The following is a 56,929-nucleotide window of genomic DNA, read 5'->3' as shown; positions in this document are numbered from 1 at the left end:
AGATCGGCGATCGTGGTGTCCTCGGTCTCACCGCTGCGGTGGCTCATCATCGTGCGGTAACCGCTGTTGTGCGCCAGCGCCACGGCATCCAACGTCTCTGTGAGCGTGCCGATCTGGTTGACCTTCACCAGCAGCGCGTTGGCGGCGCCGCGCTCGATACCGTCCTCGAGACGTTCGGGATTGGTCACGAACAGGTCGTCGCCGACCAGCTGGATGCGGTCACCGATCGCGGTGGTCAGCGCCACCCAGCCGTCCCAGTCGTCCTCGGAGAGCGGATCTTCGATCGACACCAGCGGGTAGGACTCGATCAGGCCGGTGTAGAACTCAACCATCTGCTCGGCGCTGCGGGTCTCTTTCTCGAACGCGTAACCCGTTCCCGGCGTGTAGAACTCGGTGGCGGCCACGTCCAGGGCCAGCGCCACATCCGTGCCGAGCTTGTATCCGGTGGCTTCGATGGCCGACGAGATCAGGTCAAGCGCCGCCTTGGTGCCTGCCACGTCGGGCGCGAATCCGCCCTCGTCGCCCAGGCCGGTGGCCAGCCCCTGCTTCTTGAGCACCGACTTGAGCGAGTGGTAAACCTCGGTACCCCAGCGCAATGCCTCTTTGAACGACGGCGCACCGATCGGGGCGACCATGAACTCCTGGACATCCACCCCGGTGTCGGCATGCGCGCCGCCGTTGAGGATGTTCATCATCGGCACGGGCAGGATATGCGCGTTGGGCCCACCGAGGTAGCGGAACAGCGGCAGCCCGGCCGATTCCGCGGCGGCCTTCGAAACCGCAAGTGAGACACCGAGAATCGCGTTAGCGCCCAGGCGGGACTTGTCGGGTGTGCCATCCAGGTCCAGCAGCGCCTGGTCGACCAGCCGCTGATCGTCGGCGGCCAGTCCGATGACTGCCGGGGCGATCTCGTCGAGCACGGCCTCCACGGCCTTCTCCACACCCTTGCCGCCGTAGCGCGCGGCGCCGTCGCGCAGCTCGACCGCCTCGTGCTCGCCGGTCGACGCGCCGGAGGGCACCGCGGCCCGAGCGAACGTCCCGTCGGTCAAGGCCACCTCGACCTCGACCGTCGGGTTACCGCGGGAGTCGAGGATCTCGCGGGCTCCAACCTGCTCGATGATGGGCACTGGCTTCTCCTTATCGCGTCCTTCGAGTGCTTGGCGCTACTGCGTAAGCCTAGGGATGAGCCTAAAGGGTGACCCGCGCTCCGCCATGTCAGAGGGTGTGGCCGGACGCGTAGGCGGTGGCCCAGTCGCGCACCGCGCGGGCGTACTGCTCGGAGTTGTTGTAGGCCTTCAGCGCTTTCATCCAGCCCCTCGGGGTGGACAGATCCTTGCCGTTCCAGCACAACACACCCGCCGCCGACAGCGCGGCGTCGTCGAAGTTGTCCGGGCCGATCTTGCCGTCGTTGTTGGCATCGACGCCGAAATGTCCCCAGGTCTCGGGGATGAACTGCATCGGGCCCATCGCACGGTCCAGATCCGCGTCGCCGTCGAGATTGCCGCCGTCGGTGTCGGCGATCCGCAGATTGCCCGCCGTCCCGTCGAGCTGAACACCGCGGATCGGCGGTGTGACGTCCCCGTTCGAGGCGATCATGGCGCCCCGGTAGGTGCCGTGATGGCTCTCCACCATGCCGATGCCCGCGAGCGTGGTCCAGGCCAGGCCGCAATCCGGATTCTCCACCTCGGCGACCCGCGCGGCGTACGCGTAGGCCTCAAGCGCGTTGACGGGCATGCCCAATGCAGGCGCCCGTTCCGCCGCCCAATCACGGAGCTGGTCAGCCGCTCTGCCCATGGCATATGTGTCCACTGCGGGCACCGAATCGCCCGCCGGCGGCGGCACCCCTTCAGGAATTGGCGTGCCGAGCTGCCATGAACAGCTGGAAGCCATCAGCAGTGCTGTCGCTGCAATAACCGCGACAGCCCGCAGCCAACGAACTGGCGACACCGGACTCCCTCAACCCCGCTCTACTCCCTTGGACATAGTCCCATGCGACCGGACCGACGCGTCGGCCGACGGGCCTTGGCGAAGCTGACCGAATGGCGAAGACCCCCTGATAAGGTGAGCCACGCCTTGCTATGGCAAGCCAAGGCTACGTGTTTTATCCCGGGTCTAGCGAGGACGCATTGATCACTGCCATCGCAGACGTTCCGACCAGCACACTGGCCGCATCCAACGTCACATCGCAGCTGTTCGGCAGCGGTTTGATCGGCCTGCGCGAAGGTTTGGAAGCAGCGATCGTGGTGTCGATCCTGGTCGCGTTTCTGGTCAAAGCCGAACGTCGTGACGCCCTCAAATGGGTGTGGCTGGGAGTCGGCTCAGCAATTGCCATGACGGTCGCGATCTTCCTCGTCATCCAGTTCGGTGAGAACACCATCAGCGGCCTGGGCGCCGAAGCCATCGCCGGGATCGCCTCGCTGCTCGCCGTCGTCATCGTCACCACCATGGTGCTGTGGATGAAGAAGGCCGCAGCGTCCATCTCGGGTGAGCTACGCAGTGAGATGTCGCGGGCCCTGCAGACCGGCGGCCCGGCGGTCGCACTGCTGGCGTTCCTCGCCGTCGGCCGCGAAGGCGTCGAGACCGCGTTGTTCATGGTGGGCTACGCCGAAGCCGAGACCCTGTGGCCGCTGCTCGGCCTGATCATCGGCGTGCTGATCGCCGCGGCGATCGCCTACGGCATGTACGCGGGTGCGGTCCGCATCAACCTGGCCAAATTCTTCAAATACACCGGCGTCTTCCTGATCGTGGTGGCGGCGGGAATCCTCGCCTACGGGATCAAGGCGCTGCAGACCGTCGGCTGGCTGCCCGGCCTCGGCAGCACGGCCTTCGACATGACCGGCTGGTTCGACTGGTCGGCGTGGTACGGCGAGATCATCCAGGGCATCTTCAACATCAACCCCACTCCGACCGTGCTGCAGTTGGTCGCGTGGCTGGCCTACCTGGTCGTCGTGCTGACCCTGTTCCTGCTGCCGACGCGCTCGTCGGGCGCCGCAGCCCCCAGCACATCAGCATCTTCCGAGCCGAGTGTCGACCCGGAGACCCCCACCGCATCCGAAAGGTCCACCAAGTGATGATCACCCCCGCCGTGAAGATGGGAGCCGCGACCGCCGCCGCAGTGCTTGCCGGTTTCTCCCTGGCCGGCTGCCAGGCCAAGGAGTCCGCGCCGAGCGGAGACGGCGGCGGCGACAAGGCCGCACAGATCACCGTCGACGCCTCGGACACCGAATGCAAACTGTCCGGCACCGAGGCGACGACGGGGGCCAGCACCTTCGTGGTCACCAACACCGGCTCCAAGGTCACCGAGTTCTACGTCTACAGCGAGGGCGAACGGGTGATGGGCGAGGTGGAGAACATCTCCCCCGGCCTCAAGCGGCAGCTGATCGTGCAGCTGACCCAGCCGGGCACCTACCAGACCTCCTGCCGGCCCGGGATGGTCGGTGAAGGGATCCGCGGTGATTTCGTCGTCTCCGGCGAAGCCGTGCAGATCGACACCGAAGGCAAGTTCAAAGAGGCCGCCGACAGCTACAAGCGGTACGTGAACAGCCAGACCGACGCGCTGGTCCCGGCGACGGAGGCATTCGTCGCGGCCATCAAGTCCGGTGACATCGAGGCCGCCAAGGCCCAGTTCCCGACGTCGCGCGTGTACTACGAGCGCATCGAGCCCGTCGCGGAATCGTTCCCCAACGACCTCGACCCGCGCATCGACCTGCGCGAGGCGGACCTGGAGCCCGGCCAGAAGTGGACCGGCTTCCACCGCCTGGAGAAGGATCTGTGGGTGACGGGCCCGCAGCCCGACACCAACGCGATCGCCGACCAGTTGGTGGCCGACGTCAAGGAACTCGACGCCGGCGTGAAGGCGCCGGAGTGGAGCATCGACTCCACCCAGATCGCCGGCGGCGCCCAAGGTCTGCTCGACGAGATCTCGATCAGCAAGATCAGCGGCGAAGAGGACATCTTCAGCCACACCGACCTGTGGGATTTCAAGTCCAACGTCGAGGGCTCGCAAACCGCGGTGGCCTCGGTGCGGCCCATCCTCGACGAGCGCAACGCCGAACTGGGCAAGCGGGTCGACCAGAGATTCGCCGAGGTTGAAGCGCTGCTGGAGAAGTATCGTGAAGGCGACGGTTACGTCTCCTACGACAAGGTGACCGAACCGCAACGCCAGGAGCTTTCGCGCGCCATCGACGCGCTGAGCAAAGAGGTGAGCCAGGTGCAAGGTGTCATCGCCCCACAGTGATCCCGTCAACGATCCCGTCAGTGAGCAGCCCGCGTCGGGTTTCTCCCGGCGCAAGCTGTTCGGTGCGGCGGGGGTCACCGCTGCGGTAGTCGGTGCGGCCAGCGCAGGTGCGCTGGCCGGCCGTGCTTCCGCGGCATCCAGCGCACCGCACGGTGCGCTGAGCGGGCCGGTCCCCTTCCGCGGTGACCGGCAGGCCGGCATCATCACCGAAGCGCAGGACCGGATGCATTTCTGCGCATTCGACGTCACCACCGACAAGCGCGAGGACGTCGTCGCGCTGCTCAAGCAGTGGACGCAGATGGCCGAGCGGATGACGCGCGGCGAGGAGACCGAGGCAGGCGGAGCCATAGACGGCAACCCCTACGCCCCGCCCTCGGACACCGGCGAAGCCCTGGGGCTGCCTGCCTCGCAGCTGACGCTGACCATCGGCTTCGGTCCGACGTTCTTCCTCAAGGACGGCAAGGACCGGTTCGGCATCGCCGATCAGAAGCCCGCCGAGCTGGCCGCGCTGCCCAAGTTCCCCAACGAGACCATGGACCCGAACCGCTCCGGCGGGGACATCTGTGTGCAAGCCTGCGCGAACGATCCGCAGGTCGCCGTGCACGCGATCCGCAATCTGGCGCGGGTCGGGTTCGGGACCGTGGCGGTGCGCTACTCACAGCTGGGGTTCGGCCGCACCTCGTCGACCACGCGTGACCAGGCCACGCCGCGAAACCTGTTCGGGTTCAAGGACGGAACCAACAACATCAAGGCCGACGAGACCGAGGTGCTCGACAACAACGTGTGGGTCGCCGACGGTGACGGCCCCGCCTGGTTGACCGGCGGCACTTATCTCATGACGCGACGCATCCGGATGCGCATCGAGAACTGGGACCGCACAACCCTGCTGGAGCAGGAGCGGGTTATCGGACGCCAGAAGGGCAGCGGGGCCCCCAATGGCCTGCAGGACGAGTTCGACGAACTCGATCTGGACCTGGCTGACGACAAGGGCACCCCGCTGATCGACGTCGACGCGCACGTGCGGTTGGTGTCGCCCGAGAACCTGGGCGGCATCGAGATCCTGCGCCGCGGCTACAACTTCACCGACGGCACAGACGGTTTCGGCCATCTTGACGCGGGGCTGTTCTTCATCGCGTTCGTCCGGAGTCCGGAAAAGCAGTTCATCCCGATGCTCGGCGAAATGTCCCGCAAAGACGCGATGAACGAGTACATCACCCACACCGGCACAGCGGTGTTCGCCTGCCCGCCCGGAATTCGCGAGGGTGACACGTCGGCGTACTGGGGTTCGACGCTCTTCGCTTGAGTCGGTGCGGCCCTCGGACCGGTCAGCTGCAGCAATTCGGGTCGAGCACCGCGCACAGCGCCAGCATCGCCTCCGGCCGGACGCGGTGGAAGACGTTCATGCCGCGCCGTTCGGAGAGCACCATCCCGGCGTTGCGGAGCTGGGTGAGGTGATGACTGATGGTGGACTCCGTCAGCCCGAGGACCGCGGCCAGGTCCCCGCTGATCTCCTCGCCCACGCTGAACAGATGCGACATGATCTTGACCCGAACCGGATCGGCCAGCGCCTTGAGCCGCATCGCGATCTGCAGCGCGTCGTCGTCGCTCATCGGGCCGGCCGCCACGGGGGCGCAGCAGACCGGAGCGGACATGTCGATCACCGGCAAAGCTTTGGGCATCTCCCCATCCTGCCACGTTCTTGACATATATCAAAAAGGTGGCATGCTGAGCCGTGACGCGTCAGTTCGATATATGTCGAAGTTCATAGGAGGCCATCATGTCCCGTGTCCAGTTAGCACTCAATGTCGACAATCTCGACGAGGCGATCACGTTCTACTCCAAGCTGTTCGGCGTCGACCCCGCCAAGGTGAAGCCGGGTTACGCCAACTTCGCGGTGGCCGAGCCGCCGCTGAAGCTGGTCCTCCTGGAGAACCCCGGCCAGGGCGGCACGATCAACCACCTCGGCGTCGAGGTCGGTTCCAGCGAGCAGGTCCACGCCGAGATCGCCCGACTGTCAGACGAAGGCTTGTTCACCGACGAGGAGATCGGCACCACCTGTTGTTTCGCCACCCAGGACAAGGTCTGGGTCACCGGCCCGGCCGGGGAGAAATGGGAGGTCTACACCGTGCTGGCCGATTCGGAGACCTTCGGCACCAGCCCGCAGCACTCCGACGAAAACGCCGATGAAGCCGTCTGCTGCGGCGGGTCATCCAAGGAAGCAGATAAGGCAACTACATCCTGCTGCTAGCCGATTCCCGACCTACCGCGGCCGTGGCCACACGGCCGCGGTAGGGCCCAGGCTCAACTTCACCTGGCGTTCATTTGCCAACGGATTCGATAGCTGTCAATATCGATGTATGTCGAAATCAGAGGCGCTGAGCGACCTGGCGTGTTGCCCACCCGGGGCGTTGCTGCGTGAGCCACTGTCGGCTGCCGCGGCGGCGGATATGGCGGTCAAGCTCAAGGCGCTGGCGGATCCGGTGCGGCTGCAGTTGTTTTCGGCGATCGCCAGCCACGCCGGCGGCGAGGCCTGCGTCTGCGATATCTCGACCGGGCTGGAGGTTTCGCAGCCGACGGTGTCGCACCATCTCAAGGTGCTGCGTGACGCCGGTCTGTTGACCTCCGAGCGTCGAGCGTCGTGGGTGTACTACGCGGTGGTGCCCGAAGCGTTGGCCTGCCTGTCGGTGCTCCTGGGCGCGGCCGCCACCGACACGATGGCGGCGGTGCCCGCATGACCGGCACTGCCACCTCTGCCGCGCCGCCCGTGGTGGGCAAACTCTCCACCCTGGACCGGTTCCTGCCGTTGTGGATCGGCGCGGCGATGGTCGCCGGTCTGCTGCTGGGCCGCTGGATACCGGGACTCAACACCGCGGTGGAAAGCGTTCAGATCGACGGCATTTCGCTGCCGATCGCGCTGGGCTTGCTGATCATGATGTACCCGGTGCTGGCCAAGGTGCGCTACGACCGCCTCGACACCGTCACCGGCGACCGCAAGCTGCTGATCTCCTCACTGGTGCTGAACTGGGTGCTGGGGCCCGCATTGATGTTCGCACTGGCCTGGCTGATGCTCCCCGACCTGCCCGAGTACCGCACCGGGTTGATCATCGTCGGCCTGGCCCGCTGCATCGCCATGGTGATCATCTGGAACGACCTCGCCTGCGGCGACCGCGAAGCCGCCGCTGTCCTGGTCGCACTGAACTCGATCTTCCAGGTCATCATGTTCGCGGTGCTGGGCTGGTTCTACCTGTCGGTGCTGCCGGGCTGGCTCGGCCTGGAGCAGACCACCATCGACGCCTCACCGTGGCAGATCGCCAAATCCGTGCTGATCTTCCTGGGCATCCCGCTGCTAGCCGGCTACCTGTCCCGCCGCCTCGGGGAACGAGCCAAGGGCCGCGACTGGTACGAGTCGAAGTTCCTGCCGCGGATCGGGCCGTGGGCGCTCTACGGGCTGCTGTTCACCATCGTGATTCTCTTTGCGCTGCAAGGTGATCAGATCACCCACCAACCGTGGGACGTCGCCCGCATCGCACTGCCCCTGCTGGCGTATTTCGCACTCATGTGGGGCGGTGGGTACCTGCTGGGCGCCGCACTGGGCCTGGGCTATGAGCGCACCACCACGCTGGCATTCACCGCCGCGGGCAACAACTTCGAGCTGGCGATCGCGGTGGCCATCGCCACTTACGGCGCCACGTCCGGCCAGGCCCTGGCCGGGGTGGTCGGCCCACTCATCGAGGTGCCGGTCCTGGTTGCCCTGGTCTATGTCTCCCTGGCGCTGCGCAAACGCTTCACCCACCACACCCCGCAACACCTCACCACCGACTCGACGGCGAGAACGGAACAATCCAATGACTGACAGCCCCGTCACCCATCAACTCCGCCGCGACCTGTCCATCGACCAACGGCTCTCGCTGAAATCGGCTGCGACCCGACTGGAGACGGAGTTCGCCGATACTTTCGGCACTGAAACCATCGAACGGTTTCTGCACTCTTCGTACGACCAATTCGCCGGGCGGGCCAGCGTACCCAACTTCCTGCCGCTGCTGGCTGAACGGTTCGCTCGTCAACGGCTGTACGCGCTTGCTCGGGTCGAAGGCAAGGTCACCGACGGCAAACCCACAGTGCTGTTCCTGTGCACGCACAACGCCGGTCGCTCCCAGATGGCCCTCGGCTTCTTGACCCACCTGGCCGGCGATAATGCCGTGGCATGGTCCGGCGGGTCAGAACCCGGTTACGAGATCAACCCCGCTGCCATCGCCGCCATGGCGGAGGTCGACATCGACATCACCGGCGAGTACCCCAAACCCTGGACCGACGAGATCGTCCAAGCCGCAGATGTCGTCATCACGATGGGCTGTGGGGACGCCTGCCCGATCTTCCCCGGGAAGCGTTACGAGAATTGGGAGCTGCCCGATCCCGCCGGACAGGGACTCGACGCCGTTCGGCCCATCCGCGACGACATCGAGGAACGGGTGCGCCGCCTCCTTGCCGAACTGGCAGTACCGGTCAATGGCTGAACCCGGACCTGCAGTGTTGTTCGTGTGCGTGAGCAACGCTGGGAAATCCGTTATGGCGGAAGGCTTGATGCGAAAGTTCGCCGATCAGTCGATACGCGTGCGCTCGGCCGGCACTCACGCAAAGAGTGCCGTCAATGAGCTGTCGGTGCAAGCCTTGGCCGAAGTTGGTATCGACATCAGCGCCCACCGCCCGACGCAGGTCACCGAGGCGGTACTCGACGACGCGGATCTGATCGTGATGGTCGGAACCGCAGCGAAATTGGAGACGCAAATCAAAAGCGCTTCCGTTCGGACCTGGGCCACAGACGAGCCGTCGCTACGGGGTGTCGACGGGATCGAGCGCATGCGGTTGATCCGCGACGACATCGCGCAGCGTGTCCGCGGTCTGCTCGCGGAGTTCGGCGTCCCGGTCAGTCGCTAGTTTGATCGGTCTCGTCGGCGTCGTCTGCCTCGGCAGGTTCTTCGACGGGCGGTTGCGCCTGCGCCTCATCGACGTCGTCAACTTCAGGGTCGTCGACCTCGACCTCATCATCGACGTCGTCGACTTCAGGTTCCTCGACTTCGCCCTCCAGCTCGACCGACGAAGGCCAATACGAGCGCCACTCCTGCTCGGTGATCGTCCCCAGCGGAGTCACGTCGAGCTCTTCGGGAACGTCCTCACCGCGGCGGCCGGCGGCGACATCGGATTCCACCAGCCGCACCGTGTCCATGAACTCCAACACCGCTGTGCGTAGCTCGTTTTCCGCGTCGGTCTCGGCCGACACGGTGACCGAGGTCAGTGTCGCGGGGATCAGATCCGCAGGCAGGCCGGCTTGGGTGACCCGCGCAATCACCTTCTGCGCCAACGCGAGAGCCGGCTGCCCGGTGGGCACGTCGTCCAAGCACGACGTACGTGACTTCACCGACCTCTCCTGCGCCTTGCGCTCCTCCCACTGGGCCAGTTGCTCATCGAGTGAAATCGACTCGCCCGCAAGGACTGCCGGAACGCGGTTGCCGAGTTTGCGCACCAGCGCGTCAGCGACGTCATCGATGTTGAACGGATGGTTTGGGGCGTCCTCGGCGATGCGCGCGTGAAAGAGCACCTGTAACAGCACGTCACCGAGTTCCTCGCGCAGCTCGTCGGCGTTGCCGCCGCGCACCGCGTCGAACAGCTCGTAGGTTTCCTCAAGCAGGTAGCGGCGCAGCGAGTCGTGGGTCTGTTCGCTCTCCCACGGGCCGGCGGAGCGCAGCTTGTCCATCATCGCCACGGCATCGAGCAGCCGCTCCCCGGGCTGCGGCGCGGCCGCGGCGATCAACCGAGCCCCCGCGGCCAGGCGCGCCTTGACAGCCGGGTGCTCGGGGTCCGAGGACAGCAGCACTGGGGCATCCTCGCCGTCGTAGGCGGGTCGCGCCGCCGGCAGCGACCACGGCACCTTGACCGGCATTTCCTCGGTGTACTGCACATCACCGGTGAGCAGATCGATCGCGTCGACAGGGATGAGTGACGGGTGCCGGGGGTCGACCAATACGACGGTCATGGGCTGCACCCCCTCACGCATTTCGACGAGACCGCTGATCTCGGTTATACCAACACGTTGCCAGGCCTCGACGCGCCTGGTGGGGACCGGCAACGCTGCGTCGTGCGTCACCGGATGGTCCCACACGGGATGGCCGCCCTGCCCGAAGGCAAGGCGGCCATCATGTCACAATCGCGTGACTCAGGACTCCGGCGGGAACGGGCCGTCCGGGATCACCCAGTGCCCCGGCCTCTCATCGAAGAACGGGTTGACGATGCCGTTCACCGTGGGCATCTTCGTCAGCTGGCCCGGGGGGATTCCGAAGAACGGATTGGCAACACCGTTGATCGTCGGTGAATTCTTCAGCTGCCCCGGCGGGATGTTTCCGTTCGGCAGCTGGAAGAAATTGTCTACCTCGGGAAACCGCACGGTGGGCACGTCAACGTCCGGAAGATTGACGTCCGGCACGTTCACGTCCGGAACGTTAACGCTGGGCACGTTCACGTCCGGAACGTTAACGCTGGGCACGTTCACATCCGGAACATTTACGCCCGGCACGTTCACATCCGGAACATTCACACCGGGCACATTCACATCCGGAACATTCACACCCGGCACGTTCACATCGGGTACGGCCGGACCCGGGATTGGCGGCGGCGGTGGCAGGTTCGGATCGGCCTGTGCGAGACCTGTGCCGAGGCCAAGTGCGCCGAGCCCCAGTGCACCTACCATCGTCGAGCTCGCTGCAAACTTCTTGTAGTTCATGGTCACTCCTTCTCCTTGCGTCATCGCGACGACGCACCAAACGGTGGCAATCGCGTGATGTTCGGTTTAGGAAATTGCATGACCGCCCTATGGCCGACGATCTTGCCGCCTCTTCTCACGACGACAACGCAATACCTCGACCCCCCGTATGTATGTCGGATCGCCACCGGAGCGCGTTATCAGCGCTTCGGTGATTTTCGAGAGATATCGGCGCAAATAATGCGACTACCAGGCGATTAGGTCGAAGAATTAATGTTCGCGGTCAAGTCGACGGTGCGCTGAGTCTCGCCATTGAGCACCAGCACCAGACCCGCCACCATCTGGACAAGCTGAAGATCACGGATGCGGGCCGACCCGACGCCCTCGCCCTCCCGCGGGATGGGCACCTGAACCGTCGATGTGGTCGCTCGGTAGTGCGCGCCCGGGTACAGCCGCTTGAGCCGAAGCTGCGCGGAATCCGGCAGCACCATCGGCGACACCCGCACCGTCGATGCGGACACCGCACCGATCTCGGTGATCCCGTACTCCCGGCACAACAACCGCAATCGGGCCACCGCGACCAGTCGCTGCGCCGGTTCAGGCAGCGGGCCGTAACGGTCGTTGAGTTCGTCCACGACGGCCCGCACGGCGGCCTCGTCTGAGGCCGCGGCCAACCGCCGGTAGCCCTCGAGCCGCAGCCGGTCACTGCCGATGTACTCCGGCGGCAGGTGCGCGTCGACCGGCAGATCGATCCGCACATCCTTCGGTTCTTGCGGTGTCGCAACGGTTTTCCCGTCGGCGGCGGCCCGGTAGGCCTCTACCGCCTCACCGACCAGGCGCACGTACAGGTCGAAGCCGACGCCCGCGACGTGACCGGACTGCTCGACCCCGAGCACGTTGCCGGCCCCACGGATCTCCAGGTCCTTCATCGCCACCGCCATGCCCGCGCCCAGCTCGTTGTTCTGCGCGATGGTGGCCAGCCGGTCGTAGGCCGTCTCGGTCAGCGGCGCCTCCCCCGGATATAGGAAGTAGGCATAGCCACGTTCACGGCTGCGGCCGACCCGGCCCCGCAGCTGGTGCAGCTGCGAGAGCCCGAACGTATCGGCCCGCTCGACGATCAACGTGTTGGCGTTCGAGATGTCCAGCCCGGTCTCGACGATCGTGGTGCAGACCAGGATGTCGTACTCCCGGTTCCAGAACCCTTCGACGGTGCGTTCCAGGGCTTCCTCGTTCATCTGGCCGTGCGCGACGACGACGCGGGCCTCCGGAACCAGCTGACGGACCCGCGCCGCGGCCTGGTCGATGGTGCGCACCCGGTTGTGGATGTAGAACACCTGCCCGTCGCGCAGCAACTCACGGCGCAACGCCGCGGCCACCTGTTTGTCGTCGTGCGGGCCGACGAACGTCAGCACCGGGTAGCGCTCCTCGGGCGGGGTGAGGATCGTCGACATCTCCCTGATCCCAGCCAGGCTCATCTCCAGGGTCCGCGGGATCGGGGTGGCGCTCATGGTCAGCACGTCGACGTGGGTGCGCATCGACTTGATGTGCTCCTTGTGTTCGACACCGAACCGCTGCTCCTCGTCGACCACGATCAGGCCCAGGTCTTTCCACGTCACGGCGGTCTGCAGCAGCCGGTGCGTGCCGATCACGATGTCGACCGAGCCGTCCTTCATGCCTTCCAGCACGGCGCGGGATTCGGCCGGATCGGTGAACCGGGACAGTCCCTTTACCGTGACCGGGAAGCCGGCCATCCGGGCGGTGAACGTCTGCAGATGCTGATCGGCCAACAGCGTGGTCGGCACCAGCACCGCCACCTGCTTGCCGTCCTGCACGGCCTTGAAAGCCGCCCGCACCGCGATCTCGGTCTTGCCGTAGCCGACGTCGCCGCAGATCACCCGGTCCATCGGAACCGGCTTCTCCATATCGGATTTCACCTCGGTGATGGCGGTCATCTGGTCCATCGTCTCGGTGAAACCGAACGCGTCCTCCATCTCCGCCTGCCACGGGGTGTCCGGACCGAACGCGTGGCCGGGTGCGGACTGCCGTTTGGCGTAGAGCGCGACGAGCTCGCTGGCGATCTCCCGCACCGCACGCCGCGCCTTGGTTTTGGTGTTGGCCCAATCACTTCCGCCGAGTTTCGACAGCGACGGCGCCTCGCCGCCGACGTAGCGGGACAGCTGATCGAGCGAATCCATCGGCACATACAGCCGGTCGGACCCACCACCGCGCTTGGCAGTCGCGTACTCCAGCACCAGGTATTCGCGCCGGGCCCCGCCCACGACCCGTTCGGTCATCTCCACGAACTTGCCGATGCCGTGCTGGTCGTGGACCACGAGGTCACCGGCGGTCAGGGCCAGCGGGTCGACGACGTTACGGCGTTTGGCCGCAAGCCTTTTCCCTTCGGACGCCGTCACCCGGTTACCGGTCAGATCGGTCTCGGTGATGATGACGAGGTTGGCCCCCGATAGCACCAGGCCGTCATGCAACGGGCCTTTGAGAACGCCGACGACACCCTTCTTGGGCGCCGCGCCGGGTTCCAACATCGCTGCGGCAGTGTCGGATTCGGCGAGCTGCTCGACGACACGGTGCGCGGTGCCGGCGCCGGGGGTGACGACGGCCGCGTACCCGCCGGTCGCGACATGCGCCCGCAGCATCGCGAAGATCTCCTCCACGGCGTGCTGGCTGCGGGCGGACGGGGCCGGGCGGATGTCGAGTTCTGTTGCGGTGCCGTCGGAAAGCTGACTGAGTGTCCACCACGGGTGGCCTGCGGCCGCAGCGCCCGCACGCGCCTCGCTGAACGGGACGAAGCCGGACGCGCCGAGCGCCTCGATGTCGATCGGGACGTCACCACCCACCGCAGCCGTCGACCATGACGCCTCGAGGAATTCCTGACCGGTCTTGATCAGGTCGGCCGCGCGGGTACGCACCTTCTCCGGATCGCACACCAGCACCGGGGCGCCGTCGGGCAGATGATTGGTCAGGGTCGTCGGCTCCACCGGATGCAGCAGCGGCAGCAACGCCTCCATGCCGTCGACCGGGATACCTTCGGCGAGCTTGGCCAACATGTCGGGCACGCTGCCGGGAACACTGTTCTCGTGTGTGGGGTGCTGGACGGACAACGCGGCGGCCCGTTCGCGCACGTCGGCGGTCATCAGCAGCTCCCGGCACGGCACCGCGACCACGGTCTCGACCGGAATCTCCGGGATCGAACGCTGATCGGCGATCGAGAACATCCGCATCTCGGAGATCTCGTCACCCCAGAACTCGACGCGCACCGGATGTTCGGCGGTGGGCGGAAAGACGTCGAGAATGCCGCCGCGGACCGCAAACTCGCCGCGTTTGCCGACCATGTCGACGCGGGTGTACGCCAGGTCGACCACCCGGGCGATGATCCCGTCGAACTCCGCCTCCGCGCCGAGCGTCAAGGTCACCGGTTCGGTCTCGACGACATCGGGCGCCATCGGCTGCAGCAGCGATCGGGTGGTCGTCACCACCACGCGCAGCGGCGGGCCGAGTGTCGCGTCGTCGGGATGGGCCAGCCTGCGCAGCAACAGCAACCGGGCCCCGACGGTCTCCACACCCGGCGACATCCGCTCGTGCGGCAGCGTCTCCCAAGACGGGAACAGCGCGACCGCGTCGCCGAACACCCCCCGCAGTTCTGCGGTGAGATCATCGGCTTCGCGGCCGGTCGCGGAAACCACCAGCAGCGGGCTGGTCTGGGCGAGCGCGGCGGCCACCAGGACCCGCGCGCTGGCCGGTCCGACCAGCGCGAGATCGGCGGGCCGGTCTGTGGCGCGACGAATGACGTCCTGCAGGGACGGGTCGGTCAATGCCAACTCAACGAGACCCGCAATCGGGGTCTGGACATGGGTGTGCCCCGGTGCGGTCATGATGTGACCATCCTATGCGGCGTCGCCGTGCAGGATCTGGCCCGGCGTCAGTCGCCCTCGAGGTGCGGATCGGCCTCGAGGTGAGTCAGGCCGTTCCACATCAGATTGACCACGTGTGCGGCGACCACTTCTTTCTTGGGCTCACGCACATCGAGCCACCACTGCGCGCACATCGACACGGATCCGACCAGGGCCTGGGCGTACAGCGGCGCCAGATCGGGGTCAAGGCCACGCCGGGAGAAATCTCCGGCCAGGATCGAGGCCACCTGGTTGACCGCGTCGTTGAGCAGCGTGGCGTAAGTGCCTGACGTGATCGCCGCCGGGGAATCGCGGATGAGGATGCGGAAGCCGTCGGTGTGTTCCTCGACATAGGTGAGCAGCGCGAGGGCCACCCGCTCGACGCGCACCCGGGACCTGTTGTTGGTCAGCGACGAGGTGATCCCGTCGAGCAGGGCCGACATCTCCCGGTCGACGACGACGGCGTACAGGCCTTCCTTGCCCCCGAAATGCTCGTAGACGACGGGTTTGGAGACGTTCGCGCGTTGCGCGATCTCTTCGATCGAGGTGCCGTCATAGCCGCGTTCGGCGAACAGCGACTTGGCGATCTCGATCAGTTGCTGTCGCCGTTCACTGCCGGTCATCCGGGCGCGGGGTGCACGCACTTCCTTCTCGGGTGCTGCCACGCGTCTCAGGCTAGTCCGTTCGACTAGAGTCTCACCCGAACATTCCGTCGTGGTGTAATCGGCAGCACCTCTGATTTTGGTTCAGATAGTTCAGGTTCGAGTCCTGGCGACGGAGCGAGGCTTGCCGAGCGACTATCGGCCCGGAGCATCTAGCCGCGACGAGCGTGCGCCAAATGACACTTTGGACGGGCGCGTCGGCCGACAGACACGCACGCTCGCCGGAGAGGAGAGATGTGACGTCGTCTAACGAGGCCGCGGTCGTGGTGCTGGCAGCGGGGGCCGGAACCCGGATGCGCTCAGACACCCCGAAGGTGCTGCACACTCTGGGCGGGCGCAGCATGATCTCCCACGCCCTGCACACCGTCGCTCAGGTGCAGGCCAAGCACCTCGTGGTGGTGCTCGGGCACGACCGCGAACGCATCGCAGCCGCGGTCGGCGAACTCGCCGACCAGCTGGGCCGCACCATCGACATCGCCATTCAGGACGAGCAGCTGGGCACCGGCCACGCCGTGGAGTGCGGGTTGCGCGCGTTGCCCGACGACTTCGCGGGTTCGGTGGTGGTGACCGCGGGCGACGTGCCGCTGCTGGACGCCGACACCCTGACCGATCTGATCGCCGGCCACAGCAGCGAAACCGCCGCGGCGACTGTGCTGACCACCACAATTCCCGACCCGACGGGTTACGGCCGCGTTCTGCGCACCCAGGACAACGAGGTCATCGGCATCGTCGAGCAAGCCGACGCCAGCGAATCCCAGCGCGCGATACCCGAGGTCAACGCCGGGGTGTATGCGTTCGACATCGCACATCTGCGGTCCGCGCTGGGCCGCCTGCACACCGGCAACGCGCAGAAAGAGCTGTATCTGACCGACGTGGTGGCCATCCTGCGCCAGGACGGCCGCACCGTGCGGGCCAAGCACGTCGACGACAGCGCGCTCGTGGCCGGCGTCAACGACCGGGTCCAACTCGCCGAACTGGGTGCCGAACTGAACCGGCGCACCGTGGCCGCGCACCAGCGTGCCGGGGTCACCGTCATCGACCCGGCCACCACGTGGATCGACGTCGACGTCACGATCGGCCGCGACACCGTCGTGCGGCCCGGCACCCAACTGTTGGGCACCACCGAGATCGGCGCCGCCTGTGAGATCGGCCCGGATTCGACCCTGGCCGACGTCGAGGTGGGTGACGGCGCGTCGGTGGTGCGCACCCACGCCCAGCTGGCCGTGATCGGTGCAGGCGCCACCGTCGGCCCGTTCACCTACCTGCGGCCCGGCACCCACCTGGGCGCCGACGGCAAGCTCGGCGCGTTCGTCGAAACGAAGAACTCGACGATCGGCACCGGCACCAAGGTGCCGCACCTGACCTACGTCGGCGACGCCGACATCGGCGAGCACAGCAACATCGGCGCATCCAGCGTGTTCGTCAACTACGACGGCGAGGCCAAGCACCGCACCACGGTCGGTTCCCATGTGCGGACCGGCTCGGACACCATGTTCATCGCGCCGGTCAACGTCGGCGACGGCGCCTACACCGGCGCCGGGACCGTGCTGCGCGACGATGTGCCGCCCGGGGCGTTGGCCGTTTCGGACAACGCCCAACGCACCATCGAGGGCTGGGTGGAGCGCAAACGACCAGGCTCGGCGGCCGCCAAAGCAGCTCGCAAAGCACGCGGCGAAGACGACTGAACCGACGTTTTCCGTTGGCATTCTGGTAACCCGGCTATGAGCACCCGGAAACGCTACGTACGATTGGCCCGTATCGATCCCCGACGGCGAGGGCAGCCATAGTGAGCCACGACTGGACCGACAACCGCAAAGCTCTGATGCTCTTCTCCGGTCGCGCGCACCCGGAGTTGGCGGATCAGGTCGCCAAAGAACTCGACGTTCACGTCACGGCGCAGACCGCGCGAGATTTCGCCAACGGTGAGATCTTCGTCCGCTTCGACGAATCTGTGCGTGGCTGCGACGCGTTCGTGCTGCAATCGCACCCCGCGCCGCTCAATCAGTGGCTGATGGAACAGCTCATCATGATCGACGCGCTCAAGCGGGGCAGCGCCAAGCGCATCACCGCGATCCTGCCGTTCTATCCCTACGCCCGGCAGGACAAGAAGCACCGCGGCCGCGAACCCATTTCCGCACGCCTGGTCGCCGACCTGCTCAAGACCGCGGGCGCCGACCGGATCGTGTCCGTCGACCTGCACACCGACCAGATCCAGGGCTTCTTCGACGGCCCGGTGGACCACATGCGCGCCCAGTCCCTGCTGTGCGGCTACATCGCCGAGAACTACGCCGACCACGACAAGGTCGTCGTCTCCCCCGACTCCGGCCGCGTACGCGTCGCCGAGAAGTGGGCCGATTCACTGGGCGGCGTACCGCTGGCCTTCATCCACAAGACCCGCGACCCGCTGGTGCCCAACCAGGTGGTGTCCAACCGCGTGGTCGGTGACGTGAAGGGCAAAACCTGCATCCTCACCGACGACATGATCGACACCGGCGGCACCATCGCCGGCGCGGTCAAACTGCTCAAGCAGGACGGCGCTGAGGACGTGATCGTCGCGGCCACCCACGGTGTGCTGTCGCATCCGGCACGCGAGCGGCTGGCCGAGTGCGGAGCACGTGAGGTCATCGTGACCAACACCCTGCCGATCACCGAGGACAAGCTGTTCCCGCAGTTGACCGTGCTGTCGATCGCGCCGCTGCTGGCCAGCACCATCCGCGCGGTGTTCGACAACGGTTCCGTCACCAGCCTCTTCGACGGGTCGGCGTAGCGTGGGCCAGGCTCGCATCTACCACAATCCCAAGTGCTCGACCTCACGCAAGACACTGGATCTGTTGCGCGACAATGGGTTTGAGCCCGAGATTGTTCAATACCTCAAGACTCCGCCGACCCGGGCCGAGCTCGCCACGATGATCGCCGACGCCGGTATCGACGTGCGCACCGCGGTGCGCAAGCGCGAATCCCTGTATGCAGAACTGGGTTTGGCGGATGCCTCCGACGACGAACTGCTCGACGCGATGGCCGAGAATCCGATCCTGATCGAGCGTCCCTTCGTCGTCACCGCGAAGGGCACCCGGCTGGCCCGGCCGATCGATGCGGTGCGCGAGATTCTGTGAAACGGTATTCGGCCGTCCTGTTCACGCTGGCGGTTCTGGTCACCGGCTGTGGTGCCGAAACCCCTGACTACCAGTCGGTCTGGACGACCACCACAACCACGACGACGACGTCCGACAAAGCGCCGGTGCCGCTGTGGCAGTACCTGGAGAACTCCGGCGTCGTCGGCGAACCGATCGCCCCGGAAGAAATCCCGGACCTGACCGTCAGCATGCCCACGCCGCCGGGCTGGCATCCGTACAACAATCCCAATCTGGCGCCGCGCACCCGCATGATCGCCAAGGGTGACACCTACCCGACGGCGATGTTGTTGGCGTTCAAACTGCACGGCGACTTCGACGTTGCCCAGGCCCTCAAGGACCACGGTTACGCCGACGCCCAGCTGTCGGAGAACTTCAAGCAGCTCAACGCGTCGCTCGAGGATTGGCGCGGATTCGCCTCGGCGATGATCGAGGGCAGCTACGACCTCAACGGGCGACGTATGCAGAGCTACAACCGCGTCGTCATCCCCACCACCGTCGCCGCACCCCCGCAGCGGTACCTGATCCAGCTGACGGTCACCACCTTCGCCGACGAAGCTCAGGCCCAAGGCAAGGACATCGAATCGATCATTGCGGGCTTCAACGTCGCCAAGAAGTAGGTTGGGCCCCATGAGCGAAGCTTGCGAGCGAATCATCATTACCGAATCCGGTGGCGGAGCCTGCGAGGCCACCGCATGACTCAATGGACCAGCGCTGATCTGCCCTCGTTCACCGGCCGCAGCGTCGTCGTCACCGGAGCCAACAGCGGCCTCGGGCTGATCACCGCGCGGGAACTCGCCCAGGTCGGGGCCAAGGTGATCCTGGCTGTGCGCAACCTGGAAAAGGGCACCGCCGCGGCGGCGACGATGACCGGTGGCCCGGTTGAGGTGCGCAAGCTCGACCTGCAGAGCCTGGCCTCGGTGCGCGAATTCGCCGACACCGTCGAGACAGTGGATGTCCTGGTGAACAACGCGGGCATCATGGCGGTCCCGCTGGCACGGACCGCCGACGGGTTCGAGAGCCAGATCGGCACCAACCACCTCGGCCACTTCGCGCTGACCAACCTGCTGCTGCCGAAGATCGCCGACCGCGTGGTCACGGTGTCGTCGATGATGCACTGGACCGGATACGTCAGCCTGAAGGATCTCAACTGGAAGGCCAGGCCGTATTCGGCGTGGCTGGCCTACGGACAGTCGAAGCTGGCCAACCTGATGTTCACCTCCGAGTTGCAGCGGCGGTTGACCGCATCGGGCTCGCCGGTGCGGGCGCTTGCCGCACATCCGGGGTACTCCGCGACCAACCTGCAGGGCCAGACCGGTAACCGGTTCGGCACCAAGGTGTGGACGACTGCGAACCGGTTGATGGCCAGCGACGCCGACTTCGGGGCCCGTCAAACGCTTTTCGCGGTGTCCCAGGATCTGCCCGGCGACACTTTCATCGGGCCGCGGTATGCGCAGTTCGGCCCGAGCCAGCCGGTCGGCCGCAGTCCGCTGGCCCGCAAGGTTGAGACGCAGAAGGCATTGTGGGAGCTGTCCGAGGAGCTCACCGAGACGTCGTATCCACTGTAATTTTTGGCCAGGGTCCGGTTCTTGCTACCCTGACCAGGCGTCACGGCGAGGGTGGACCTGGTGGGCCACCGTTATCGGCGGGAACTTCTCACAAGATGTTGCGACCCTGGCCGTGCTGACGATCTGACCGCAGTACAGGAATAGAGGAGCAACACATGGCCAACACGGCCCCCAACAAGCTGACCGCCACGGTTCGTACCCGCACGGGCAAGGGCGCATCCCGCCAGGCCCGTCGCGAAGGCAAGGTGCCCACCGTGCTGTACGGCCACGGCACCGATCCGCAGCACCTGGAGATCAGCGCCCACGAGTTCTCGGCGGTCCTGCGTAAGACCGGCACCAACGCCGTGCTGACGCTGGACATCGAGGGCACGGAAGCGCTGGCCCTGACCAAGGCGCTCGACATCCACCCGATCCGGCGCAACATCCAGCACGCCGATCTGCTCGTGGTGATGCGCGGCGAAAAGGTGACCGTCGAGGTCGCCGTCCTCATCGAGGGTGACGCCACTCCTGGCACCCTGGTGACCCAGGACGCCAACACCATCGAGATCGAGGTCGACGCGATGGCGATCCCCGAGCAGCTCGCCCTGTCGATCGAGGGCGCCGAGGCCGGCACCCAGTTCACCGCAGGCCAGATCGAGCTGCCCAAGGGCGTCAGCCTGGTCTCGGATCCCGAGACCCTGGTCGTCAACGTCGTCGCGGCCCCGACCGCCGAGGATCTCGAGGCCGAGGGTGCGGGCGAGACCGCCGAGGCCCCGGCCGCGGAGCCTGAGGCCGAGGCGGCCGAAGAGTCCGCCGAGTAGTTCTCGGTGGCCGAGCCGCTCCTGGTGGTGGGCCTGGGAAACCCCGGGCCCGCCTACGCCAAAACCAGGCACAACCTCGGCTTCATGGTCGCCGATGTGTTGGCCGGGCGGATCGGCTCGGCCTTCAAGGTGCACAAGAAATCCGGCGCCGAGGTGGTGACCGGGAGGCTGGCCGGCGCACCGGTGGTACTGGCCAAGCCGCGGTGCTACATGAACGAGTCCGGCCGTCAGGTCGGGCCGCTGGCCAAGTTCTACTCGGTGCCTGCCGATCGCGTGGTCGTCATCCACGATGAGCTCGACGTCGACTTCGGCCGGATCAGGCTGAAGTTCGACGGCGGCGTGGCCGGGCACAACGGTTTACGGTCAGTGGCTTCGGCGTTGGGCGGCAACGGTTTTGCCCGCGTCCGGATCGGCGTCGGCCGTCCGCCGGGACGCAAGGATGCGGCGGCGTACGTGCTGGAGAACTTCAGTTCTGCTGAGCGGGGTGAAGTCCCGACGATTTGCGAGCAGGCCGCCGATGCGACCGAGCTGCTGATCGCCCAAGGGCTCGAGCCGGCCCAGAACACCGTGCACGCCTGGTAGCGCTCCACTTTTCTGCGCGAACGTGCGCGTCTGGTAGCGCTCCACTTTTCTGCGCGAACGTGCGCGTCTGCTGGTCGACACGCCGCGTCTCGGCAGCATTCCGCGCCCGCTCGCACGCGATGAGCGTGCGCGTACCGCCCCGTATCTAGCGCGCAAATGCTGGCCGTTGCGCCGTAAAGAATCCGTTCACGAGGCAACTCGGCGCCGCGGATACGGGTACACCGAAGGTATGAATACCGATCGATCGCACCCCGGCGTGCTGCAGCGCTGCCGTGAGCGATTGCTCGACGGCGCCCGCGCCTGGGGGTCGGTCGAGATCCGCCCCGGCCGATTCGGCATCGTTCAGTACCGCCTGGTGGTCTATCCGCCCGGATTGAGTCGCTCGGAACGCCGGTGGGTACGGCTGGCGCGGGGCTGGCCGGTGTGGGGCATCCTGCTGTGGCTGCTGTGCGAGATCTGGCTGTCCGGGTCGATGGCACCGTGGGCGGCGTTCGGCGTCTCGACCGCGGTATCCGCCGGTGCCGGCATCGCCGCGGCCGCCATGGCCGGGGAGGCTCGCGGGCGGGTGCGCAGCCTGGTGGTGACGACGATGGCCGGTTACGACGATCCGGAGACGCGTGCCAGCCGCGACCGGCTCGACGAGCTGGCCGCTGCCCTGCTGGAAGCCGATGACCGGCTGGCCCGGCAGGAGATCAGCGTCGTCGACCATGAGCTGAGCTGGTGGCGGGTGTACAACCTCTTGCGGGACGACGCCGAGTCCTCACACCGGGCCGCTTGATGGGCGACATGTTCGAGGTGTTGGCATTGATGGCCGCGCCCGTGGTTCTGCTGCTCGCAATGCGTTGGTACGTCGTGCGGCAGAACCGGGCAGCCGAGGCGCACGCTGACCCGCGGCGACCGTGCACTAACCGCCGCCCGTGAACGGTGTGTCGCCCGGCAGACCCGCACGCTCGCGAGGCAAAGGGAGCTCGCGAGGCAAAGGGAGCCTCCGAGGCAAAGGGAGCGCTACGGAGTGGTGACGAGCGAGACCGAGTTCGCGCGGCGGAGCTTGCCCGACGGCGTCTTCGGGATGGTGCCGGGTCCCAGCACGACGACGTTGCGCGGGCGCACGTCGACCTCGGAGACCACCTCGTGGGCCACCTGATGCTCGATGCGACGCACCTCGACCGGATCCTGCCACGCGTTGGATTCCACTGCGACAGCGAAGGTTTCGCGAGAATGTCCGGCATCGAGGCGCACCGCGACAGCGCAGCCGGGGCGCACGCCCTCGACACGGCCCGCGGCCCGCTCGATGTCGGTCGGGTAGATGTTGCGCCCGGCCATGATGATGACGTCCTTGACGCGGCCGCAGACCACGATGTGGCCGTTCTCCATCTGGTAACCCAGGTCGCCGGTGTCGTACCAGCCGTGCTCATCCTGGGCAGGCAGGAAGCCACCCATCGTGATGTAGCCGGGGGTCAGCGATTCCCCGCGAAGCTCGATGACGCCGACACCGCGGGCAGGCATGACGTCGCCGTGCTCGTCGACGACGCGGGCCTCCAGGTCCGTCAACAGCGGGCCCAGTGAGGCCAGCCGCTTGGTGTTGCCCTTGGTGGCGGGCACGGCGCGCCGCAGGGCAGCCAGCAGGTCGGCGTCGACCTCGTCGACCACCAGACCGGCATTGCACGGGGAGAAGGACACCGCCAGGCACGTCTCGGCCATCCCGTAGGCCGGCAGGATCGCCGACGACTTCAGCCCGAACGGCTTGCCCGCGTCGAGCAGGTCCTCGACATCGGCCGGCTCGACGGGCTCGGCACCCGACAGCGCGAATCGAAGCGTCGACAGGTCGAAGTCGCCCGGCTTGGCCTGGCGCCGCAGCCGCTTGGCCAGCAACGCGTAGGCGAAGTTGGGCGCCGCGGTCATGGTGCCCTTGTACTTGTCGATGAGCTTGGCCCACAGCAGCGTGTCGCGCAGGAAGTCCATCGGGGTGACCTTGACCAGCTCGGCACCGAAGTACATCGGGATGGTCAGGAAGCCCACCATGCCCATGTCGTGGAAGCACGGCAGCCAGCTGACCATGACGTCCTTGTCAACCTCGTACTCGGCGCCGATGAACATGGCCTCGGCGTTGGAGTAGATGTTGCGGTGCGTGATCTGCACGGCTTTGGGAGACCCTGTGGAACCGGACGTCAGCTGCATGAGCGCCAGATCGTCTTCACCGGTCTCGACGGGGTCGATCGGGTCGGTGGCCAGCAGGTCGGAGACCTTGAGGACCCTGATGCCCTTCTCTTCGAGCACGGGGATCGCCACAGTGAACGGCTCGGAGACGATGACGGCGTCCGCCTCGATCATTCCGATGACGTTCATGGTGTCCTCGGCCCACACCGCCAGGTCTGTCCGCGGGGTCGGCTGGTGCAGCATCGTCAGGCTCGCCCCACGCATCCAGACGCCCTGCGCGGTCGGCGCGATCTCCACCGGGTAGCCGGCCAGCACGCCCACGGCATCGCCGTGGCTGATGCCTGCGGCGGCCAGGCCGCCGGCGACACACCGGGCCCGCTCGTGCACCTCACCCCAGGTGTGCCGCACCGGCTCATGCGGTTCGCCGGTCACCATGCCGCGATTGCTCTCGCGGGCGTTGCGGTACATCTTGTCGGTGAATCTGCTCACGACGACCTCCTCGAAACCGGCGCCATTGCCCGGTTATCCATGCTCCGCCCCGTGAGCGGCGCTTTTGGATAGGCGCGCGCGCACAATTGGGAAGCAGTTATGTCTCGGTTCGGTGATGGCCTCCGGATGGGCACAGCCGTCTCCCGCAGCGTTGCGGGAGCCGCGGCTCCGGTATTGGCCACACGGCTGTGCGACCGCCCGCCCACAAGTACGGCGGGCGAGTAAGTCGCGTCCGATGCTTGACCGCTAGCTTTCACCGTCGATCATCTTAAGAGACCCTTAAGTAACTGCCAAACTGTCGTGACAATTGAGGCGTGCGTCACACTCGTCGGCGGCGGGTCGAACCGGCTCAGATCGACGGCGACGGGGCCGGGACGACGCGCGCGCCGTGCACCGGACCACTGGCCACCCGGACGGTCCGGCACACGCCGGCCCCCGACAGCTGAGCACCCACATCCACCGCCGCCGTCGACGACGGACACAGGAATGCGCACGTGGGCCCGGACCCCGACACGATGCCGGCCAGTGCGCCGGCCTCGACGCCCGCCCGCAGGGTCCGGCGCAAGTCCGGATACAGGCTCAGCGCAGCCGGTTGCAGATCGTTGCCCAGCAGCGACGCCAGTTCGGCGGGATCACCGGAGGCCAACGCGGCCAGAACAGGCTCGGGCTCCTCGGCACGCGGTAGCTCACCGCGAGCCGCGTCGGCCCGCAGCCGGTCCAACTCCCCGAAGACCTTCGGGGTCGACAGCCCGCGACGGGCGAACGCCAGTACCCAGTGAAACGTGTTGCGGGCGAGCACCGTTGCAAGCTCCTCACCGCGCCCGGACCCCAACGCCGTACCGCCGTGCAACGCGAACGGCACGTCGCTGCCCAGCTGGGCGGCCAGGGCGTGCAGATCGCGCCGCGGCACACCGAGCTCCCACAGCGTGTTCATCGCCACCAGTACCGCCGCCGCGTCGGCACTGCCGCCTGCCATGCCGCCGGCCACCGGAATCGATTTCTCGATACTGATCGCGACATCCGGCGCCCGGCCGACGTGGTCGGCCAGCAGCTCGGCGGCCCGCCACGCCAGGTTGCGCTCATCGGTGGGCAGCGACTCCGCGCCCTCCCCCGACATCGTCAGCGACAGCACGTCGGCGTTGCGCACGGTCACCTCGTCGAGCAGCGACACCGCATGAAAGACCGTGGTCAGATCGTGGTAGCCGTCATCTCGCAGGTCTCCGACGGACAGGTACAGATTCACCTTGCCGGGTACGCGCACGGTGACCGATCCGGTGGGGACCCACTCGGATGCGGTACTGCCGTCAGATGCGGACACGGCCACGACACTATCGCCGTCGGCCCGGTCACTGCCGGTGAACCTAGGCTGTGAGCGTGGAGCCCGGCTCACCCGCCATCGCGGGATACTCCGTCGAGGACGTGTTGGGCCGCGGCGGCTGGGCCGTGGTGTACCGGGCGAGCGACCCTGCCGGCCGCACAGTCGCGCTGAAAGTCCTCGACGAGCAGCACCGCAAGCCCGATCAGCTGGCGCGGCTACAGCGCGAGTTCGACTTCGCCCGTCGGCTCGAGCATCCCAACATCGTCACGGTCTACGACACCGGCCCGGGTTGGCTGGCCATGGAACTCATCGTCGGTGCGACGGCCGGCGCGCTACCCACCACGAGTGACCGGATCAGCGCCCTGGTCCAGATCGCCGCAGCGCTGGACCACGCGCACCGGCGCGGAATCGTCCACTGTGATGTCAAGCCCGCCAATGTCCTTGTGAACGAGCCGTTCTCGAGGGCCGTCCTGATCGACTTCGGCGTCGCGCACTCTGTCGCCGAGGACGTGGCGGCGCGTCTGTCACACGACCCCATCGGACGACTCACCCTCGACCCCGCCAAACGCATCACCCATCAGGCACCGGAGCCACGCACTCCCGTTCAGGCGTCGCTCCCGTATTCGGCACCCGAATTACTCACGGGCCGAGCACCTTCGGCAGCCACCGACCAGTACGCGCTGGCCTGCACGGCGGTCGAGCTGCTGACCGGTTCACCGCCGTTCACCGCGAAAACCGCTGTGGGCATGGTCGAGGAGCAGCTGTACAGTGCGCCACCGAGGATCTCGCGGCAGACCTCGTGGATCCCGCACGCCGTCGATTCGATCCTCGCCAAAGCCATGGCGAAAACCCCGGATCGGCGCTATGAGTCGTGCACCGAGTTCATCAACCTGATCGCCGAAGCGCTTCAGTTTTAGGTCGCGCGGATCTTCTCCCCGGCTGCGTCTTCACCCGCGGCTTCCTTGGACCGCTGCAGAAGCCGGACGAAGTCGGCGATGGCCAGCGTTTCACCACGACGCGACGGGTCGATGCTGGCAGCCAGCAGTCGCTCCGCCGACTCGTTGCCCGAGCCCGCCCAATCCGCGAACGCGTTGCGCGAGGTCTTGCGACGCTGCGCGAACCCGATATCGATCAGGTTGAACACCTCGTCGCGGAACTCCGCGTCCATCGGCCATGCCGGTGCCTCGTGCCGGTCCAGCCGGACCAGCCCGGAGTACACCCGCGGAATCGGCCAGAACACCGTCGGCGAGACCATGCCGTGCCTGCGCACGTTTCCGTAGAAACGCATCTTGGCACTCGGCACGCCGTACTCCTTGCCGCCCGGTTCGGCAGCGAGGCGTTCGGCGACCTCGGCCTGCACCATGACCATGACCGTCCGGATGGACGGGAATTCGGCCAGCAGATGCAGCAGCGCGGGCACCGCGACGTTGTAGGGCAGGTTCGCGACGAGTGCTGTCGGCTGATCGATGAGATCGGCCGGCATCAGCGTCAGGATGTCCCGGTTGAGCACGGTGAGCCGGTTGATCTCACTGTGCGAATGTTCGGCGATCGTGGTCGGCAACTGCCGCGCCAGCAGCGGATCGATCTCCACTGCGGTGACGTGTGCACCCCGATCCAGCAGTGCGAGTGTCAGCGATCCGAGCCCCGGCCCGACCTCGAGAACGTGGTCTTGGCGATGGACGCCGGAAGCCGACACAATTCGCCGAACTGTGTTGGCATCGTGGACAAAGTTTTGTCCAAATGATTTGCGTGGCCGAAAGTCGATCTCTTTGGCCAAGCGTCGTATCTCGGTCCGCCCGAGCAGTCGAATAGTCAGCGCGCCCCAATCCTCCCGCTACACGTCGGCCAAGCTCCCCACCCTTGCCGGGCCTGCGTCACCGTAGCAATCGCAATCTGCTCTTCTCTTGTCGCCAAGTCGGCTCTCGGAGCATACCGCAGACCGCCCTGTCGCTCCCAGGTGTTTTGGTCAAATTGGACGCCGCCGTAAAATCCGTTGCCTGTATTAATGGCCCAATTACCTCCCGCTTCGCACTGCGAGAGGGCATCCCAGGTGGCCCCGTTTGTAACCGGTGGCACCTCGGTGCCGGGCTTTGCGCCCACCCGCAGCACACCGTCGCGGGCCGGTTCGATGACGACATTGGCTACTGGCAACCTGCCAGTTTCCACTCCGTTAACCTTTGCAATGGCAAATGTTACGTCCTGGCTGCCCGGCGCACCGGGGTCTTCCACGATCTTTCGACTCATGTTGAGCGTGACGTCCTCGATGCGCTTATTGCCCGGCGCCAGCGGCACCCGCGCGGTGACCTTTTCGATGCGCATTCGGGTCACCCGGACTGCCATTCCCTCGACGACCGGTGCCGAGGCGGGCGGAACCACGGTGTCGTTCTGCTCCAGCGGGGCGCCTGCGGCCTGCAGCAGGCCGGCCACGTTCGGCGCGGCCAGGTGCACCGTGGACGCCACGCCGCCGTCGTTGATGTGAACGGTCTTGGGGCTCACCACGGGCAGCGCCATGCCCGCCAGGGGTACGCGGCTGCCGCGTGACGCCGCGGCCGGGGCCTTGTCGGTCATCCGCAGTTGCGCGAGCGCCTCGTCGACCGTCGAGGCGGTGGTCCACACCTGCTTGCTGTCCTGGCCGTCGAGCGAGACCTGCAGCGGTCGACTACGACGCAGCACGATCTTTTCGGACTGGTGCACCGTCTGCTCGGCGGCGGGATAGAGATCGTCACGTTCGCCGACGTCGAACCCGTTCTCCTCGACGACGTCGATCACCCGGGACTTCATGGTCGTCACGGTCATCGGCGCGCCGTCGACCGTCAACGTCACGGTCTTGTGGGACGAGACCGCGAAACCGCCGGCTGCGACGAGGGTGACCAGCACGGCACCCACGACACCACGGAGCATCGGCGATCGCGATTCATGAAGTTTGTTCAGTGCGTCCACAGTTCTCCCCGGTGTTGACGGCAGAGTTCACCGCTGCCAGTCAAGCGGATGATCACAAGACGGTAACGAAAAGCGTCCTGACTAACAAACTAGGACCGGCAACTCTCGTCAAGCCCGTAGACACGCGCCGCAGTGGCCGCGGTCTCGGATGCGACCTCCTGGGCCGGCCGGTCCAGCAACTCTGCAAGTGCCCGCACAGTGTATGGCAGGCAGTACGGCTCATTCGGCGCCCCGCGGAACGGATGGGGAGTCAGGTAGGGCGCGTCGGTCTCGACGAGCAGCTGCCCGGCCGGGATCAACCGGGCGGCCCCGTGCAGTTCACGGGCGTTTTTGAAGCTCACCGTGCCGGACAGGCTCAATACCCAGCCCGCGTCGATGCAGGTGCGTGCCATCTGCGGCCCCGACGAAAAGCAGTGGAAGATCACAGTCTCCGGCGCCCCTTCGGCGCGCAGCACGTCGAGCACCTCGGCGTCGGCGTCGCGATTGTGGATCATCAGCGGCTTGCCGGTGCGCTTGGCCAGATCGATGTGCCACGCGAAGCCGTCGCGCTGCTCCTGCGGCGTCGCGCAGCCGTCCAATCGGCCGGGCCAGTACATGTCCATCCCGGTCTCCCCGACCGCGACCACGCGCGGATGGGCAGCCAGTCGCTCAAGGTCTGCCTTCGCGTCGTCGGTGAGCGCGTTGGCGCGGGTCGGGTGCAGCGCCACGGCGGCATACACCCGCTCATCGGCGTCGGCCGCGGTGGTCGCCCAGTGCGCCGCCGCCAGATCGTCGGCGATCGTGACAAGCCGCTGCACGCCGACGGCCGCCGCGCGGTCCGCGATCGCCCGTACATCGTCGGCGGTTTCGGCCCCGCACGCGTCGAGGTGGGTGTGGGCGTCGACCAGTGGCGCCAACGGCTCTGGGGCGGGTGGCCTCTCCCTGGCTGAACGCTGCGAGCTTTTTGTCACCACACCCCCGAACAATAGAGTGGGAGCCCTGATGAGCAAGTCTTTGTCTTCCCCCGGCGCGGGGACGCGCGCCCCCGAGGCCTACTACATCACTACGGCCATCGACTATCCCAACGGTGCGCCGCACATCGGTCACGCGTACGAGAAGACCGCCACCGACGCGATCGCCCGGTTCAAGCGGCTCGACGGATTCGACGTGCGGTTCCTCACCGGCACAGACGTGCACGGGCTCAAGATGGCCGAGACCGCCGCCGCCGAAGGCATCCCGACCGCAGACCTCGCGCGGCGCAACTCGGATGTCTTCCAGCAGATGCAAGAGAAGCTCGACGTCTCGTTCGACCGGTTCATCCGCACCTCCGACGCCGACCACTACGAGGCGTCCAAGGAGATCTGGAACGCGATGTTCGACTCCGGTGACATCTACCTGGGCACCTATGCGGGCTGGTATTCCGTGCGCGACGAACGTTTCTTCGCGGAGGACGAGACCGAATTGCGTGACGGCGGCACACGCGTCGCCATCGAAACCGGCACGCCCGTCACCTGGACCGAAGAGCAGACCTACTTCTTCAAGCTGTCGGCCTACGCCGACCGGCTGCTCGCGCACTACGCGGCGCACCCCGAGTTCATCGGGCCCGACGTCCGCCGCAACGAGGTGGTCAGTTTCGTCTCGGGCGGATTACGCGATCTGTCGATTTCGCGGACCACGTTCGACTGGGGCGTTCCGGTCCCCGACCATCCCGACCACGTCATGTACGTATGGGTGGATGCGCTGACCAATTACCTGACGGGCGTGGGCTTCCCAGACACCTCCTCGGAGGCGTTCGTCAAGTATTGGCCGGCCGATCTGCACATGATCGGCAAGGACATCATCCGGTTCCACACCGTGTACTGGCCGGCGTTCCTGATGTCGGCCGGCATCGAGCTTCCGCGACGGGTCTTCGCGCACGGCTTCATCAACGTCAAGGGCGAGAAGATGAGTAAGTCGGTGGGCAACGTAATAGACCCAGTTGATCTGGCGGATCGATTCGGAGTCGACCCCGTGCGCTACTTCCTGTTGCGCGAGATCCCGTTCGGCCAGGACGGCAGCTACAGCGAAGAGGCCATCATCGGGCGGATCAACGCCGACCTGGCCAATGAGTTGGGCAACCTCGCGCAGCGCTCGCTGTCCATGGTGGCCAAAAATCTCGACGGCGTGGTGCCGGATCCCGGTGAGCTGAACGCCGATGACACCGCCATGCTGACCGCTGCCGACGGTCTGCTCGCGCAGGTGCGCGCGCACTACGACATCCCGGCCATGCACCTTGCGCTGGAAGCGATCTGGTCGGTGCTGGGGGCCGCGAACAGATACTTCTCCGCCCAGGAGCCTTGGGTGTTGCGCAAGTCCGATGCCCCGGCGGATCAGGAACGTTTCCGCACGGTGCTGTACACCACGATGGAGGTGGTTCGAATAGCGACGCTGCTGCTGCAGCCGGTGATGCCGGAGTCGACGGCCAAGCTGCTCGACCTGCTGGGCCAGCCCGGCGACGAGCGCAGCTTCGCCGCGCTCGAAACCCGGATCAAGCCCGGTGTTCCATTGCCTGCGCCCACCGGCGTGTTCCCGCGGTATCAGGTGGACTGACATGCCACTTCACGAGAGACTCCAGGCCATTTATGAAGAAGTGGCGCAGCGCAATGCGGGCGAGATGGAGTTCCATCAGGCCGTGTACGAGGTGCTCAACAGCCTCGGCCCGGTCGTCGCCAAACATCCGGAGTACGCCGACGGCGCGGTGATCCGCCGGCTGTGCGAGCCCGAGCGCCAGATCATTTTCCGCGTGCCGTGGCTCGACGACGCCGGCGCCGTGCAGATCAATCGGGGTTTCCGCGTCGAGTTCAACTCGGCGCTGGGGCCGTTCAAGGGCGGGCTGCGGTTTCACCCGTCGGTCTACCTCGGCATCGTCAAGTTCCTCGGATTCGAGCAGATCTTCAAAAACTCGCTGACCGGGCTGCCGATCGGCGGCGGCAAGGGCGGATCGGACTTCGACCCGAAAGGCCGCTCCGACAACGAGATCATGCGGTTCTGCCAGTCCTTCATGACCGAGCTGTACCGCCACCTCGGCGAGTACACCGATGTGCCCGCCGGCGATATCGGCGTCGGCATGCGTGAGATCGGTTATCTCTTCGGGCAATACAAGCGGATCACCAATCGCTACGAATCCGGCGTGTTCACCGGCAAGGGGCTGACCTGGGGCGGATCACAGGTCCGCACCGAGGCCACCGGGTACGGCACGGTGTTCTTCGTCGACGAGATCCTGCGTGCCGCAGGACAATCGTTCGACGGCAAGCGGGTGGTGGTGTCCGGTGCGGGCAACGTCGCGATCTACGCGATCGAGAAGGTCCACGCGCTCGGCGGGACCGTGGTCGCGTGCTCGGATTCCAGCGGCTACGTCCTCGACGAGAAGGGCATCGACCTCGACCTGCTCAAGGAGATCAAGGAGGTGCGCCGGGGCCGTATCGAGGAGTACGCCGAAATACGGGACGGCACATGTCAATTCATCCCGGGCGGCAGCATATGGGAGGTGCCGTGTGAGATCGCCCTGCCCAGCGCCACCCAGAACGAGGTGTCCGGCGCCGAGGCTGAGCAGCTGATCGCCTCGGGCTGCCGGATCGTCGCCGAAGGCGCCAACATGCCGTGCACCCCCGAGGCGGTGAAGCTGTTCGACGAGGCCGGGGTGACGTTCGCGCCAGGAAAAGCCGTCAACGCGGGCGGCGTGGCCACCAGCGCGCTGGAGATGCAACAGAATGCGTCGCGCGACTCGTGGACGTTCGACGACACCGAGGCGCGTCTGGCCGAGATCATGCGACGGATCCACGGCCGCTGTCTGTCCACCGCCGACGAGTACGGCCAGCCCGGCAATTACGTGGCCGGGGCGAATATCGCGGGGTTCATCCGCGTTGCCGACGCGATGCTGGCACTCGGCCTGGTGTAGGCAGCCAGCGGTCGGCAAAACTCCGCCCGGATGTGCGGTTTCATACGCGGCTCGCGCAAGAGTGCGTATCGGTTCGCACAATCGCGGTTGCGAAGAAAGTGACGCTCGTCACGCCCTGTCACATTCCGGCGGCGCGCGGTGTCTTGAGGGCACAAGCCCTTGGAGAACAGGAGACATCATGAACCAGCCACATGTGATCGTCATCGGCGGCGGATACGCAGGCGTACTGGCCGCCAACCACCTGCAGAGCGATCCCCGCGTCAACATCACGCTCGTCAATCCGCGGCCCGAGTTCGTCGAACGGATCCGCCTGCACCAGATGGCCGCCGGGAACTACGAAGCGACCCAGGCCTACGACAAGGTGCTCGGTGATCGGGTCCGGCTGCGTGTCGACGGTGCCGCCCGCATCGATGCCGAGATCCGCCAGGTCGAGCTGACCTCGGGCGAGGTGCTGGATTACGACTACCTCATCTACGCCGTCGGCAGCACGGCCGGAGTGCCTGCCTCGGTGCCCGGTGCAGCCGAATTCGCCTATCCTGTCAGCGAATTCGAGGACGCCCAGCGGCTGCGCACCCGACTGCAGGATGTGCCGGTATCGGCTCCGATGGTCGTGGTCGGTGGCGGGCTCACCGGAATCGAGACCGCGGGCGAGTTCGCCGAGGCAGGCCGCCGCGTCACGCTCGTCACCGATGTGGTCGGGGCGTCGTTGGGCGCCCAGGCGCGTCGGTCGGTGGTCAAGGCGCTGACCAAGCTCGGTGTCGCCATCATCGACGGCCCGGACATCCTGGTCGCCGGCGTCGAGCCGGATGCGGTTCTGATGGCCGACGGGAACCGGCTGCCCAGCGCCGTGACCGTGTGGACGACGGGCTTCGGGGTGCCAGGGTTGGCCGCGGCCAGCGGGCTGACCACCGACGGGCTGGGCCGGCTGCACACCGACGAAACCCTCACCAGCATCGACGATGACCGCATCGTGGCGGCAGGCGACGCCGCCTCACCGTCGGGTGTTCCGCTGCGGATGAGCTGCCAGGCCGCGGGCCCGATGGGCATCCAAGCAGCCAACACCGTGCTGGCCCGGATCGCGGGTAACGAGCCCGCGGCGTTGAACCAGGCCTTCACCGGCCAGTGCGTGAGCATCGGGCGCAAGTACGGGACCGTGCAGATCTCGCACTCCGACGACCGCCCACGCAGGATCTACATCGGTGGACGCACCGCTGCCTTCATCAAGGAGCAGGTGTGCCGCGGAACGGTGATATTCCTGGGCAAGGAAGGACGTAAGCCCGGCTCGTACTTCTGGTTCAAGGGCGGCAATCGGGAACGCCAGGTCGCCGAGGCATACAAGGAGACGCTGGTCGGCGCGGACACGAGGAGCAACGAAATCTGATGACGTCACCCAGCGCAGGAAACTCGACCGAGCACGCCGAACGGTTCACGCTTCTGAGGCCGTTGCTGTTCACCATCGCCTACGAAATACTGGGCACGGCAACCGAATCCGACGATGTGCTGCAGGAGAGTTACCTGCGCTGGGCCGAGGTGGATCTGGCTACGGTGTCCGACACCAAGGCCTATCTGGCCAAGCTCGTCACCCGGCAGGCGCTCAACGCGCTGCGCGCTGAATCCCGGCGGCGCGAAGACTATGTGGGCCCGTGGTTGCCCGAGCCGTTGCTGCTCGATCATCGCGACGGGGCAGCCGACGTGGTGCTCGCAGAGTCGGTGTCGATGGCCATGCTCGTGGTGCTCGAGACGCTGACGCCCGACGAGCGAGCGGTTTTCGTGCTTCGCGAGGTGTTCGGCTTCAGCCACGACGAGATCGCTTCAGCGGTAGGCAAATCCGCGAGCGCGGTGCGGCAGATGGCGCACCGCGCCCGCGAACACGTGCAATCGCGGCGCAAGCGGTTTGAGCCCGTCGACCCGAAGGTGTCGACAGAGATCACCGAGCGGTTTTTCGAGGCGGCCTGGACCGGAGACATGGACGGGCTGCTGAAGCTGCTAGCCCCCGACGTGGTGTGGACCGCCGACGGCGCAGGCAAGCGCAGCGCCGCCCGCAGGCCCATATCGGGTGCCGATGCGGTGGCCAGGCTCATCATCGGGCTGATGCGGGTGGGTGGCGAGTCCGCCCGCGTCGAACCGGCGATGTACAACAACGCCCCCGCGCTGAAGCTGTACCTGGGCGACAGCATGGAGGGAGTGATCACCGTCGAGGTCGCCGACGGAAAGATCACCCACTTCTACGCCATGCGCAATCCGGACAAGCTCACCGGCATCGACATCCCCCGGACGATCAGCCGCTAACTTTCCCCTCGCCTTGCCCCGGCGAGCAGACACAAACTCGCATGTAATCCCCCGCATTTGTGCGATTTTGCGTCTGCTCGCGGAAAGCCGCAAGCTAGCTGCATGCGGATCGAGCGGCTCGGCGCCCTGGGCGACGCGCCCGGGGTGCTGCGTCGCGTCGCCGCCGCCGCGTCCCATGCGGGTCTGGCGCCGCCGGCCGCATTGATCGGTGACTGGTTCGGTTCCCTGGCGGTCATCGCTCCGTCGGTTACCGCCGCTCCCGTCGATGCAGCCTTCGACGTACCCCCCGGCACCGACGGCAGCGCTGTCGGCGGCGGCTGGTTCGGCTATCTGTCCTACCCCGACCCGGGTGCGGACGGTGCGTCGCCGCGCGTTCCCGAGGCCGCCGGCGGGTGGTCGGACTGCGTACTGCGCCAGGACGTCGACGGCGACTGGTGGTTCGAAAGCCTCAGTGGCGCAGCGCTTCCCGCGTGGCTTCAGAACCTGCCCCCCGCGCCGCCCCAGCCGTACGCCCTGAACTGGGCACCACCGGACCGAGAACGCCACCGCGACGGGGTGATCGCCTGCCTGGAGGCGATCGCGGCGGGCGAGGTGTACCAGGCCTGCGTGTGCACACAGTTCACCGGGCACATCGACGGAGCACCGCTGGACTTCTTCGTCGACGCGGTAGCCCGCACGGCGCCAGCGCGCGCTGCCTATGTCGCGGGCGAGTGGGGTGCGGTGGCGTCGCTGTCCCCGGAGCTGTTTCTCCGCCGGCGCGGCACCTCGGTGACCTCCAGCCCGATCAAAGGGACCCTGCCGAGTGACGCCGATCCGGCGGGCCTGCTGGCGTCGGTCAAAGATGTCGCCGAGAACATCATGATCGTCGACCTCGTCCGCAACGACCTGGGCCGAGTCGCAGTGACCGGGACCGTGACGGTGCCCGAACTGCTCGCCGTGCGGCCCGCGCCCGGGGTGTGGCATCTCGTCTCGACCGTCACCGCCCAGGTCTGCACCGACGTCCCGATGGCCGCCCTGCTCGACGCCACGTTCCCCCCCGCATCGGTGACCGGTACACCCAAGATCAGGGCCCGCCGGCTGCTGCGCTCATGGGAACCCGCGCGACGCGGGGTCTATTGCGGCACAGTGGGTTTGGCCTCTCCAGTCGCGGGCTGCGAGCTGAACGTCGCGATCCGCACCGTGGAATTCGACGCCACGGGGAACGCCGTCCTCGGTGTGGGTGGCGGCATCACCGCCGATTCCGACCCAGACCGCGAGTGGGAGGAATGCCTGCACAAGGCGGCCTCAATCGTCGGGGCCCGCACTGTGGTAGTCAATCCGGTATGACTACACCCGCCGACATCCCCCGCGCACTCAACGACTTCCCGTCGGATGCGCCGGTCCTGATGGTGAACCTGCTGAAGTTCAAGGAGCCCAACGGTCTGGACAGCTATTTGAAGTACGGCGCCGGGGTGGCGCCGCTGTTGGAACGTGCCGGGGCGAAGGTCCGTTACGGCGGGTCCGCGCCCGCGGTTCTCCTCGGAGACGACGCGAAGCCCTGGTGGGACGTGATTCTCGTCGTCGAGTATCCGACGCCCGCGGCATTTCTTGAGATGGTGACCAGCGAAGCGTATGCGGCCGTCCACGTGCACCGTGCCGAGGCGCTTGAGCGTGGTGAGCTGATCGCGACGTCGGAATGGTCGATCACTGCGTAGACCGCGCGCGCAGCACCGCGTCGTAGAGCTCGCGACGGGAAGGCGCCCCGGGATTGGCGGCGATGACCTGTGCGCACGCATCCTTGACCCGGGCGCCGTCCTCGACCAATTCCTCGACCTCGGCCACCAGCGTGGGCAGATCGGTTGTCGGGGTGGCGCCGGCGAGCACCACGGTGATTTCCCCCAGCACGCGCTCGGTGGCCCACTCGGCCAGCTCGGCCAGCGTTCCCCGGATGATCTCCTCGTGCGTCTTGGTCAGCTCCCGGCACACCACGGCTTTCCGCGTCGAGCCCAGGGCGTCTACAGCGTCGCGCAGCGTCTCGGCCAACCGGCGCGGGGATTCGAAGAACACGCTCGTGCGCTGCTCGGTGGCCAGGGCCCGCAACCAGGTCATCCGGGCGGCGTGCTTGCGGGGCGCGAAACCCTCGAAGCAGAACCGGTCCGATGCCAGGCCCGATACGGCCAGCGCCGTCGTGACCGCTGAGGGGCCGGGCAGGCAGCTGACCGTCAGGCCAGCCTCGACACAGGCGCCCACGAGTCGGTAGCCCGGGTCGTTGATCAGCGGCATTCCGGCGTCGCTGACCACGAGCACCGTCGCGCCCGACTTGATCTCTTCCACCAACCCGGGCACCCGGCTTGCCTCGTTCTGGTCGAAGAAGCTGAGCACGCGACCCGTCGGGCTGACATCCAGCGCCTGGGCCAGCGTGCGGATGCGTCGGGTGTCCTCGGCAGCGATGATGTCGGCGCTCTTCAGCGCCGCGACCAGCCGTGCCGACGCATCAGATGGCTGGCCCAGCGGTGTAGCGCCGATAAGCAGTTTGCCGGAGGTCACGCCCGACAGCCTACGATCGCTTGCGTGAGCGCCCCTGCCACCGATACGCCGACGGCCGGTCGCTCGGTCCCGCTGATCAGTCCGGCGCCGGTGATTCCGGTACCCGATTTCGGTCCGATCGACCGGTTGCAGGGCTGGGCGATGACGGCCGTCATCACCGCACTGGCCGCGGTCACCCGCTTCATGAACCTGGGTTCCCCGACCGATGCCGGCACGCCGATCTTCGACGAGAAGCATTACGCACCCCAGGCGTGGCAGCTACTGCACAACCACGGCGTCGAGGACAATCCCGGCTACGGGTTGGTGGTGCACCCGCCGGTGGGCAAGCAGTTGATCGCCATCGGCGAGTGGCTGTTCGGCTACAACGGTTTGGGCTGGCGGTTCTCCGGAGCGGTGTCCGGCGTGCTCCTGGTATTTCTCGTGGTGCGGATCGCCCGGCGGATCAGTCGCTCGACCCTGGTGGGCGCGATCGCCGGACTGCTCTTGATCGCCGAGGGCGTCAGCTTCGTGTCGGCCCGCACGGCGCTGTTGGATGCGTTTCTGACGATGTTCGTCGTGGCGGCCTTCGCCTGCTTGATGGTCGACCGCGATCAGGTCCGCGAACGTATGTACTACGCGTTCATCGAGGGACGCATTGCCGAGACGCCATGGGGGCCGCGGCTGGGCGTGCGATGGTGGCGGTTCGGTGCTGGCGTGCTGCTCGGATTGGCTTGTGCGACAAAGTGGTCCGGCCTGTACTTCATCGCGTTTTTCGGCGTTATGACGCTCGTGTTCGACGCCATCGCGCGCAAGCAGTACCACGCGCCGCAGCCGTGGCGGGGAATGCTGCGGCGCGACGTCGGCCCGGCGGTATACGCGCTGGGGCTCATCCCGTTCGCGGTGTATCTGGCGTCGTATGCGCCGTGGTTCGCCTCCGAGACCGCGGTCGACCGCCACGAGGTCGGCCAGTCGATCGGCGAGGACAGCATCGTGCCACTGCCCGATGCGGTGCGCTCACTGTGGCACTACACCTATGCCGCCTTTCGGTTTCATTCCGGGCTGACCAACGCCGACGGCAACCACCATCCGTGGGAATCCAAACCGTGGACCTGGCCGATGTCGCTGCGGCCGGTGCTGTACGCGATCGACAACCAGGATGTGTCCGGCTGCGGGGCACAGTCGTGCGTCAAAGCCGTGATGCTGGTGGGCACTCCTGCCATGTGGTTCATCGCGGTGCCGGTGATCGGTTGGGCATTGTGGCGCGCGGTGGTGCGACGCGATTGGCGCTACGGCGCTGTGCTGGTCGGCTACTCGGCGGGTTTTCTGCCCTGGTTCGCCGATATCGATCGGCAGATGTACTTCTTCTACGCCACGGTGATGGCGCCTTTCCTGGTGCTGGCGATAGCCCTGATCCTCGGCGACATTCTGTACAAGCCCAACCAGAATTCGGAGCGTCGAACATTGGGGCTTCTGGTGGCGTGTATCTATGTGGCAGTGGTCATCACGAACTTCGCGTGGATGTACCCGATCCTCACCGGCCTTCCGATTTCGCAGGCAACGTGGAACCTGCAGATCTGGTTGCCCAGTTGGCGGTGAGCGGTTGGCTGCGGCTGCACGCCGTTTCGACACCAGGGCTGTAGATCGCGTGGCATAACGACCCTGGCGTCGAAATCGGCGTCATCCACATTCTGACGTTCATCCCCAGCCAGGGGCCAACGCCGGCATAGATGCCGCCGATGCGTCGTCCGCGCCGATGATCATCCGAGCCATGAGCACCCCATTCATCGGGCCAGAAGCGCTCTCTGCGGGCAGGTTGACTCGTGGACAGTTGCGATGGCGATACGCCGCAACGCAGCCACGTATCTATCTGCCCAATAACGCCACCCCGACCCTGCGAGACAACACAGTGGCGGCATGGTTGTGGACTGGGCGGCGCGCAATCATCGCGGGCCGCGCTGCTGCTGCACTGCACGGCGCGAAATGGATCGACGATGACACTCCGGTGGAGTTGATTGCAAAGCATGGCCGACGCCGACCCGGAATCGTGGTGCGCGACGAGCGCATCAGACCCGACGAGATTTGCCGAATCGGCGATCTACGAGTCACCACCCCGCTGCGGACGGCTCTTGACCTCGCGCGTTTCCTTCCACGCGATACCGCGGTCAAACACCTCGATGCGCTCGGCTCCGCCACCGGCATCGACGCCGGGCAGGTTCTGGAGCTGGCAACGCACTACCCGGGCCTACGCGGAATCCGCAGTGCGCGAGTAGCACTGGATCTGATGGATGCCGGCGCGCAATCGCCGAGGGAAACCTGGCTGCGTCTGATGCTCATCGACGAGGGATTCCCGCGGCCGCGCACCCAGATACGGGTGACCGACGGCTTCAACGAGGCGTTCATCGATATGGGTTATGACGAGCCGAAAATCGGACTCGACTACGACGGCAAGCACCATGCCTCGGACCGTCCCAGTTACGTGCATGGAATCGGCCGGAGCGAGCTGATCGAACGCGAAGGCTGGATCGACATACACGTCGTCGCCGAACACAGTCGGGCATTCATCCTGCACCGGGTCCGCGAGGCGTTCGCCCGCCGCGGCTACTTGCCGATTTCGACATGAGGGTCGCGATGACGCCGATTTCACAGCCCTGGTGTCGAAATCGGCGCATGGCGGCTCACCGCAATCTCAACGCAGAGGCGATCTAAACCGGGTCCCTGGCCGCGGGGCACGACATGCAGCGTGGCCCACCGCGGCCCGTACCAAGCTCCGACGCCGGGATCGCCAGCACCTCGATACCCGAATCAGCAAGCCGGGCATTGGTTTCGGAATTCCGCTCGTAGGCGATCACGACCCCGGGCGCCACCGCGAGCGTGTTGTTGCCGTCGTCCCACTGTTCGCGTTCGGCCGTCACAGGATCCAAACCGGTGTCGATCACCCGCAACTTCTCGATCCCCATGGCCTCGGCCGCCGCGTCGACGAACTTCTTGCCGTCGTCGATGCGGACCGCACCGGAATCGCGGTGAATCGTGAACGCCGACAACGAGTCCACGATGTTCGGGTACATCACCACGGCATCGACGTCGACCATCGTGCACACGGTGTCCAGATGCATCTGCGCGCGGGACTGCGCGATCGGCACCGCCAGCACCGTGTGCGCAAGGCCGTCGTCGAACAGGCTGCGCGCCAACGCTTCCGCCCCGGCCGGCGTCGTCCGCTCCCCTACCCCGACCGCGACGACCCCGGGGGCAAGCAGCAACACATCGCCGCCCTCGACCGGCGCCGAGCGTGACTCGTAGGCCCGACGCACACCGAGGAACCGCGGATGGTGGGCATAGATCAGGTCCGTCAACGACGTCTCCCGCACCCGCGCCGGCAGCGCCAGTGACGTGATGGCCACCCGTGGCCCGATCCAGAACGACGAGTCGCGGGTGAACAGCAGGTTCGGCAGTGGATCGATGACGAAATCGCCGCCGTGATGCATGAGCCGCACCAGTGACAGTTCGGCACCGCTGAACGGCAGCTCGTTGAACGTCATGCCGGCCATCAGGACATGCGCCAGCGCGACGGGCTCCAGCGTGCGTAGGTAGGCCGAAAGTTCCTGCGCCAACGGCAAACCCAGCCGACGTGCGTCGACGGCAGCGGAGATGCCGTGCATACGCGCGGCCCCGCTGTGCGCGAGCGCCTCGGTGAGCAGATCCGCCAGCAGCAGCACCTCGACGCCCCGGGACCGCAACAGCGCGGCGAACGCGTCGTGCTCCTGCTGCGCTTTCGCCACCCAGGGCAGACCGTCGAAGAGCAGCGCGTCGTTGTTGCGTGGGGTCAGGCGCTGCAGTTCGGGCCCGGGCCGGTGCAGGATGACGACGCGCAGCGTGCCAACCTCGGAGTTGGAGCCCAGCACCACATCCGTCACACCTAGAACGGTAGCCGCAACCGTCACCTCAAGTATGGTTTAGGTGTAATGGACACGCACGAATTGACTCCCGGCGAGATGGCGCAGCGCAGCGGCGTCGCGGTCTCTGCGCTGCATTTCTACGAACGCGAAGGGCTCATCGCCAGCCGTCGCACCTCAGGCAATCAACGCCGCTACGCCCGCGAGACACTGCGCCGGGTGGCGTTCATCCGGATGTCGCAACGCCTGGGGATCCCGCTGGCCCGGATCCGCGAGGCGCTGGCCTCGCTGCCCACCGACCGCGTCCCGACGAGCAAGGACTGGGCCCGGCTCTCGGCGGGCTGGCGCCAGGATCTCGACGACCGCATCGTGCACCTGCAACGGTTGCGCGACAACCTGACTGGCTGCATCGGCTGCGGTTGCCTGAGCCTGAAAACCTGCCTGCTGACCAATCCCGGCGACGTCATGGCGCAACAGGGTCCCGGCGCCGTCCGCCTGTAACCGACCCTGACAAATCGAACGCCTGTGCGATAGGATCGCGCGCATGGAGCTGGCGCTGCAGGGCTCGCTGTTCGAGCACGCCGAACGTCGCCAACTCGGCAACGGCGCCTGGGTTGAGCTGCGCTCGGCCTGGTTGCCCGACGCCGATTCACTGTTCGAGGACCTGATGGACGTCGTTCCGTGGCGGGCCGAACAGCGCGAGATGTACGACCGGGTGGTCGACGTGCCACGCCTTGTCAGCTTCCATCACCTGGTCAACGAACCGGTGCCGCACCCTCGGCTGAAGCAGATCCGCCGCAGGCTCAACGACACCTACGGCGGCGAACTCGGTGAACCGTTCACCACGGCCGGGCTGTGCCTCTACCGCGACGGTGACGACAGCGTGGCCTGGCACGGCGACACCATCGGCCGCAGTCGCACGCGCGACACCATGGTGGCCATCATCGGTCTGGGCGCCACAAGAGTTTTCGCGTTGCGGCCCCGGGGCGGGGGGCATGCCCTGCGGCTACAGCACCGGCACGGGGACCTGTTGGTGATGGGCGGCTCGTGCCAGCGCACCTGGGAGCACTCCATACCGAAAACCAGCAGACTGATCGGGCCGCGCATCAGCATCCAGTTCCGGCCACACGACGTGCGTTAACCGCGTACGGACGCCACCGCGGCGGCCAGCAGATCGCGGGCGCGCTGGGTGTCGACGGGCGCCACCGGCTTGTCCGGCACGACCAATGGGTTGGCGGTGACGATCACCATGAACGAGCCGAAGCTGGCGACGTAGTTGTACAGCTCGCCGGTGCGCGCCTTGCCCTGCACGGCAGTCTGGACGACGCGATGTGTGCCCACTGTGCGCGCATCGTCGATCTGCGGCACCTCGACCACGTCGACCTGTCCACGCGAACCCGGCCCGAGAAACTTCACCTGCTTGCAGGCCTCTCCCGGATCATTGATTGGAATCGGTTGCGACGTCTCTAAGGCCATCACGATGAATCGGTTGCCCGCGCCCTCGGCCGCGGTGGCCGCCATGTTGCCCTGCAATCCCTCGGGAAACGCCTGACCTTCGGCGAACTTCGCACAATCGGCCGGTTCGAACTTGACCCCCGGCGGCATCTTCTGCGGCGCCAGCATTTTCGGGTCGATTCCGGTCGGGGCGACGTCACTGACCTTGAATTCCGGGCCGAACGTCGAGCGCACCTTGGTGACGTTGGCGATGTCGGCGTCGGGGAACTCCGGCTCGGATTGACCACAGGCGACCAACACGGCGGAACACCCCAGCACGAGTACCACTTTGCGGTTCAGCATCGCGGTAAATGTACCTGCCACAACCGGTTCAGCCGCGTAACGCCGACACCGTTTTCACCAGCAGGTCGGCGGCAAAGTCCGCGCCGAGCGCGGTATTCGCGGATCCCGGATCGGTGACGACGGTGACGAAGCAGTGGTACTCGCCCAGCTCGGCGGTGAACGTGTCGGCATGTGAGCGGGTCTCCGTGCCGCCTTCGACGACGGTGCTGACGGCCGTGGCCATACCGGTGGTCAGTGCGCCGTCGATGGCCGGGGCGTCCAGGCCGGTGACGGTTCCGGTGGAGTGCCCACCCGACAGCGTCCAGTGCCGGCACTGACCGGCCAGGGCCGCATCCGCGGCGGCGGTGCTGCGCGCGACGACGGCGTACACAATTCCGCCCGGCCCCGAGCCCGACCAGCCGCGTGCGGACGCCGGGTCCACCGCAGCGGCGGCAAGCGCGGCACACTGTGCCGGCTCGGCCACCCAGTCGGGGCCGAAACCCCACAGGGCTATCGGCGTCGCCTGCCCGTCGATGCGGGCCACCTCATATCCGGCGGGCAGATCGTCGCGCACCCGGTCGATCCTGGCCGGATTCACTTCCACGGCCTTGCTCGTCGCGCTCGGCGATGACGACGTGCGCGGCGCCGGCGACTGTCCGCATGCCGACACGCACAACGCCACGCACACAGCGACCGCGAATAGGCGCACGACGACTCAGGCCCTCGAATACGCCGACGCTGCGGCCACCTGCTCGGCGGTGGGCCGCACCCCGGTGTAGCGCACGAATTGCTCGGCGGCCTGCAACGCGATCACCTCGGCCCCGGTGATCACTGCCCTGCCCGCCGCCCTGGCCGCGGCGATCAGCGGTGTTTCGGCGGGCATCGCGACGACGTCGAACACCGTGTGGGCCGCATCGATGGTCTTGGTGTCGAACGCGCTGCGGTGCTCGTCGGGTCCGCCCGCCATCCCGATCGGAGTGACGTTGACGAGCAGCGGCGCGCTGCGGTCACCGACTTCGGGCGCGTAGTCGTAGCCGAGCCGATCGGCCAGCGCAGTCCCCGCCTCACGATTACGCGCGACGACGACACCGCTGTGAAACCCCTTGTCCCGCAACGCCGCTCCGACCGCGTTGGCCATGCCGCCGCTCCCGCGGATGAGCACCGCATCGTCGGGATCCAACCGCTCGATGAGGCTCTGCACGGCGAGATAGTCGGTGTTGCACGCAGTGAGGTGTCCCCCGGGTGTCGACAGGTCGTTGACGATGGTGTTGACCGCGTCGATCGCGCGGGCCGACGGCTCGATCTCGTCGACGAGCGCCATGACGTCCTTCTTGAACGGCATCGACACCGAACAGCCACGGATGCCGAGCGCGCGCACCCCGCCGATGGCCGCGCCGATGTCGGTGGTGGTGAATGCCTTGTAGAGGAAGTCCAGCCCGAGTTCGTCGTAGAGGTAGTTGTGGAACCGCGTGCCGATATTGCTCGGCCGGGCGGCCAGTGAGATGCAGACCTTGGTGTCTTTGTTCAGACTTGGCCTCACTGGCTCACCGCCCGGATGACCTGGCGGGTGGCGTCGCGGATCTGTATGACGAGCTCAGCGGAAATCGGCAGCGTCTCGGTCGGCGGCACTTCCACTTTTGTGGCGACGACGCCGAGATCCTCGCGCTCCCAATGGGCGCCCAATCGATTCAGAATCCTCTTCATCGCGAGGTTGTCGGTGAGGACCCGAGCGGTAAAGTGTTGGACGCCAAGGTATCCCGCCGACACCACCAGCGCGCTGAGCAGGAACGTGCCGATCCCACGGCCCTGGTAGTCGTCGCCCACGGTGAACGCCACCTCGGCGGTCGCCGGATCGTTTTCGCGCACAAGCCGGGCGTCGGCGATCACGGGGCCCAGCGCTCCCTCGGTCATCACCCAGACGAAATGGTCGGCATAGTCGACCTCGAAGAGGTACTCCAGCAGGGCCTTGGTGGGTTTGCGCACGGATTGGAAACGCCGGTACAGCGTTTCGCTGGAGAACTCCACGGGCCCGTTGAGGGTGCGCTCGACGTCGCCGGGCAGCACCGGCCGCAGATAGAACCAATCGTCATTGCGCACCTGCACCGGGATCGGGGTGATGAAGGCCGCCAGCCGCTGACGGGCGATCCGCACGATCCGGTCGAACATCCCGGGCAGGTGCAGGATGGTGTCGAAGGCGTCGAGGTCACCGACCCACCCGGTCACTGCGTCGGTCGCCACGACCGTGGCGGTGCGCGGCGCATCGCGCAGCAGTGCGAGCTCACCGACGATCAGGCCGGGCTCGATGTCGAGCACGGTGGGTTCGCCGTCGGGAACCTCATGGGTGACCTGGACGCGGCCCGAGGAGATCAGCATGAACGTCACCGCTTGGTCGCCCTGCCGGATCAACACCTGGCCGGGGGCCGCTGACATCTGGCGCAGCTGGGCGGCCAACGGAGCCAGCAGAGACGGCCGAATTCCGGCGAAGAACTCGAGAACCGCCAGGTCGTCGACACTGGCCTCGGTCAGTTCGGCCACATCCCCAGGCTACGACGCGACGATCGCCGCGTTCAGGGCTTGGCGAATCCTTGTTTGCCGAGCACCTTTTGGCCGGCCTCGCCGATGACAAAGTCGACGAAGCGCCGCGCCACATCCTTGCGCGCGGACTGCCGCAACAGCGCGATCGGATAGGTGTTGACGGCCTGACCGGCCTCGGGGAAGTCGATGGCGGTGACCTTGTCACCTGCGCCGGCGGCATCGGTGACATAGACGATCCCGGCGTCGGCCTGTCCGGTGGTCACCTTGCCCAGCACGTCGGTGACCGAGGTCTCCTCGCTGACCGGGGACAGCGTCACCCTGGCGGACTTCTCGACGGTTTCGGTCGCGCCACCGCAGGGCACCGGCGGGGCGCACATCACCACGGAGACGTCCGGTTTGGCCAGATCCTGAAAAGACTTGATGCCCTTCGGATTTCCCGGGGAGACGACGATTGTCAGGGTGTTGGTCGCGAAGTTGACCGGGCTGCCGTCCACCAGGTCGGCCTGCACGGCCTTGTCCATGTTGCGAGTGTCGGCGGCGGCGAACACGTCGGCGTCGGCGCCCTGGGTCAACTGGGCCACCAGGTCCGAGGAGCCTGCGAAGGAGAACTCAACCGAGGCGCCGGGGTTGTCGGCCTCGAACTGCTCGCCGATGTCGGTGAACGCGGCCTGCAGCGACGCCGCGGCGAACACCGTGATCGAGCCGGCATCGTCAGTAGCCGACGAACTGCATCCGCCGATCAGAACCATCGCCAGCATGGCCGCTGCGAGGCCACGAGACCGCGTCATGACTGCCCGTCGCCGTGGCCCCCGAAGCCGATGCCGTCCAGTTCCAGAGCCTTGCCCCGAAGTCGTTGTCCGAGATAGATATCGGTTTGCATGAGCCGTTCGACATGCCAGCGGATGTCTTCGGCATGCTCCCGGGAAGCGACGTAACGCACGGCCATGGTGTGCACGTCGATTCGGCGGGTATCGCGGATCGACAGGTCCTCACCGACCACGAACCCGTCCGCCTCGGCATCGGCGATGGCCTCCAGGACCTGACTGACCGCGAGCCGGATATCTCGACTGCCGTCCTCGGCGATGTTGGCGGCTTCGCGCTGGACGTCGCCATGTTGGCGGACGACGACCGAATCGGTGGTGACCCGATCCAGGGCGATGTCGCCGGCGTCGCCGGTCCATTCGGTCCCCCCTGGCGCGACGATGTTCTGCCGGTGCCATTGGAACAGTTCCTCCGACTGCGCGGCAAGCTGTCGCCATCGGGCCGCAGCGTCGTCGAGATACGTTGTGTCCCAGCGTTCTAACTGGGAGCGGGTCGGCGCGTCGAAGGGTGATCCGGAAGCGTCATTCGCACTCACATCAACTCCGCCAAACCTCCTGCGGATTGATCGTCAACGCCTTCGTAACGACTCACGCCGGCCAGCATGTCGCGAGCGTGGGCACTGACGCGAGTGGATTGACGAGTGCGCGCCGCGGCCACCGCAGCATCCATCACCGCCACACCGGCATGAGTAGGACCACCGGTGCCGACGTCGAAGCTCTCCGCCGTCAATGCAGCCGCGATCATCACGCTGCTGGTAGCGCCTGCCCTGAGTCCGCCAGGATCAACTCTCAGATCGTTCGCCATTGCAATCCCCCAACTGGCCAATCTGCTGCACGCAGGCTATCCCACCACCGGCTCGCCCTTACTACGGGCCGATCAATTCCGCCGTCGAACCGACGCTGGAAGACCCGATAGCCGAATGGCAGATTAGTTGGCTGACCGGTCATTTGAGAAGGTGTGGACCGGAACTCTTTTCCGAGTCACGGTCTTGCGAGCCAACACGTTCACAGACTGTCAGATCTGGCAAACGCCACGCAGACGACACCGAGCCCCCGCAACATAATGATGAAACGATCAAGATCGAATTCGCTCGCCCGTCCTGGCAAGGATCGGCAAATTCTGGGCCGATTTCAATCGGTGGGCAATTGATTCGAACCGACGATCGCCTGACGCTCGACCCGGGTGCTCTCGCTCGTCAGGATTGTCCCGTCGACGGCTGTGGGAATGAGCTCCGGCACAGCAGCGCCGTTCTCGTCGACCAGTACCGAGTGATCCTCTCCGGCGGTGAAGGCATGACGCTCGCCCCACTGCCGCAACGCGACGATCAGCGGGAAGAGGTCTTTGCCCGAGTCGGTGAGCTCGTAGCGCTTCCGTTTTCCCGACGGGGCGTCGACGTGGGTGAGCAGACCGTGGGCGGTGAGCTTGCGGAGCCGGTCCGTGAGGATGTTGCGGGCGATGCCGGTGCGCTGCTGGAAGTCGGTGAAGGAACGGGCGCCGTCCATCGCGTCGCGGATGACGAGCAGGCTCCACCGGTCGCCGACCAAGTCGGCCGTGCGTGCGACCGGGCAGCTCGGGTCCGTCCACGCCGTGTCCGCGGTTGCGTCGCTCACCACCACACCTCCCATAAGTTGCGGATTGAAACCATTCTGCCCTACGGTGCATTGAGTAGCGAAATGCAACTGAATTGGATGGTGGGCGTGACCGGTAGAACGAGGCTGCTCCTTGCCGTCGTCTGCGGGGTGGCGGTGGCGAGCGTGTACGCGGGCCAGCCGGTCCTCGGCCAGATGGGGAGTGATCTGGGTGTTCCGGCCGATGCGGTCGGCTGGTTCGTCGCCGTGGGCCAACTCGGCTATCTCGCAGGACTGGTGGTGCTCGTGCCGTTGGGCGACTTGCTCGACCGCCGGCGTCTCATCGCCGTCCACCTCGTTCTCGTCGCGGCCGGCCTGGCGGTCACCGCGGCCGCGCCCGCGGCCTGGGCCGCGTTCTGCGGGCTCGCGGTTGCGGGCGTGTTCGCCGTGGTGGTCCAGACGACGGTCGCGTACGCGACATCGCTGTCCGCGCCGTCCGAGCGCGGCCGCAACATCGGAATCGTGACGTCGGGCGTGGTGATCGGCATCCTCGGTGGACGCATCCTGGCCGGTTTCCTCGCGGACCTGTGGGGCTGGCGCGGCATCTACGTCGCCTTGGCAATTCTCGCCGCGGTCCTCGCGCTGCTCGCACTCTTGCTGCTACCCGAGGATGCCCACAGTCCGACGGCACGCTACGGGCAACTGATCCGCGCGTTCATCGGCCTGTTCGGCCAATCGGTGTTCCTCAGTCGTGGTCTGATCGCGTTCTTCCTGTTCGCGTCCTTCGGCGCACTGTGGAGCGGCATGGCCCTGCCGCTGGCCGCACCGCCGTGGCACCTCAGTGAGACGCAGATCGGGCTGTTCGGCATCGCCGGACTCGCGGGCACGCTCGGAGCAGCTCGCGCCGGGCGCTGGGCAGACGCCGGCCAGGCGAACCGGGTCACAGCCATCGCTCTTTTGGTCCTGTTCGCCTCATGGCTCGCGATCGGGCAGCTCGACCGGTCTCTGCTGCTTCTGATTGTCGGCGTGCTCCTGCTCGACTTCGCCGTCCAGTCCGTCCACGTCAGCAACCAGCACACCCTGACCACCGTCTATGCCGACCGATCCAGCACCACGATCGGCGCCTACATGGTCTTCTACTCCCTCGGGTCCGCACTCGGCGCTGCCTGCACGACCGCGCTGTATGACACCACCGGCTGGATGGGATCGACCGTTCTGGGCGCCGGCTTCGCGGCGGGTGCGCTGGCCGTGGTTGGAATCAGTTCGGTTCTCGCTCAGGGGATCCAACCCAAAAGGTCTACTGTTCCGTCGTTGTAGACGACGCTGTTCGGAACGTCACCCACTACGTCGAAATAGATCTTGCCGGTCGTCTTTGCACCCGGCGGTATCGCTGCGCCACTGAGACCGGGCACATTCAGAACGCGGTAGTTGTGCCCACTCTCGGAACGGGCGTTGAACCACGGAACCATCGGAGTCACCCAACCTCTGACCGCGTCGACGGTCACCGTGGACTCATACAACCGGCCATTGATCGGGTGCGGGACAACATCAGAACTCGGGCGGATCCCGTCAACCGTGTAACCGATCTCCACAGCGTCATGGGAGTATTTCAATGTCTCCTGTGTGCCGAATGGCTGGATGTTGTTTATCGCCGACGCCGGGACAGCGGAGCCGATGGCAATTCCGAACGCGATCGCTGCGGTGGCGACAGAACCCGCCAGCTTATTGCTCTTCACCTCGTTCTCGCCTCCTGAATAGAAACGGTGATAGAACAAACGTTACGCCGCCGAGTCGGTCTTTAAATGCAATATTCACCGCAATCAACAGAACCCCTCGACCAATGGCGCAGCGCGGAAATGGACCCCTGACCTGCTCGTGCCGAACCCGTCGCCTCAACTTCGTTGTCGACGACGGCATTCGCCGCGTAGGAAACTATGGAGTGTCGAAATGGCGTTCGGGACGAACTGATCAGTTGTCAGCGTGTCCGTGCGCGAGCTATCTCCGCGGCTCCGTTTCCGGTGATGAGCCAGAGGGTGGCGAGTTGAGCGGTGAACTCGTCGAGCGACAGGTCGACATCGCCCGAGACGAAACTCAGAATGGCCTCTGCGGTGCCTCCGACGATGAATGCCGGAGCAACTTTCGCCAGCGGATCGGCCGCCAACTCGACTCCGTGCACAGCACGACCGTGGTCGATCAGCACATCGGTGAGTCGGTGCATGACCGTGGTGCGGTGGTCGTGTAGCTCGGGCGAGGCCGCGACACCGCCGAGGAGGACGCGGGCACGACGCGGGTCGTCGACCAATGCCCGTACTGCGGCAGCGACGGCGGCGAAGGCTTGGGCTTCCAACGACTCCTGCGCCGTTGCATCCGCCGCCTCAACGGTCGCGGCGCGAACGCCCTCAGCGATGCCGTCGACCACTGCGGCGGACAGGGCGTCGAGGTCGGTGAAGCTTTCGTAGAAGTACCGCTTGTTCAGATTCGCTGCGGCACAAATCTTTTCGACGGTCGCGCTGCGCCACTCGTTACGCGCCATCACATCCATCGCGGCGTCCAGCAGACGCTCTCGGCGCATTTGGCGACGGGCATCGGCCGATTGACCTCCGTAAGCGCGTTGCGCCGTCGCCTTCGTCGTTGACACCACCACCACATTCTGGCACGGTCCTGTACCAGATACCTCGACAGGAGGGCCGATGACTGCACTGACCACACTCGCGTCCCCGGTGAACAAGTACCGACTCCAGGCCGTCGGCGCGGCCGTCACGTCCCGATTTCCGAGCGGTGACCGGCCCCTGGCCGCTCCGCCGGCCGGGTCGAATCTCAAGCCGGTCATGGGCAACTACGGCTTCCCCGTCATCGGCCATATCTTGAGTTCACTTGCCGACCCACTTGACTTCGCCCGCCGCAGATACGACACATACGGGCCGGTGTCGTGGGCCGGCGGCGTCGGCTTTCGCGTCGTCACCCTCATGGGACCCGACGCGTTGGAAACCGCGTGGATCAACAAGGACAAGGTCTTCTCAAGCGAGCGGGGTTGGGCACCCGTCATCGGACCGTTCTTCCATCGCGGAATCATGCTGCTCGACTTCGACGAACACCGCGACCATCGCCGCATCATGCAACAGTCCTTCACTCGAAGCGCGCTCGACGGATACCTCGAACTCATGCGGCCCAGCATCGAGCGCACTATGTGCAGTTGGCCGTCGACCGAGAACTTCCCGTTCTACCCGGCCATCAAGCACCTCCTGCTGGAACAGGCCGCAGAGGTGTTCATCGGCACCGCACTCGGACCGGAATCCGACCGACTGTCGGCCGACTTCCACGACACCGTCCGAGGCGGACAAGCTGTCCTGCGGGCCAATGTGCCGGGAGGCATCTGGGCCAAGGGCCTACGCGCGAGAAAGCGACTCGAACGCTACTTCCACAACCAAGTTCCCTCTCGTCGCCGTGGCGACGGGACCGACTTGTTCTCCATGCTGTGTCGCAGCGAGGACGACGACGGAGAGAAGTTCAGCCACGCCGACATCGTCAACCACATGATCTTCCTGCTGATGGCCGCACACGACACCACCGCCATCGCGCTGTCCATGCTCACATACGAACTGGGCCGAAACCAGCAGTGGCAGGACGCGCTTCGCGACGAGGCGACCGGCCGGCCCAACGACGCGCCCACCCTCGGCGACCTGGACGCCTATCCACTACTCGACGCCGCGTTCAAAGAGATACTTCGGATGTATGCGCCGGCGGGGACACTGTTCCGGCAAACCCTGCGCGACACCGAGATACTCGGTCACTTCGTGCCACGCAAGACCCAGGTGGCCATCAACGTCTACGCCTCCATGCGGCTTGCGGACTGGTGGCCGGATCCCGACTCATTCGACCCGGCCCGCTTCACCACAGATCCCGAATCACGCGCCGCGGTAAGCCGCTATGTCTTTGCGCCGTTCGGCGGGGGCGCACACAAATGCATCGGACAGCAGTTCGCCGACATGACGGTCAAAACCACCATGCACCAGATGCTGAGGCGCTTCGAATGGGGCGTGCCCGACGACTACCGAATCCAATTGACATGGGGCACTGGACCTACACCGGCAGACGATCTTCCCGTGACACTGAGGACACTCTGACCTGTTCAAACTTTGTGGAGCTAAGGGGAATCGAACCCCTGACCTTCTCGATGCGAACGAGACGCGCTACCAACTGCGCTATAGCCCCTGATACCGGAAGCACAGGCTACCAGTCGCCGGCCCGTCTCAAGAAACCGGCCGGAGAACCGACCGTCCTACTGGCCGGAAGCCCGTGGTAGATCGTATTCGCGGGCGAACGGCGCATAGTCCAGGTGCTCGAAGACGGGATCCTCGTCGTCGATCTCCAGCACCGCCGAACCGGGCCTGCGCAGCCGTGCCGGCACCACATCGAGCTTGTGGTCATCGGTGCTTTCCACGCCCAGCCGGGCCCGCTGCAAGCGCTGTGCGCGACGCCGGCGAAGCTGTTCCTCGATACGGGTCTGGCGGCGCAGGTAACCCAGGTACAGCATGGTCAGCGTGGCAGCGCTGCCGCACACCCACCACGCCGCTGGCGTCACCAGGAAGGCCGCGGCGGCCGAGGCCGCGAGTACGAGCGCGAACATGGCGAGCACGCGCTTGCGGAACTTGTACTTGCGGGCACTCACCTGTGCCGCGGTCTTGGATTCGTAGCGGCGTTGCCGGCTCGCGCTCAACGACGCGACGGGCGCTTCGGCCTGTTCGTCGTCGGGCTCGGACTCGCCTTCCAGGCCCGACTCGTCGGCCACATACTCGTATTCGTCGGCCGCGGGGTCGGGCTCAGCATCCTCGATGAAGTCTTCGGGGTCGTCGAGATCCAGTGGGAGCTGGTCGGTTTGCGCGTCGAGCTCCGGTTCCTCGGCTTCGGGCTCGTCGACTTCCGGCTCCGGCTCCGGCTCGGCTTCGATTTCGGCTTCGGCTTCGGCTTCGGCGGACACGCCGACGGACAACGCCCCTGAGTCCTCTTCGACGACGTCGACATCGAGATAGTCGGGCTCGGGCTCCTCGGTCACCGCGGCCGCCACCACGACCGAACGTCGGGGTTCGTCGTCGACCTCTTCGCTCTCGTCGACCTCTTCGAGCTCGCCGTCGAGGTCCTCGTCGAGGTGATCCTCGGAAGGGCGCCAATGCGGGTCGCTGTGATGGCCCGCTGCGGGACCACGCCGTAATCGACTTGCGTTGCGCCCACTGTTGAGCACGCGCGTCGCCAAGGCGACGTCGCTGGTGCGACGGACCGAGTCACGCTTGCTGATCAACATCGGAACCAGCACGAAGAGCCAGAGCACGACGAGGGAGATCCACAGCAGTGATTGGGGGATGCTTGGCATGAAGCCTGCTCCTTTCCCCTCCAGGCTAGGTCTGTGACCAGCGCATCCGTGGAGGGCGCGCCGAGCACAATTACACACCTGTAATTCGCCGGATACAAGCACCACCAGTCACAAATGTCACATTCGTAACACGATTGCGACGCGAGACAGCCTCCAGGGTTGCTTTCCCGTCGGCTAAGCGACCGGGAATGCCGTTCCGCGGGGAAAGCCGCGGAATTCAACACCAACTGGCGCGGCCGGCCGCAACCAGGGCTTGAGCAGCCGTCTGAGAAAGTTCCTCCAGGGTGATCGCCACGAGCAGATGGTCCCGCCAGGCGCCGTCGACCTCGAGGTAGCGCCGCAGCAGCCCCTCCTCGCGAAAACCGACCCGCGCCAGCACCGCTCGGCTCGCCGCGTTCTCGGGCCGCACCGTGGCCTCGACCCGGTGTAGCTGCACCCCGGAGAAGCAGTGATCGAGCCCGAGCGCCAACGCCGCCGTCGCAATGCCGCCACCGGTCCTCGCACTGGCCACCCAGTAGCCGATCCACGCTGACCGCAATGCACCGTGCGTGACGTTGCCGATGGTCAACTGGCCGGCGAACTCCCCGTCGAGTTCGATCACATACGGCAGCATCCGTCCGCGCCGGGCCTCGGCCCGCAAGCCGGAACAAATCGAGGGCCATGACGAAACTGCGTGGCGGACTTGCCAATCCGTATCGGTTACGGGCTCCCACGGCTCAAGGTGGGCACGGTCGGCCAGCCGGACCCGACTCCACACCGCGGCGTCGCGCAGCCGGACCGGTCGCAGGCGCACCACCCCGGCTGGAACACGTAACGGCCCGACCGGATCGGGCCAGCCGGGATGCAGCCCCTGGGAACGGAACATGACGGCGGCCTCAGCCGTGCTGTCTCGTCTTCGCGCGAGCGCTCATCCGCGCTGCGCCAGGAATGCGACATCGACGGTCTCGCCCGTGCGGACCTGTTCGACGTCGCTGGGAACCACGACGAGACAGTTCGCCTCGGCCAGCGTGGCCAGCAAGTGGGTGGACGCGCCGGGGGCACCCCCGAGCGCCTGCACCAGATATTCGCCGGTGTCCTGGTCGCGCATCAGCTGCCCGCGCAGGTAGCCCTTGCGGCCGGGCATCGAGGTGATCGGCGCGAGTGTGCGGGCCTGTACGACGCGGCGCATCGGCTGGCGCTTGCCCAGTGACAATCGGATCAGCGGTCGCACCATCACCTCGAACACCACCAGCGCGCTGACCGGATTGGCCGGCAACAGGAAAACCGGCACCCGGTCCCGCCCCAGCTGTCCGAAACCCTGCACCGAGCCCGGGTGCATCGCGATCCGCGTCACCTCCATGTCGCCGAGTTCGGCGAGCACCGAGCGCACCGACTCGGCGGCCGCTCCGCCCACGGCACCGGCGATCACCACGATCTCGTTGCGGTTGACTTGTCCCTCAACGGTTTCGCGGAGTTCACCGGGATCGGTACTGATGATGCCGACCCGGTTGACCTCGGCGCCGGCGTCGCGCCCGGCCGCGGCCAGGGCGTAGGAGTTCACGTCGTAGACCTGCCCGGTGCCCGGAGTGCGGGAGACGTCGACGAGCTCGCCGCCCACACACATCACCGACAGCCGGGGCCGCGGGTGCACCAGCACCCGGTCGCGCCCCACCGCCGCCAGCAGGCCCACCTGCGCCGCGCCGATGATGGTGCCCGCCCGCACCGCGACATCGCCGGGCTGCACATCGTCTCCGGTGCGCCGAACATAGGCACCCGACCGCACGCCGCGCAGTACCCGCACCCGGTTCTGGCCGCCGTCCGTCCACCGCAAGGGCAGCACCGCATCGGCAAGTGTCGGCATGGGCGCACCGGTCTGCACGCGCGCGGCCTGGCGCGGCTGCAGCCGGCTCGGCGTGCGCGCACCCGCCTCGATCGAACCCATCACCGGCAGGCTGATCTCGCCGCCACCGTCCTCAGAGTCGGAGTCCACCGCCGCCAGGACGTCGACACTGCGCACCGCGTAGCCGTCGATGGCGGCCTGATCGAATCCCGGCATGGGCCGCTCGGTGACCACCTCTTCGGCACACATCAGACCCTGCGATTCGGCTATGGCCACCCGCACCGGCCGAGGCGCCACCGCGGCGGCCGCTACCCGAGCCTGCTGCTCCTCCACCGAACGCACAACACGCCTTTCTAACCGTCTGCCAGGCCCGGCGCGCGGCTACAGTGCCAGTTCAGCAGCCAGTCTCCAGTGGCAAGCTCACTGTTCTGCCAAGCCCAGTCGTTCAACCAACCACTGCCGTAGTTCGGGGCCGTAGTCGTCACGTTCCAACGCAAAGTCAACCGCAGCCTTCAGGTAGCCGCCGGGATTTCCCAGGTCGTGTCGAGCACCGCGGTGCACCACGACGTGAACCGGATGCCCCTCGTCGATCAGGAGTGCGATGGCATCGGTGAGCTGGATTTCGCCGCCGGCGCCACGCGAAACCCTGCGCAGCGCATCGAAAATCGCCCGGTCCAGGACGTAGCGGCCGGCCGCGGCGTAGTGCGACGGCGCATCCTCGGCCTTGGGCTTCTCCACCATGCCCTTGACCTTCAACACGTTCGGATTGGCCGCGTCGGGCACGACCTCGACGTCGAACACGCCGTAGGCGCTGATCTTGTCGCCGGGAACCTCGATCGCGCACAGCACCGTACCGCCGCGCTTGGCGCGCACCCTCGACATCGTCTCCAGCACGCCGGTCGGCAACACCAGATCATCGGGCAGCAGCACCGAGATGGCGTCTTCGTCGGATGCCAGGCTGTCCTCGACGCAGCCCACCGCATGACCGAGCCCCAGCGGTTCGGCCTGCACCACCGACTCGACCTTGATCAGGGCAGGCGCCCGTCGCACCTTCTCCAGCATCTGGACCTTGCCGCGCGCCTCCAGCGTGCCCTCGAGCACCAGGTCTTCGACGAAGTGCGCGACGACCCCGTCCTTGCCTTCCGAGGTGATGATGATCAGCCGCTCGGCGCCGCCCTCGGCTGCTTCAGCAGCCACCAACTCGATGCCCGGCGTATCGACCACCGGCAGCAGCTCCTTGGGAACCGTCTTGGTCGCCGGGAGAAAACGCGTCCCCAGACCCGCCGCTGGGACGACCGCCGTACGGGGTATGGGCACCGTAGGTGCCTTCGGGGGCGTGGTCATCGTTCACACATTAACGTCCGGTTTGGAATGGTGGAGGCCGTGGTCCCGACGACGAAGCCCCAGTTACGGACCGCGCTTCTGCGAAACCGGCGCGGGTTGTCCCAGCATGTCCGCGACGCCGAGGCCCACGCGCTGTGCCGCTGGCTGCCCGGGTTGGTCGAGGACGGCCAGACGGTGTGCGCGTATGTTCCGGTCGGTTCCGAGCCCGGCTCCCCTGCCCTGCTCGACACCTTGCTGGAACTCCGTGTGCGCGTTCTGCTTCCGATCGCACGCGTCGACGGCAACGAGGTTCCGGAGCCACTGCAGTGGGGTACGTACCGGCCCGGCACCCTGACCGCGGCGGCGTTCGGGCTGCGTGAACCACCACCACCCTGGCTGCCCGCGACAGCCACCCGCGAGGCCGACGTGATCCTGGTGCCTGCGCTGGCGGTCGACGTGTCGGGTACGCGGCTGGGCCGCGGCGCCGGTTTCTACGACCGCACCCTGGGACACGCCGGGCCCGGTGCGCACCTGGTCGCGGTGGTGCGCGACGACGAACTCGTCGACGAGTT

Annotated in this window: 58 protein-coding genes and 2 tRNA genes (2 of these 60 only partly in view); 31 read left to right on the top strand and 29 right to left on the bottom strand. The window is 66.5% G+C overall.

The window, feature by feature from the left end:
• Both eno and ABQF30_RS21360 read right to left on the bottom strand, forming a co-directional pair.
• A protein-coding gene (gene eno, locus ABQF30_RS21365; protein ID WP_448467467.1) for a phosphopyruvate hydratase crosses the window boundary here: on the bottom strand, positions 1-1,127 show its 5' portion. It extends 157 nt beyond the left edge of the window; the window shows 1,127 of its 1,284 coding nt (coding positions 1-1,127); it begins with the start codon at positions 1,125-1,127; the stop codon falls past the left edge of the window.
• An 88-nt stretch (positions 1,128-1,215) separates the two neighbouring features.
• The gene (locus tag ABQF30_RS21360) at positions 1,216-1,947 is read right to left on the bottom strand and encodes a lytic transglycosylase domain-containing protein (RefSeq protein WP_448467465.1); all 732 of its coding nucleotides are present in this window, start codon (positions 1,945-1,947) and stop codon (positions 1,216-1,218) included.
• A gap of 182 nt (positions 1,948-2,129) precedes the next feature.
• On the opposite strand from ABQF30_RS21360, the gene efeU reads away from it, so the two are divergent.
• Genes efeU through efeB form a run of 3 tightly spaced genes read left to right on the top strand, consistent with a single transcriptional unit; the run spans position 2,130 to position 5,540 of the window.
• Positions 2,130-3,071: an iron uptake transporter permease EfeU gene (gene efeU, locus ABQF30_RS21355; RefSeq protein WP_448467803.1), complete on the top strand. Its 942-nt coding sequence runs from the start codon at positions 2,130-2,132 to the stop codon at positions 3,069-3,071.
• Positions 3,071-4,237 (top strand): iron uptake system protein EfeO, encoded by a 1,167-nt coding sequence (gene efeO, locus ABQF30_RS21350; protein ID WP_448467801.1) that lies wholly within the window; start codon positions 3,071-3,073, stop codon positions 4,235-4,237. Before efeU ends, efeO begins: the two co-directional genes overlap by 1 nt.
• The gene (efeB, locus tag ABQF30_RS21345; protein WP_448467463.1) at positions 4,218-5,540 is read left to right on the top strand and encodes an iron uptake transporter deferrochelatase/peroxidase subunit; all 1,323 of its coding nucleotides are present in this window, start codon (positions 4,218-4,220) and stop codon (positions 5,538-5,540) included. Before efeO ends, efeB begins: the two co-directional genes overlap by 20 nt.
• A gap of 22 nt (positions 5,541-5,562) precedes the next feature.
• Here the strand turns inward: efeB and ABQF30_RS21340 are convergent, their stop codons facing one another.
• Complete coding sequence (locus tag ABQF30_RS21340) at positions 5,563-5,916, bottom strand: Rv2640c family ArsR-like transcriptional regulator (protein ID WP_448467461.1); 354 nt, start codon at positions 5,914-5,916, stop codon at positions 5,563-5,565.
• A gap of 98 nt (positions 5,917-6,014) precedes the next feature.
• Here ABQF30_RS21340 and ABQF30_RS21335 point away from each other — a divergent pair, with 98 nt between their 5' ends.
• The 5 genes from ABQF30_RS21335 to ABQF30_RS21315 all read left to right on the top strand — a co-directional run bounded on the left by ABQF30_RS21335 (position 6,015) and on the right by ABQF30_RS21315 (position 9,172).
• Positions 6,015-6,485 carry an ArsI/CadI family heavy metal resistance metalloenzyme gene (locus tag ABQF30_RS21335; RefSeq protein ID WP_448467459.1) on the top strand — a complete coding sequence of 157 codons (471 nt, stop codon included), beginning with the start codon at positions 6,015-6,017 and terminating at the stop codon, positions 6,483-6,485.
• Positions 6,486-6,594: 109 nt separating this feature from the next.
• On the top strand, positions 6,595-6,972 hold the full coding sequence (locus tag ABQF30_RS21330; RefSeq protein WP_448467457.1) for an ArsR/SmtB family transcription factor: 378 nt from the start codon (positions 6,595-6,597) through the stop codon (positions 6,970-6,972).
• The gene (gene arsB, locus ABQF30_RS21325; protein WP_448467455.1) at positions 6,969-8,090 is read left to right on the top strand and encodes an ACR3 family arsenite efflux transporter; all 1,122 of its coding nucleotides are present in this window, start codon (positions 6,969-6,971) and stop codon (positions 8,088-8,090) included. The genes ABQF30_RS21330 and arsB overlap by 4 nt, the downstream gene beginning before the upstream one ends.
• Positions 8,083-8,751: an arsenate reductase ArsC gene (locus tag ABQF30_RS21320; protein ID WP_448467453.1), complete on the top strand. Its 669-nt coding sequence runs from the start codon at positions 8,083-8,085 to the stop codon at positions 8,749-8,751. The genes arsB and ABQF30_RS21320 overlap by 8 nt, the downstream gene beginning before the upstream one ends.
• The gene (locus ABQF30_RS21315; protein ID WP_448467451.1) at positions 8,744-9,172 is read left to right on the top strand and encodes an arsenate-mycothiol transferase ArsC; all 429 of its coding nucleotides are present in this window, start codon (positions 8,744-8,746) and stop codon (positions 9,170-9,172) included. Before ABQF30_RS21320 ends, ABQF30_RS21315 begins: the two co-directional genes overlap by 8 nt.
• On the opposite strand, the gene ABQF30_RS21310 is transcribed toward ABQF30_RS21315, so the two are convergent.
• From ABQF30_RS21310 to ABQF30_RS21295, 4 genes are all read right to left on the bottom strand, one after another.
• On the bottom strand, positions 9,162-10,268 hold the full coding sequence (locus ABQF30_RS21310) for a nucleoside triphosphate pyrophosphohydrolase (RefSeq protein ID WP_448467449.1): 1,107 nt from the start codon (positions 10,266-10,268) through the stop codon (positions 9,162-9,164). The genes ABQF30_RS21315 and ABQF30_RS21310 overlap by 11 nt on opposite strands.
• A gap of 180 nt (positions 10,269-10,448) precedes the next feature.
• Positions 10,449-11,012, bottom strand: coding sequence for a hypothetical protein (locus tag ABQF30_RS21305; RefSeq protein WP_448467447.1), 564 nt, complete (start codon positions 11,010-11,012; stop codon positions 10,449-10,451).
• 236 nt (positions 11,013-11,248) lie between these two features.
• Positions 11,249-14,881: a transcription-repair coupling factor gene (gene mfd / locus ABQF30_RS21300; protein ID WP_448467445.1), complete on the bottom strand. Its 3,633-nt coding sequence runs from the start codon at positions 14,879-14,881 to the stop codon at positions 11,249-11,251.
• A 47-nt stretch (positions 14,882-14,928) separates the two neighbouring features.
• On the bottom strand, positions 14,929-15,522 hold the full coding sequence (locus ABQF30_RS21295; RefSeq protein ID WP_448467799.1) for a TetR/AcrR family transcriptional regulator: 594 nt from the start codon (positions 15,520-15,522) through the stop codon (positions 14,929-14,931).
• An 85-nt stretch (positions 15,523-15,607) separates the two neighbouring features.
• Between ABQF30_RS21295 and ABQF30_RS21290 the strand changes: the two genes are divergently transcribed.
• From ABQF30_RS21290 to ABQF30_RS21250, 9 genes are all read left to right on the top strand, one after another.
• Positions 15,608-15,679: transfer RNA gene (locus ABQF30_RS21290), tRNA-Gln, on the top strand.
• Between the two features lie 118 nt (positions 15,680-15,797).
• Positions 15,798-17,246 (top strand): bifunctional UDP-N-acetylglucosamine diphosphorylase/glucosamine-1-phosphate N-acetyltransferase GlmU, encoded by a 1,449-nt coding sequence (glmU, locus tag ABQF30_RS21285; protein WP_448467443.1) that lies wholly within the window; start codon positions 15,798-15,800, stop codon positions 17,244-17,246.
• A 101-nt stretch (positions 17,247-17,347) separates the two neighbouring features.
• On the top strand, positions 17,348-18,328 hold the full coding sequence (locus tag ABQF30_RS21280) for a ribose-phosphate diphosphokinase (RefSeq protein WP_448467441.1): 981 nt from the start codon (positions 17,348-17,350) through the stop codon (positions 18,326-18,328).
• 1 nt (position 18,329) lies between these two features.
• A complete protein-coding gene (gene arsC / locus ABQF30_RS21275; RefSeq protein ID WP_448467439.1) occupies positions 18,330-18,674 on the top strand; it encodes an arsenate reductase (glutaredoxin) in 345 nt (114 codons plus the stop codon).
• Positions 18,671-19,312: an LpqN/LpqT family lipoprotein gene (locus ABQF30_RS21270; RefSeq protein WP_448467437.1), complete on the top strand. Its 642-nt coding sequence runs from the start codon at positions 18,671-18,673 to the stop codon at positions 19,310-19,312. The genes arsC and ABQF30_RS21270 overlap by 4 nt, the downstream gene beginning before the upstream one ends.
• A 75-nt stretch (positions 19,313-19,387) precedes the next feature.
• Positions 19,388-20,260, top strand: coding sequence for an oxidoreductase (locus ABQF30_RS21265; protein WP_448467435.1), 873 nt, complete (start codon positions 19,388-19,390; stop codon positions 20,258-20,260).
• Positions 20,261-20,415: 155 nt separating this feature from the next.
• Complete coding sequence (locus ABQF30_RS21260; protein WP_448467433.1) at positions 20,416-21,060, top strand: 50S ribosomal protein L25/general stress protein Ctc; 645 nt, start codon at positions 20,416-20,418, stop codon at positions 21,058-21,060.
• Positions 21,061-21,066: 6 nt separating this feature from the next.
• The gene (pth, locus tag ABQF30_RS21255; RefSeq protein WP_448467431.1) at positions 21,067-21,642 is read left to right on the top strand and encodes an aminoacyl-tRNA hydrolase; all 576 of its coding nucleotides are present in this window, start codon (positions 21,067-21,069) and stop codon (positions 21,640-21,642) included.
• Positions 21,643-21,871: 229 nt separating this feature from the next.
• Positions 21,872-22,420, top strand: coding sequence for a DUF6611 family protein (locus ABQF30_RS21250; protein ID WP_448467429.1), 549 nt, complete (start codon positions 21,872-21,874; stop codon positions 22,418-22,420).
• A gap of 227 nt (positions 22,421-22,647) precedes the next feature.
• Here ABQF30_RS21250 and ABQF30_RS21245 read toward each other — a convergent pair whose 3' ends face one another.
• Together ABQF30_RS21245 and ABQF30_RS21240 are read right to left on the bottom strand one after the other, a co-directional pair.
• Positions 22,648-24,288, bottom strand: a complete 1,641-nt coding sequence (locus ABQF30_RS21245) for a fatty acyl-AMP ligase (protein WP_448467428.1) — start codon at positions 24,286-24,288, stop codon at positions 22,648-22,650.
• Positions 24,289-24,637: 349 nt separating this feature from the next.
• Entirely contained in the window at positions 24,638-25,606 is a 969-nt protein-coding gene (locus ABQF30_RS21240) for a 4-(cytidine 5'-diphospho)-2-C-methyl-D-erythritol kinase (RefSeq protein WP_448467427.1), read from the bottom strand.
• Between the two features lie 56 nt (positions 25,607-25,662).
• Here ABQF30_RS21240 and ABQF30_RS21235 point away from each other — a divergent pair, with 56 nt between their 5' ends.
• A complete protein-coding gene (locus ABQF30_RS21235; protein ID WP_448467426.1) occupies positions 25,663-26,523 on the top strand; it encodes a serine/threonine-protein kinase in 861 nt (286 codons plus the stop codon).
• Here the strand turns inward: ABQF30_RS21235 and rsmA are convergent.
• The 3 genes from rsmA to ABQF30_RS21220 form a co-directional block, all read right to left on the bottom strand.
• Entirely contained in the window at positions 26,520-27,422 is a 903-nt protein-coding gene (gene rsmA, locus ABQF30_RS21230) for a 16S rRNA (adenine(1518)-N(6)/adenine(1519)-N(6))-dimethyltransferase RsmA (RefSeq protein WP_448467797.1), read from the bottom strand. The genes ABQF30_RS21235 and rsmA overlap by 4 nt on opposite strands.
• Entirely contained in the window at positions 27,419-28,546 is a 1,128-nt protein-coding gene (locus ABQF30_RS21225) for a resuscitation-promoting factor (protein ID WP_448467424.1), read from the bottom strand. Before ABQF30_RS21225 ends, rsmA begins: the two co-directional genes overlap by 4 nt.
• 89 nt (positions 28,547-28,635) lie before the next feature.
• Positions 28,636-29,496, bottom strand: a complete 861-nt coding sequence (locus ABQF30_RS21220) for a TatD family hydrolase (protein ID WP_448467795.1) — start codon at positions 29,494-29,496, stop codon at positions 28,636-28,638.
• Between the two features lie 31 nt (positions 29,497-29,527).
• Between ABQF30_RS21220 and metG the strand changes: the two genes are divergently transcribed.
• The 6 genes from metG to ABQF30_RS21190 all read left to right on the top strand — a co-directional run bounded on the left by metG (position 29,528) and on the right by ABQF30_RS21190 (position 36,445).
• The gene (metG, locus tag ABQF30_RS21215) at positions 29,528-31,114 is read left to right on the top strand and encodes a methionine--tRNA ligase (protein ID WP_448467423.1); all 1,587 of its coding nucleotides are present in this window, start codon (positions 29,528-29,530) and stop codon (positions 31,112-31,114) included.
• Position 31,115: 1 nt separating this feature from the next.
• Positions 31,116-32,462, top strand: coding sequence for an NADP-specific glutamate dehydrogenase (gene gdhA / locus ABQF30_RS21210; RefSeq protein WP_448467421.1), 1,347 nt, complete (start codon positions 31,116-31,118; stop codon positions 32,460-32,462).
• Positions 32,463-32,640: 178 nt separating this feature from the next.
• Complete coding sequence (locus tag ABQF30_RS21205; protein ID WP_448467419.1) at positions 32,641-33,843, top strand: NAD(P)/FAD-dependent oxidoreductase; 1,203 nt, start codon at positions 32,641-32,643, stop codon at positions 33,841-33,843.
• Positions 33,843-34,751, top strand: coding sequence for an RNA polymerase sigma-70 factor (locus ABQF30_RS21200; protein ID WP_448467417.1), 909 nt, complete (start codon positions 33,843-33,845; stop codon positions 34,749-34,751). The genes ABQF30_RS21205 and ABQF30_RS21200 overlap by 1 nt, the downstream gene beginning before the upstream one ends.
• Positions 34,752-34,853: 102 nt before the next feature.
• Positions 34,854-36,077 (top strand): aminodeoxychorismate synthase component I, encoded by a 1,224-nt coding sequence (locus ABQF30_RS21195; protein ID WP_448467415.1) that lies wholly within the window; start codon positions 34,854-34,856, stop codon positions 36,075-36,077.
• Complete coding sequence (locus ABQF30_RS21190; RefSeq protein ID WP_448467413.1) at positions 36,074-36,445, top strand: DUF1330 domain-containing protein; 372 nt, start codon at positions 36,074-36,076, stop codon at positions 36,443-36,445. The genes ABQF30_RS21195 and ABQF30_RS21190 overlap by 4 nt, the downstream gene beginning before the upstream one ends.
• Here ABQF30_RS21190 and rsmI read toward each other — a convergent pair.
• Positions 36,435-37,277, bottom strand: coding sequence for a 16S rRNA (cytidine(1402)-2'-O)-methyltransferase (rsmI, locus tag ABQF30_RS21185; protein WP_448467411.1), 843 nt, complete (start codon positions 37,275-37,277; stop codon positions 36,435-36,437). The genes ABQF30_RS21190 and rsmI overlap by 11 nt on opposite strands.
• Positions 37,278-37,301: 24 nt before the next feature.
• Between rsmI and ABQF30_RS21180 the strand changes: the two genes are divergently transcribed.
• Entirely contained in the window at positions 37,302-38,852 is a 1,551-nt protein-coding gene (locus ABQF30_RS21180) for a dolichyl-phosphate-mannose--protein mannosyltransferase (protein ID WP_448467409.1), read from the top strand.
• A gap of 172 nt (positions 38,853-39,024) precedes the next feature.
• Positions 39,025-39,876 carry a hypothetical protein gene (locus ABQF30_RS21175; RefSeq protein WP_448467407.1) on the top strand — a complete coding sequence of 284 codons (852 nt, stop codon included), beginning with the start codon at positions 39,025-39,027 and terminating at the stop codon, positions 39,874-39,876.
• 82 nt (positions 39,877-39,958) lie between these two features.
• Here ABQF30_RS21175 and arcA read toward each other — a convergent pair whose 3' ends face one another.
• On the bottom strand, positions 39,959-41,167 hold the full coding sequence (gene arcA, locus ABQF30_RS21170; RefSeq protein ID WP_448467405.1) for an arginine deiminase: 1,209 nt from the start codon (positions 41,165-41,167) through the stop codon (positions 39,959-39,961).
• Positions 41,168-41,215: 48 nt separating this feature from the next.
• On the opposite strand from arcA, the gene soxR reads away from it, so the two are divergent.
• Positions 41,216-41,647 (top strand): redox-sensitive transcriptional activator SoxR, encoded by a 432-nt coding sequence (soxR, locus tag ABQF30_RS21165; RefSeq protein WP_448467403.1) that lies wholly within the window; start codon positions 41,216-41,218, stop codon positions 41,645-41,647.
• Positions 41,648-41,690: 43 nt separating this feature from the next.
• On the top strand, positions 41,691-42,287 hold the full coding sequence (locus ABQF30_RS21160; RefSeq protein WP_448467401.1) for an alpha-ketoglutarate-dependent dioxygenase AlkB: 597 nt from the start codon (positions 41,691-41,693) through the stop codon (positions 42,285-42,287).
• On the opposite strand, the gene ABQF30_RS21155 is transcribed toward ABQF30_RS21160, so the two are convergent.
• From ABQF30_RS21155 to ABQF30_RS21120, 8 genes are all read right to left on the bottom strand, one after another.
• A complete protein-coding gene (locus ABQF30_RS21155) occupies positions 42,284-42,943 on the bottom strand; it encodes a DUF5642 family protein (protein ID WP_448467399.1) in 660 nt (219 codons plus the stop codon). The genes ABQF30_RS21160 and ABQF30_RS21155 overlap by 4 nt on opposite strands.
• Before the next feature lie 28 nt (positions 42,944-42,971).
• Positions 42,972-43,631: a DUF5642 family protein gene (locus tag ABQF30_RS21150; protein WP_448467397.1), complete on the bottom strand. Its 660-nt coding sequence runs from the start codon at positions 43,629-43,631 to the stop codon at positions 42,972-42,974.
• Positions 43,632-43,637: 6 nt separating this feature from the next.
• The gene (locus tag ABQF30_RS21145; protein WP_448467395.1) at positions 43,638-44,462 is read right to left on the bottom strand and encodes a shikimate 5-dehydrogenase; all 825 of its coding nucleotides are present in this window, start codon (positions 44,460-44,462) and stop codon (positions 43,638-43,640) included.
• A complete protein-coding gene (locus ABQF30_RS21140) occupies positions 44,459-45,457 on the bottom strand; it encodes an acetyltransferase Pat (RefSeq protein ID WP_448467393.1) in 999 nt (332 codons plus the stop codon). The genes ABQF30_RS21145 and ABQF30_RS21140 overlap by 4 nt, the downstream gene beginning before the upstream one ends.
• A gap of 32 nt (positions 45,458-45,489) precedes the next feature.
• Positions 45,490-46,245 (bottom strand): molybdate ABC transporter substrate-binding protein, encoded by a 756-nt coding sequence (modA, locus tag ABQF30_RS21135; protein ID WP_448467391.1) that lies wholly within the window; start codon positions 46,243-46,245, stop codon positions 45,490-45,492.
• Positions 46,242-46,814, bottom strand: coding sequence for a hypothetical protein (locus ABQF30_RS21130; protein ID WP_448467389.1), 573 nt, complete (start codon positions 46,812-46,814; stop codon positions 46,242-46,244). Before ABQF30_RS21130 ends, modA begins: the two co-directional genes overlap by 4 nt.
• A complete protein-coding gene (locus ABQF30_RS21125) occupies positions 46,811-47,023 on the bottom strand; it encodes a hypothetical protein (protein WP_448467387.1) in 213 nt (70 codons plus the stop codon). Before ABQF30_RS21125 ends, ABQF30_RS21130 begins: the two co-directional genes overlap by 4 nt.
• A 386-nt stretch (positions 47,024-47,409) precedes the next feature.
• On the bottom strand, positions 47,410-47,889 hold the full coding sequence (locus tag ABQF30_RS21120) for a winged helix-turn-helix transcriptional regulator (RefSeq protein WP_448467385.1): 480 nt from the start codon (positions 47,887-47,889) through the stop codon (positions 47,410-47,412).
• Positions 47,890-47,967: 78 nt separating this feature from the next.
• Here ABQF30_RS21120 and ABQF30_RS21115 point away from each other — a divergent pair, with 78 nt between their 5' ends.
• Entirely contained in the window at positions 47,968-49,164 is a 1,197-nt protein-coding gene (locus ABQF30_RS21115; RefSeq protein ID WP_448467793.1) for an MFS transporter, read from the top strand.
• On the opposite strand, the gene ABQF30_RS21110 is transcribed toward ABQF30_RS21115, so the two are convergent.
• Positions 49,122-49,583: a DUF1942 domain-containing protein gene (locus ABQF30_RS21110; protein WP_448467383.1), complete on the bottom strand. Its 462-nt coding sequence runs from the start codon at positions 49,581-49,583 to the stop codon at positions 49,122-49,124. The two genes, ABQF30_RS21115 and ABQF30_RS21110, sit on opposite strands and share 43 nt — an antisense overlap.
• A 239-nt stretch (positions 49,584-49,822) precedes the next feature.
• Positions 49,823-50,419, bottom strand: coding sequence for a TetR/AcrR family transcriptional regulator (locus ABQF30_RS21105; protein WP_448467791.1), 597 nt, complete (start codon positions 50,417-50,419; stop codon positions 49,823-49,825).
• Between the two features lie 118 nt (positions 50,420-50,537).
• On the opposite strand from ABQF30_RS21105, the gene ABQF30_RS21100 reads away from it, so the two are divergent.
• Complete coding sequence (locus ABQF30_RS21100; protein ID WP_448467381.1) at positions 50,538-51,971, top strand: cytochrome P450; 1,434 nt, start codon at positions 50,538-50,540, stop codon at positions 51,969-51,971.
• Between the two features lie 15 nt (positions 51,972-51,986).
• Here ABQF30_RS21100 and ABQF30_RS21095 read toward each other — a convergent pair.
• The 5 genes from ABQF30_RS21095 to ABQF30_RS21075 form a co-directional block, all read right to left on the bottom strand.
• Positions 51,987-52,059, bottom strand: a tRNA-Ala gene (locus ABQF30_RS21095).
• Between the two features lie 67 nt (positions 52,060-52,126).
• The gene (gene sepX / locus ABQF30_RS21090; RefSeq protein WP_448467379.1) at positions 52,127-53,215 is read right to left on the bottom strand and encodes a divisome protein SepX/GlpR; all 1,089 of its coding nucleotides are present in this window, start codon (positions 53,213-53,215) and stop codon (positions 52,127-52,129) included.
• Positions 53,216-53,432: 217 nt separating this feature from the next.
• Positions 53,433-54,080 (bottom strand): GNAT family N-acetyltransferase, encoded by a 648-nt coding sequence (locus ABQF30_RS21085; protein ID WP_448467377.1) that lies wholly within the window; start codon positions 54,078-54,080, stop codon positions 53,433-53,435.
• 42 nt (positions 54,081-54,122) lie between these two features.
• On the bottom strand, positions 54,123-55,376 hold the full coding sequence (gene glp, locus ABQF30_RS21080) for a molybdotransferase-like divisome protein Glp (RefSeq protein WP_448467375.1): 1,254 nt from the start codon (positions 55,374-55,376) through the stop codon (positions 54,123-54,125).
• A 78-nt stretch (positions 55,377-55,454) separates the two neighbouring features.
• The gene (locus ABQF30_RS21075) at positions 55,455-56,378 is read right to left on the bottom strand and encodes a UTP--glucose-1-phosphate uridylyltransferase (RefSeq protein WP_448467373.1); all 924 of its coding nucleotides are present in this window, start codon (positions 56,376-56,378) and stop codon (positions 55,455-55,457) included.
• Positions 56,379-56,405: 27 nt separating this feature from the next.
• Here ABQF30_RS21075 and ABQF30_RS21070 point away from each other — a divergent pair, with 27 nt between their 5' ends.
• Positions 56,406-56,929, top strand: the 5' portion of a protein-coding gene (locus ABQF30_RS21070; protein ID WP_448467371.1) for a 5-formyltetrahydrofolate cyclo-ligase. Its footprint extends 76 nt past the window's final position; 524 of the gene's 600 nt are visible here — the first part of the coding sequence; the start codon lies at positions 56,406-56,408; its stop codon lies beyond the right edge, outside the window.

This window comes from Mycolicibacterium sp. XJ870 (assembly GCF_053483975.1).
This window is presented reverse-complemented; position numbering and strand designations above follow the sequence as displayed.

Coding starts and splice junctions, on each gene's coding strand:
- ABQF30_RS21125 (WP_448467387.1), bottom strand. CDS start 47,023: ATGATCGCGGCTGCATTGACGGCGGAGAGCTTCGACGTCGGCACCGGT.
- ABQF30_RS21295 (WP_448467799.1), bottom strand. CDS start 15,522: ATGACCGGCAGTGAACGGCGACAGCAACTGATCGAGATCGCCAAGTCG.
- efeO (WP_448467801.1), top strand. CDS start 3,071: ATGATCACCCCCGCCGTGAAGATGGGAGCCGCGACCGCCGCCGCAGTG.
- ABQF30_RS21205 (WP_448467419.1), top strand. CDS start 32,641: ATGAACCAGCCACATGTGATCGTCATCGGCGGCGGATACGCAGGCGTA.
- ABQF30_RS21105 (WP_448467791.1), bottom strand. CDS start 50,419: ATGCGCCGAGAGCGTCTGCTGGACGCCGCGATGGATGTGATGGCGCGT.
- mfd (WP_448467445.1), bottom strand. CDS start 14,881: ATGACCGCACCGGGGCACACCCATGTCCAGACCCCGATTGCGGGTCTC.
- ABQF30_RS21305 (WP_448467447.1), bottom strand. CDS start 11,012: ATGAACTACAAGAAGTTTGCAGCGAGCTCGACGATGGTAGGTGCACTG.
- ABQF30_RS21155 (WP_448467399.1), bottom strand. CDS start 42,943: ATGCTGAACCGCAAAGTGGTACTCGTGCTGGGGTGTTCCGCCGTGTTG.
- ABQF30_RS21335 (WP_448467459.1), top strand. CDS start 6,015: ATGTCCCGTGTCCAGTTAGCACTCAATGTCGACAATCTCGACGAGGCG.
- ABQF30_RS21115 (WP_448467793.1), top strand. CDS start 47,968: ATGGTGGGCGTGACCGGTAGAACGAGGCTGCTCCTTGCCGTCGTCTGC.
- ABQF30_RS21265 (WP_448467435.1), top strand. CDS start 19,388: ATGACTCAATGGACCAGCGCTGATCTGCCCTCGTTCACCGGCCGCAGC.
- gdhA (WP_448467421.1), top strand. CDS start 31,116: ATGCCACTTCACGAGAGACTCCAGGCCATTTATGAAGAAGTGGCGCAG.
- ABQF30_RS21250 (WP_448467429.1), top strand. CDS start 21,872: ATGAATACCGATCGATCGCACCCCGGCGTGCTGCAGCGCTGCCGTGAG.
- ABQF30_RS21330 (WP_448467457.1), top strand. CDS start 6,595: ATGTCGAAATCAGAGGCGCTGAGCGACCTGGCGTGTTGCCCACCCGGG.
- arsB (WP_448467455.1), top strand. CDS start 6,969: ATGACCGGCACTGCCACCTCTGCCGCGCCGCCCGTGGTGGGCAAACTC.
- ABQF30_RS21320 (WP_448467453.1), top strand. CDS start 8,083: ATGACTGACAGCCCCGTCACCCATCAACTCCGCCGCGACCTGTCCATC.
- ABQF30_RS21260 (WP_448467433.1), top strand. CDS start 20,416: ATGGCCAACACGGCCCCCAACAAGCTGACCGCCACGGTTCGTACCCGC.
- modA (WP_448467391.1), bottom strand. CDS start 46,245: ATGACGCGGTCTCGTGGCCTCGCAGCGGCCATGCTGGCGATGGTTCTG.
- ABQF30_RS21195 (WP_448467415.1), top strand. CDS start 34,854: ATGCGGATCGAGCGGCTCGGCGCCCTGGGCGACGCGCCCGGGGTGCTG.
- metG (WP_448467423.1), top strand. CDS start 29,528: ATGAGCAAGTCTTTGTCTTCCCCCGGCGCGGGGACGCGCGCCCCCGAG.
- ABQF30_RS21315 (WP_448467451.1), top strand. CDS start 8,744: ATGGCTGAACCCGGACCTGCAGTGTTGTTCGTGTGCGTGAGCAACGCT.
- sepX (WP_448467379.1), bottom strand. CDS start 53,215: ATGCCAAGCATCCCCCAATCACTGCTGTGGATCTCCCTCGTCGTGCTC.
- ABQF30_RS21310 (WP_448467449.1), bottom strand. CDS start 10,268: ATGACCGTCGTATTGGTCGACCCCCGGCACCCGTCACTCATCCCTGTC.
- ABQF30_RS21190 (WP_448467413.1), top strand. CDS start 36,074: ATGACTACACCCGCCGACATCCCCCGCGCACTCAACGACTTCCCGTCG.
- soxR (WP_448467403.1), top strand. CDS start 41,216: ATGGACACGCACGAATTGACTCCCGGCGAGATGGCGCAGCGCAGCGGC.
- ABQF30_RS21175 (WP_448467407.1), top strand. CDS start 39,025: ATGAGCACCCCATTCATCGGGCCAGAAGCGCTCTCTGCGGGCAGGTTG.
- ABQF30_RS21200 (WP_448467417.1), top strand. CDS start 33,843: ATGACGTCACCCAGCGCAGGAAACTCGACCGAGCACGCCGAACGGTTC.
- ABQF30_RS21340 (WP_448467461.1), bottom strand. CDS start 5,916: ATGCCCAAAGCTTTGCCGGTGATCGACATGTCCGCTCCGGTCTGCTGC.
- ABQF30_RS21160 (WP_448467401.1), top strand. CDS start 41,691: ATGGAGCTGGCGCTGCAGGGCTCGCTGTTCGAGCACGCCGAACGTCGC.
- ABQF30_RS21100 (WP_448467381.1), top strand. CDS start 50,538: ATGACTGCACTGACCACACTCGCGTCCCCGGTGAACAAGTACCGACTC.
- ABQF30_RS21085 (WP_448467377.1), bottom strand. CDS start 54,080: ATGTTCCGTTCCCAGGGGCTGCATCCCGGCTGGCCCGATCCGGTCGGG.
- ABQF30_RS21075 (WP_448467373.1), bottom strand. CDS start 56,378: ATGACCACGCCCCCGAAGGCACCTACGGTGCCCATACCCCGTACGGCG.